Below are 57,671 nucleotides of genomic sequence, written 5' to 3' on the forward strand. Positions count from 1 at the left end.
CCTTTCAAACAGCTCAAAACTCACTGACACCCCACCGCGCAATCCCGACCGAACATCCATTCTGGATAAAGGTCAATCAAGGGAGAGCACAGCTGCGGAGGGTTGATCACCGTGCACATCGCCGACATCACCATGTTCTACGCCCCGGCCAGCGGTGGCGTACGAACCTACCTGGATGCCAAGCATCGCCGGTTGAGCGTCAAACCCGGTATTCGTCACAGCCTGCTGATCCCCGGCGCCGACTTCGGTGAACACGACGGCCTGTACACAGTGCCGGCGCCTGCCCTGCCGTTCGGAAAGGGTTACCGCTTCCCGCTGCGCCTCGCGCCTTGGCGAAATGTCCTGGAGGATTTGCAGCCGGATCTGATCGAAGTCGGCGACCCCTACCTCACCGCGTGGGCCGCACTGGATGCTCGACGAACGCTGGACGTGCCGGTCATCGGCTTTTACCACTCGGACCTGCCGCTGCTGGTCGGCAATCGCATGGGCCATTGGGTGACGCCGAATGTCGAGGCCTATGTCACCAAACTGTACGGCAACTTCGACCGCGTGCTCGCGCCGAGCCAGGTCATGGCCGACAAGTTAATCGGCCTGGGCGTGTGCAATGTGTTTGTGCAACCGCTGGGGGTGGATCTGCAAACCTTTCATCCCGAGGCTCGTGACCCCGGTTTACGCGCAGAACTGGGTCTGGCTGAAGACACGCGCCTGCTGATTTTCGCCGGGCGCGGTTCAAAAGAGAAAAATCTGCCGGTGTTGCTCAAGTGCATGCAACGTCTCGGCCCGCGTTATCACCTGCTGCTGGTCGGTTCCTCGATGCCGACGATGGTGCCCGACAACGTCACCGTGATCGACGAATTCTGCCCGGCGCCGACGGTGGCGCGCCTGATCGCCAGTGCCGATGCGCTCGTACATGCCGGTGATCAGGAAACCTTTGGTCTGGTCATCCTCGAAGCAATGGCTTGCGGGATTCCAGTAGTGGCCGTCGCCGCCGGAGCGTTCGAAGAGATCGTCCATGAATCGTGCGGCCTACTCTGCGCGCCGAATAACCCACAGGCCATGGCCAATGCCGTGCGCGAGTTGTACAGCCGCGGCTGCGCGACACTCGGCCAACAGGCGCGGCAGCATGTCGAACGACATTACGCTTGGGACACTGTCGTCGACAGTCTGCTCAGTCACTATCACGCCGTGCTTGGCGACACATTGCCGCGGGTGGCCAATGCTTGAGTCCAAAAGTCCGCCCGCCCTCTTATTGGTGCTGCACGACGTAGCGCCCTCGACGTGGGCGGACTATCAACCCTTTGTCGAAGCGGTCGATGCGCTGGGCAATGTGCCGATGACCTGGCTGGTGGTGCCGAATTTCCACCGGCATGCTGCCCTCGACGATCACCCGGCATTTTGCCGAATGCTCGATGCGCGTGTCGCCCGTGGCGATGAGTTGGCGCTGCACGGTTATTACCACGACGATCAGGAGCCTGCCCCGACCACGCCGCGAGACTGGTTCATGCGCCGTATTTACACTCACGAAGGCGAGTTCTATCGTTTGTCCCGTGAAGCCGCCCTCTCCCGCCTGCGCGACGGCATCGAAGTGTTCCAGCGCCACGACTGGCCGCTGCACGGTTTTGTCGCCCCGGCGTGGTTGATGAGCGATGGCACCCGTGAGGCGCTGCGCGAATTGCCGCTGAGCTACACCAGTGATCCGCAGCATCTGTATCGTTTACCGGACTTCACCGCCATCAACGCGCCGGGTCTGGTCTGGAGCGCCCGCAGCGCCTGGCGTCGGGGCTTGTCGAAACTGGTCAGCGAGCAGCGTCAGCAGCGCTGGCGTCACGCACCAGTGATTCGGCTAGGCTTGCACCCTGTAGACATGCGCCATGGTTTTTCCCGGGATTACTGGCTGCACACCCTTGAACGTTTGCTCGCCGAAGGACGCGAACCGATGACCAAAATCAACTGGCTCGCCCAACAGCGCGGTCAACTGGAACGCGCCGCATGAGCCGCAGTATTTTGTTGCTGATCGGCCTGCTCGCCGCCGTGGCGATTCCGGTCGTGCTCGGCGGCGGCGACACCTGGGCGCGCCTGCAAAGCTTTCCGCTGCAGTGGTTGTTGATCATGTTCGGCATGATCCTGCTCTGCTGGGGCATCAACACCCTGCGCTTGCGCCTGTTGCTCGGCGATCAACGCGACCGGGTCACGCCGATGCAAAGCCTTGGCGTTGTCATGGCCGCCGAATTCGCCTACTGCGCAACACCCGGCGGCAGTGGCGGACCACTGACGATCATGGCCCTGCTCGCCCGCAGCGGTGTACGCCCGGCGCGGGGCAGCGCAGTGTTCGCCATGGATCAGCTGAGTGACTTGCTGTTCTTTCTTTGTGCACTGAGCGGGATTCTGATTTACGCGCTGTTTCAGCACCTCAGTGATCGCCTGGAATGGTTGCTGACGGTCAGTGCGGTTTCATTGTTTGGCGGGTTGTTCACTTGCGTGCTGGTGGCGCGTTATCACCGCGCCTTGATTCGCCTGAGCGGTCGCCTGTTGGCGAGGATGAACGTCGAGCCCAGCACACGCCGGCGCTGGGCGCGCAAGTTGCTGCACTTTCTCGCGGCATTTACCGACACGTTGAAGTTGCCGTGGCAAACACTGGTCAAAGTCTTTGCGCTGACGTGTGTGCATTGGTTGTTGCGCTACAGCGTGTTGTATCTGGCGCTGCGCGGCCTCGGCGCGGACTTGCAGTGGGCGTGGAGTTTTCTGGTGCAGATGGTTTCGCTGGGCGCCGGGCAATTCAGTCTGCTGCCGGGCGGCGCGGGGGCGGCGGAATTGACTTCGGCGGCACTGTTGGCGCCGATGGTGGGTAAATCCACCGCAGCTGCGGCGATTCTGATCTGGCGTGTGGTGACGTACTACTTCTATCTGTTGGTCGGTGGTCCGGTGTTTCTGTTGATGCTCGGCCGGCCGTTGTTGAAGAAGTTAATGAACGTCAGACAGGCTTCTTAGCGTCGTCCTGTTGCTGTTCTTTGAGCTGCTCCCACAACTCGGCAGCGCCGGGAAACTCGGTGCCATCCTCCGAAGTCATGTCCTGCGGATCGTATCGACTCAAACAACCTTCACCCAAAGTCGCCGGCGCTTTGGAAGTGGCTTTGTCCAGTGGATCGCTCATGTATGTTTCCTCGGGCTTAAACGACGAAGGGCCTGAGCGATTGAACGCCCAGACCCTTGGTTTTTCAAGCCTGTGTGATTTGAATCAGAACACCACAGTCTTGTTGCCGTGCACCAGCACGCGATCTTCAAGGTGATAGCGCAGGCCGCGGGCCAGCACCATCTTCTCGACGTCACGGCCGAAACGCACCATGTCTTCGATGCTGTCGCTGTGGCTGACGCGCACCACGTCCTGCTCGATGATCGGGCCGGCATCCAGCTCTTCGGTCACGTAGTGGCAGGTCGCGCCGATCAGCTTCACGCCACGCAGGGAGGCCTGGTGGTAGGGCTTGGCGCCGACGAACGACGGCAGGAAGCTGTGGTGAATGTTGATCACCTTGTGCGCGTATTCACGGCACATGTCCGGCGGCAGGATCTGCATGTAGCGCGCCAGGACTACGACTTCGGCGTCATGCTGTTTGACCAGACGCGACACTTCGTCAAAGGCTGGTTGCTTGTCTTGCGGATTGACCGGGACATGGTAATAAGGAATGCCGTGCCACTCGACCATGCTGCGCAGGTCATCGTGGTTGGAAATCACGCAGGAAATTTCGCAGTCCAGCTCATCGCTGTGCCAGCGGTGCAACAAGTCCGCGAGGCAGTGCGATTCGCGGCTGGCCATCAACACCACGCGCTTTTTCTGCTCGGTGTCGGTGATACGCCAGTCCATCGAGAACTCTTCGGCGATCGGCGCAAACTTCTCGCGCAATACTTCAATACCGAATGGCAGCGAATCGGCACGAATTTCGTGACGCATGAAGAACCAGCCGACCTGATTATCCGAGTGGTGGCTCGCTTCGGTGATCCAGCCATTGTGGGCTGCCAGAAAGTTACTGACTTTGGCAACGATGCCAACGCGGTCCGGGCAAGAAATCACCAGCCGATAGGTGCGCATGAGGGGGAAACTCCAGAACTTCGCAAAGGCCGCCATTCTAGCGACTGCGCAGGAAAACTGCAGTATTGATGACCACTGCCGGAGGCGGGCCCTCTTCCCACAGCTTTTTGACGGGGCAATCGCCAGCGTGATGGCGGCATAGTGGCACCGCTTTATCCGGCAAGTGTGAATATCGCTGATGACTGGATCACACTATTTAACTGAATATTCAAATCTCGGCAGTTTCTGGTAACTAATTTAAATAAAAAGCCGGGTTAAATGTTTACTTGATGAAACAGCCTGACTATTATTGCGGCACTGTCCCCCTGCCATTCAGCACTCTCCATAAGGTAGTAATCATGTCCTTGATCAACGAATATCGCGCCACTGAAGAAGCGATCAAAGAGCTGCAAGCTCGTTTGAAGAACCTGTCGCAAGACGACAAACTGCAAACCGAGCTGGAATTCGAAGGCAAATTGCGCACCCTGATGGGTGAATACTCCAAGTCGCTGCGTGACATCATCGCGCTGCTGGATCCGGAAGCAAAAACCAAAGCACCCCGTGGCGGCGCAGTCAAAACTACTGGCACCAAACGCGCTCGCAAAGTTAAACAATACAAAAACCCGCACAACGGCGAAGTCATCGAAACCAAAGGTGGCAACCACAAAACTCTGAAAGAGTGGAAAGCCAAGTGGGGCGGTGACGTGGTTGAAGGCTGGGCGACCCTGTTGGGCTAAGCCGCAACCCTATCGCAGACCGTTTTGCGATAAAAAAAGAAACGCCAGCGAAAGCTGGCGTTTTTTTATGCGCGGAAATTAACCCGGGTCATGTTCGATTTCAAAGATTCAAACGTTTGCGTAATGCCTCGACATAATTCTGCCATTCGGTGAGCACCTCTCTCTGCATCGGGTTTGCACTTAACAGCCACTGCTCCGCTGCCTCTGCAAATGATTTCAAGGTATTCGGCGCGCCCCATTGCGGGTCGGACAATCGCTGCTGACAAAATACCCGCCAGCGTTCTTGCTCTTCAGAATTCAACGTATCGGCAAAGTTACGCGCGCGATATCGAAAGAGTAATTCGGGTAAACGTTCATCATCGAAAGGCCATTGCTCTTGCGCTAATTGCGCAGGGTCGGCCGCTCTCACTTGCTCGCATAGACGCCGGTCACGGTCACCGATAAATCCATCGTACAACTGTTGTTCCGGATCCTCGCTCGGGGTGAAATCTTCACTGGCATAAATAGCCGCAAGTTTATCCTGCCAAAGTTGTTGTGCGTCAGTTAGTCGCAGCGCTCGCTGCTGGTACAGCGCCATGTCCAGACCCAGCCGTTGCTGATCCTGCTCACGCAGCACCGCCAGCGGTGCCACCACCGGGCAGCGGTTGATATGAATCAGCTTGAGCGGCACCGGCAGTTCGCCTTCGCGCAAATCATCGCGGCGGGTGTACAGGCGCTGGCGCAAGGTTTGCGCGTCAAGGTCGAGCAAGCCCTGGGGATCCAGATGCAGATCGCAGACGATCAGGGCGTTGCGGTTCTTCGGGTGCCAGGCCAATGGCAGCACCACGCCAACAAAACTGCGTGCCGCGGAAAAGCGTCCCGAGATATGCACCAATGGCTGCAACAGACGGATCTGATCCATGACTTTCTGCTTGCTGCGCAACTGAAACAGCCAGTCATAGAGTTTTGGCTGTTTCTCGCGGATCAACCTGGCCAGCGCGATAGTGGCGCGCACGTCCGACAGGGCTTCGTGGGCATTCCCGTGATCGATGTTGTTGGCTGCGGTCAGGCGTTCGAGCTTGAGGGTCACCCGCCCTTCATCGTCAGTGGGCCAGACCAGCCCATCGGGGCGCAACGCATAGGCGGCGCGCACCACATCGATCAGGTCCCAGCGACTGTTGCCGCCCTGCCACTCCCGCGCGTAAGGATCGAAGAAATTGCGATACAAGCTGTAACGGGTCATCTCGTCGTCGAAACGCAAGGTGTTGTAACCCGCGCCGCAGGTGCCCGGTGCGGCCAGTTGCGCATGCACCCGCGTCATGAAATCGGCTTCGCTCAAGCCTTTTTCGGCGAGCTGGCTCGGGGTGATACCGGTGATTGCGCACGCGGCCGGGTGCGGCAGGATGTCTTCGCTGGGCTGGCAATACAGGTTGACCGGCTCGTCGATTTCGTTGAGCGCGTGGTCGGTGCGAATCCCGGCCACCTGCAGCGGGCGGTCGCTACGGGGGATGATGCCGGTGGTCTCGTAGTCGTACCAGAAGATGGAAGTCACGGGCGGTTCCTGAACTGAATATCGGCGAAGTCTAGGCGCTCAACCGCTGTCGCGGCCAGCCTCGCGTCATTCAAGCAGCTTGTCTCACACGATGTGCAATACATAGTTATGTCGTTTTCCCCCGAGAGGCTGCTAGCATCGGACTCACTTGCACCCCGAACAGGCGAACATCAGGTAGCCCATGCTCGAGCCGACAGCACCGCCAAGGAAAGCATCGCTGGCCCCGCCGCTGGACACACGGCATCAAATCGAAACGCCGGAAGGCATCGATCTGCCACTGCGACCGGCCGGGTTGATGGTACGGGCCGTGGCGTTCAGCATCGATCTCGCCCTGCGCGGCTTGATCCTCGGCGTTCTGTTCCTCGCACTCGCCTTTCTCGGCAAGCTCGGCATGGGTCTGGGCTCGTTGCTGCTGTTTGCGGTGAGCTGGTGGTACATGGTCCTGTTTGAAGTGCTGCGTCAGGGCCGTTCACCGGGCAAGCAATGGATGGGCCTGCGGGTGGTGCACGATGACGGCACCCCGGTCGGCTGGTCCGCTTCACTGCTGCGCAATTTGCTGCGCTTCGTCGACCTGCTGCCATTCGGTTATTTCTTCGGCGCCATCAGTTGCCTGCAACATCCGACCTTCAAACGCCTCGGCGATATCGCCGCCGGCACCTTGGTGGTCTACAGCGAAAAACCTCTGCAGCGTCCGCAGTTGCCTGACGCCGAATCCCGTCGATCCCCGGTCACGCTGACCCTCAGTGAGCAACGTGCCGTACTCGCTTTCGCCGAGCGCCAGCATGAGTTGTCACCCGAGCGGGTCAATGAGCTGGCAGCGCTGCTGGCCCAGCCGCTGCATATTTCCGCACCCAAGGCGGTTACCGAACTCAACGGCATCGCCCGTGGTTTGTTGGGTCCAACATGAAGCAGAGTCTTTTCGAAAGTCGCCACAAGGCCGAATGGGAGCGCTTCACCCTGGCCCTCGAACGCCTTGAGCATGGCAAAGATACGTCGCAAGTCGCCGGTTTCCCCAAGGCCTATCGGCGACTATGCCAGCATCTGGCGTTGGCACAGGAACGTGGCTACAGCAGTTTTCTGATCGACTCGTTGCAACAGCAAGTCCTGCGCGGCCATCAACAGCTTTATCGTCATCGCAGTCGACTCGGCGTCAACCTGCTCGGCTTCATTCTCGCGGACTTCCCGCGACTGGTTCGCGCCGAGTGGCGTTTTGTGCTCAGCGCTGGCCTGCTGTTTTTCGGCAGCCTGATCGGTGTCGGTGTGTTGGTTTATCTGTTTCCCGAGCTGATCTACAACCTGATACCCGCCGATCAAGTGCGCGAGATGCAAGGCATGTACGACCCTGTCGCCGGTCATCTGGGACGACCCGTCGAGCGTGCGGCCAGTGAAGACTGGGTGATGTTCGGTTACTACGTGATGCATAACATCGGTATCGCCTTCCAGACCTTCGCCAGCGGTTTGCTGCTGGGCGTCGGCAGCGCGTTCTTTCTGTTCTACAACGGCATGGTCATTGGTGCGGTGGCCGGACATCTGAGCGAAATAGGTTTCGGCCAGACCTTCTGGTCGTTCGTGATCGGTCATGGCGCCTTCGAGCTGACAGCCATTGCCCTGGCGGGCGCGGCCGGGCTCAAACTCGGCTGGGCGTTGATCGCGCCGGGCCGTCTCACCCGCGGTGAGTCACTGCGGGTGGCGGCGCGCAAAAGCGTGCTGCTGGTGTGTGGGGTGATGTTGTTCCTGTTGATCGCCGCGTTTATCGAAGCCTATTGGTCATCGACAACCAGCGTCACGCCGATGACCAAATATGCGGTTGGCGCCGTCCTGTGGCTGATCGTCGCCCTGTATCTGTCACTCGCCGGAAGGACTCGCCATGCGCCTGAGTGACGCCAGCGTGGTGATCCGCCCGCGCACGACCTGGGAAGCCATGGACCTGGGCGTACTGATGAGCCAGCAGCATCGACGTCTGCTGATGACCAGTTGGGCCATCGTCACTCTGCCGCTGTTCGCCTTGCTCAGCGTGCTGCTGTGGGATTCGCCTTCGCTGGCGATGTTCATTTTCTGGTGGTTGAAGCCGGCTTATGAACGCCTGCCGCTGTACATTCTGTCCAAAGCGCTGTTCGGTGAAACGCCGACATTGAAACAGGCGCTGCGGCATTTCCCGACCTTGCTCAAACCGCAATTGCTTGCCAGCCTGACGTGGCGCCGCCTGAGTCTGAGCCGCAGCTTTCTGCTGCCGGTGCTGCAACTCGAAGGCCTCGACGGCAGCGCTCGGCAACAACGCCTGCAAGTGCTGCTGCAACGCAATGCCGGCGCCGCGCAATGGCTGACGATCATCGGCGTCCACCTGGAAACGGCGCTGTGGATCGGCTTGATGGTGTTGTTCTACATGCTCCTGCCCCAGCAGATCGAAACCGATTGGGACTGGCAGTCATTGGTCTTCGGCCCGGAGCATCAGTGGCGTTGGCTGGAGCATCTGACCAACGTTTTTTATGCGTTGATCCTGGTGGTGTGGGAGCCGATCTATGTCGCCTGCGGGTTCAGTTTGTACCTGAACCGGCGCACGCAACTGGAGGCCTGGGACATTGAACTGGTGTTCCGGCGCCTGCGCCAACGCCTGAACAACGGTGTACTCGGTGTGTTGCTGGCGGTCTGTCTGTTGCTGCCGACTCTGCAGCCGGTGTGGGCTGCCGAAGCGGACACCGCCGCCGATGCACCGAGCGCCCCTCGGTTGTTGAATCAGCCGCTGAGCAGTCAGACCTCGCGCGACAGCATCAAAGGCCTGCTGGAACAGGCGCCATTCAAGAACAAAGAGTCCGTCACGCGTTACCGTTTTGGTGACGACCCGGCCACTGCGGCCAAGGACAAGCAGTCCGGTGATGCCCCGCAATGGTTGAAAACCCTGTTGGGCTGGCTCAATGGCCAGCACCTCAATGCCTTGGCCAAAGTCATTGAAGTCGGGTTGTGGGGTGCCCTGATTGCCGCGCTCGGCTGGCTGATCTGGCGCTATCGCGAATTTTTCCGGACCTTCGTCAGTCGCCGGCCAACACTATCGAAGCCAAACAAACGGCCACTGCCGCAGCAAGCCTTCGGCCTCGACCTTGGCCGCGAAACCCTGCCTGACGATATCGCCGGCAGCGCCGAACAACTCTGGCTTTCAGAGCCCCGCGCAGCGCTGGGGTTGCTCTATCGAGGGTTGCTCAGCCATCTGCTGCACGAGTTCGACCTGACGCTTAAACCCGCCGATACCGAGCACCAGGTGCTGACCCGCATCGAGCAACTGCAGCGTCCGCAACTGCTCGCCTACAGCCGCCACCTCACCGCTCATTGGCAGAACATGGCCTACGGGCACCGGGTGCCGGCGGCGCATCTGCGAGAGGAATTGTGCGATGGCTGGCGCGCGTTATTCGACAAAGGCGTCGCCCGTTGAACCGGCGCACGCTTTGGCTACTCGGCGCCTTGCTGCTCGCCCTGCTCGGCGCGTTGAGCATTTACCTGTACTTCAAGGCCACGCCGTATCAGGAGGTGGTCGATCACGGCCCGTCTCCCGCGGCGCAAGCCAACCCGTATCTGGCCGCAGAAATGTTCCTGCGCGAGCGCGGCCTTAGTGTTAATCATGCCGAGACGTTGGCGGGGCTGGCGGACATTGACCCGCGCGGGCACACCTTGCTGTTGTTCGGCGAGCGCGCGCGAATGACCCCGCGGCAGATAGATCAGGTGTTGAACTGGAGCCGCGCCGGCGGGCGGCTGGTGTTCGTTGCCGAATCCCTGTGGGATGAAAAGGCCAAGCAAAGCGATGACCTGTTGCTCGACCGGGTGCAGCTGCATCAATCCCTGAGCCAGGATCTGAAAGACCCGCCCAAGGATCTGGAAAAAGATCGCTATCCGAAATTGACCAAACTCTATCTGGAAGACGAAGACGCACCGGCCTATGCCGGATTTGACACGGACTTTCATCTCGACGACCCGAAAAATCTCGCTCAGGCCTGGGCCAACAGCGCCAAGGCCACGCACATGATGCAACTGGCCTACGGCCTCGGCACGATCACCGTGGTCACCGATGCCGAGCTGTGGAAAACCGCCGACATCGGCAAATACGACAACGCCTGGCTGCTCTGGTATTTGACTGCCGACACTGACATCACCTTGATCTACAACACCGAGCACGACGGCTTATGGACGTTGCTCTGGCGTTACTTCCCGCAGGCGATCGTCGCGCTGTTCGCCTTGATCGGCTTATGGCTGTGGCAAGTCGCCGTGCGTCACGGGCCGGTACAGGCACCGGCGCCGAGCGGTCGTCGGCAATTGCAGGAACACCTGCGTGCCAGCGCTGATTTCCTGCTGCGCCACAACGGCCAACACTCGCTGCTGCAAGCCCTGCAACAGGATGTGTTGCGCCGCGCACGCCGCCGTCACCCCGGTTTCGACCAATTGAACGTTGCCGAACAATGGCTGGTGCTGTCGCGCCTGACCCGGCAACCCACCCGCGCCATCAGCCAGGCCCTGAGCCCGCGAGCGAATCAGCGTCTATCCAGCGCTGAGTTCACCCGCCAGGTCGCCCACCTGCAAACCTTGAGGAATGCGTTATGAGTGAACAGATCGAGCCCGGCAGCGCCAGTCACGCCGCCCAGCAACGCCAGCGCGCCAGCCAGTTGGCGCAAGCGCTGCGCAGCGAGTTGCACAAGGCGCTGATCGGCCAGGAGGCGGTGATCGATGACGTGCTGACGGCGTTGATTGCCGGCGGTCACGTCCTCCTCGAAGGCGTCCCCGGGCTGGGCAAGACCTTGCTGGTGCGGGCGTTGGCCCGTTGCTTCGGCGGCGAGTTTGCGCGCATTCAATTCACCCCGGACCTGATGCCCAGCGATGTCACCGGCCACGCCGTGTACGACCTGCAGACCGAGCAGTTCAAACTGCGCAAAGGCCCGTTGTTCACCAACTTGCTGCTGGCCGATGAGATCAATCGCGCACCGGCGAAAACCCAGGCGGCGTTGCTCGAAGCCATGCAGGAACGTCAGGTCACCCTCGAAGGACGCGCGCTGCCAATTCCTCAGCCGTTCATGGTGCTGGCGACGCAGAACCCGATCGAACAGGAAGGTACTTACCCGTTGCCGGAAGCCGAACTTGACCGTTTCATGCTCAAGGTGCGCATGGATTATCCCGACGCCGATCAGGAACTGGAGATGGTGCGTCAGGTCAGCCGTTCGACCCGCGCCGACATGCTCGACGTGCAACCCTTGCGCACGCTGTTGCAGGCCAAGGATGTGCAAGCACTGCAGCGCATCGCCAGTGATTTGCCACTGGATGATCAGGTGCTCGATTACGCCATACGCTTGGCCCGCAGCACGCGGACATGGCCAGGACTGACGCTGGGTGCCGGGCCGCGCGCCTCGATTGCGCTGGTGCGCTGCGGCCGCGCCCGCGCCTTGCTGCGCGGTGGCGAGTTCGTACTTCCGGACGACATCAAGGGCTGCGCGCTCGCGGTCCTGCGCCATCGCGTGCGCATTGCTCCCGAGCTGGATATCGAAGGCCTGCAAGTCGATCAGGTGCTCCAGCAACTACTCGATCAGATCCCGGCGCCGCGCCTGTGAAACCCTCGCGCCTGTTGTTGATCTGGCTGGCGTTATTGTTCGCCGTCGGCCTGCTGCTGGGCACTGCGCAAGCCCTGCAAGTCGAGCTGCCCGCCAGTCTGATGTCAATCAACTGGGGCTTGCTGCTGGCCTTGCTGGCACTGGCAGTGCTCGACGCCATTCGCCTCAAGCGTCTGCCCTCCCCCGACGTCACCCGACAACTGCCCGGCAGCCTGCCCCTCGGTCGTTGGGGTGAAGTGCGACTGGACGTTCAACACGGCTTTGTCGAACCTTTGCAGATGCGGATTTTTGATCATGTGCCGGACGGTCTGGACTTTGAAAACCTGCCGCTGACCGTCGAATTGCAACCTGGCCAGATCAGCCAGATCAGCTACCGCCTGCGTCCGTTGCGGCGCGGCCATTTCAATTTTGAACGGTGCGAAATCAATCTGCCGAGTCCGTTGGGATTGTGGTCGGGCAAACGCCTGCTCAACGTCGTCGACAGCACTCGGGTTTACCCGGATTTCGCCCGTTTGTATGGCGGCGAATTGCTTGCGGTGGACAACTGGCTCAGCCAGCTCGGCGTGCGTCAGCACCAACGTCGTGGCCAGGGTCTGGAATTCCATCAACTGCGCGAATTCCGCGAAGGCGACAGCCTGCGCCAAATCGATTGGAAAGCCACCGCGCGCCAGCGCACGCCGATTGCCCGCGAGTATCAGGACGAACGCGACCAGCAGATCCTGTTCATGCTCGATTGTGGTCGGCGCATGCGCAGCCACGACGGCGAGCTGTCGCACTTCGATCACGCGCTCAATGCCTGTCTGCTGTTGAGCTACGTCGCTTTGCGTCAGGGCGATGCGGTGGGCATCAATACCTTCGCCAGCGATCAGCCGCGTTACCTCGCGCCGGTCAAAGGCACCGGGCAGTTGAACGTGCTGCTCAACAGTGTCTACGACCTCGACAGCAGCAAACACAGCGCCGATTACCAGGGCGCCGTGACGCAATTGCTGGCGCGCCAGAAGCGCCGGGCGCTGGTGCTGCTGGTGACCAATCTGCGTGATGAAGACGATGAAGAACTGTTGAGTGCGGTCAAAAGACTGAGCCAGCTACATCGCGTGCTGGTGGTCAGTCTTCGTGAAGACCTGCTCGATGCCCAGCGACAGACAGCGGTGCAGACCCTACCCGAGGCGCTGGCCTATTGCGGCACCGTGACTTACTTGAATGACCGTGCCGAACTCCATGAACGCCTGGGCGCTCACGGAGTGCCGGTGGTGGACGCGCGCCCGGAGGAGCTGGGCGCGGAACTGGTGACACGATATTTGAGCTGGAAAAGAGCCGGTGCCACTTGAGGCTCAAGTGACTTCGACCGAGGCCGAGTCAGTGGATATTGTTCCGCCAGGATTAATGACCGTGAACACCAAGTGAAGCGGTCCGGCCTGCATCGGCCGCCAGATGACTTCAACTTGGCCTTCATGATTTGTTTTGAACGTTACGACACCCATGAAATTGGTGGTTACTTGAACATCCCGGCCCGCCATAGGAAGGCCGGTGACAGTGTGCACGACAACGGCTTTTATATTCGCAAAGTCGGCCGGACCAATAGGGCTTTGCTCCACAATCACTTGTTTGATCCGGCCGTGCTCCGGGGAGCTCAGAGGGTCAAGCACAGCAATCACCTGCTGTTTGAATACCTCACTGCGCTCCACCCGCGCAATCAGGTCAAAATTGCCGAACTGTCCGGGTTTGAACTCGACACGCGCTTGCCCGCGCTCATCCGTCTCCGAAGGCAAGAAGCTCAGCTGTGGAAAATCCCAGCTCACCTGCAAACCCTTTGCAGCATGACCATTGCGGCTGTACACCACCTTGGCAATCGCCGAGACGCTTTCGCCTTGATAGAGCGTGGTTTTGTCGGTGATGAGGGATTCGAGCAACACTTCATCTTCCAGTACAAGGACAGGAATTGAAGACGCATACCATCCGGCCAGGCCCCCTTTCACGATAGCGGTCAACAACCTTTCGCCGGGGACGCTGAGAATGAATTCCACCGTAGCGTTGCCATTGATGTCTGTCAGGGTCGAATCGAGGCGGATACCGTCGAACTCCCACATGACCTCGGTATCCGGCAAAGGCTGACCGCTTATCGCGGAGACGACGGTAGCCTGCGCCGACATCTTCTGGCCCGGGTACCCGGAGGGCTCCAAAGCAGTAAGCGTGCCTATTTTTCGCGGCTCATTGAGCGTGAAATCCAGCCCGACCGAATCTGAGTAAACCTCATCCCCCACTCTCGCCCGCAGCACCGAAGCCCCCGGCGTGCGTGGGGTGAAGCGAATCCTCGCGACGCCATAAAAATCCGTCAGGCTGGTCTGTGTGCCCAAATCCGTATGGGTCCAGGTCACTTCAATCCCGACCATCGGTCTCCCGGAAATCGACGAGACCAAGGTTACCTGCTCGAGCAGTTCCTGGTTCCAGTCCAGCACCTGGCGGATTCGTGCACCCTCGGCAAATTTCAACACCTGAGTACCTGGACCCAGCGACATCGCGTTGGCCGGCGACAGACTGGCCAGTCGCTCGGCTGCCAGTTGCAGGTTGAAGCTGCCATCGCGCACGTCGCCCACTGCGAACGCAAACGCCAATCCCACGCCTTGAAAAGTCACAGGCGTACCCAGTGCTTGTCCGGACTCGAAACGAATATCCAGTTCGGCAGGCCCGGTGCCGGTCATGCCCAAGGTCAACTGACGACCGATCAAAGGGTTGTCGTTCGGCGCCAGCAGTTCGATACGATGCTGGCCCTTGCGCCGTGGAAAGGCAGTTTTATGGCCCCATGGATAAGCGGTGCCCCCGTCGAATCTGACGCTCAAGCTTTCCCATGGATCGCTGGCCAGTGCCATGATGTTCATCGACCGTCGCTCTTCGTAGCCGTTGTATGGACTATCAACGGCAGCGCTGATCGTGTGGGCGCCAGCCTCCTGCGGAGCAAAGGCAAAACCGCTCCAGCCGTGCGCATCGGTGTTGCTGGACTGCGTCGAGTTCCATCGGACCGGCACCCCTTCGACCGGCGCTTGCGTGTAGTGCGATATCACTCGAGTCCACAACCAGGCTGGCGCCAGGCCAACGACAGGGTCCACGGCTGACTCGCGTGACGATTCGATCTTGAGTCGATGATGGCCCAGCGTCATGTCGTTAAATCCGAAGGGCTGAAAGCCATATATACCAAACCCCACAGTGAATTCCCCAGGATGCTGGCTGCCGGAAAAATCAAACGTCCAGGTCACTCCACTGTCGCTTATGATTTGATTGCACAACCGATCAGGCGCGATTACCCCCCCCAAATCCTCCGGGTTTGTCCCTGCCCAACCTATCAACGCCTCGAGCCCAACCAAGGGGCTGAGCCCCGGGACTCTCAAGTTGTAATGATGCACCGCACCGAGGCAGGGAAAGAGTTGTTGAGCTTTCGACACTGTCATCTGGTCCAGCACCAGGAACAACTCCTCTGACAGGTCCTGGGAAATCAGCCGCCCGAACAGCTCGCGCTCGGGAATGCCATCGGTGGTCAATTTCAGCTCGAACAGTCTGCTGAGGCTGTCAGCCGCCCCTGAGCTCAACGTCCACGTCAGACCTCCCTCAGTCAATGGCCGGCGTGCGCCCAGATCACTGATGCGCAGTCCGATGTCAGGGTCGTCATCACGCCAGTGCAGCGCGATTTCCTTGTCGACCCACTCGCTGCCAGGCACAGCGGCGACTTTCAAGGTGTGAGTCTGCCCGCGCCGACACAACACACCCTGCACTTTGCGATCAACCACAACATCATCCAGCCACATGACCACCTGATCACGCCACGGGCTTGTGGCCAAGGCTTTCACTTGAAAAGGTCGTTCGACGGGCACTGCATCCGCATGCGCTTTGACCTTGGCAACGACCTCCATGTCACCCACCGCTGTCGGTGTATAAAGCAAACTCGCCCAGCCCCCTGAACCGGTGCTTGCCTGATGCGTTCCTCCATCGGGCAGCACCCATTCAACCAGGGCACTGACCACCGGATCACCATCGCCCAGCGCGACGTCATGCAGCACCTGCAGCCGCAGCAGCACGCTTTCTTCTTCATCGATGATCGGAAACTTGTTCGCCTCGCGCACTTCGCCGATCTTCACCACGTTGCGCGCCAGCGACATCTTCTTGAACGGCGAAGGCAACTTCAGTTTCGAGCAGGACAGCTGCACACTGAAAAGACCGTCGAAGCGGTCTGCATTGGTCAATGTCCACAACGGATCGGCTGCACCGACCGGCACCCGTTCGCCCAGTGGCGGACTGATCGTCACGCCCAGTTGCTCCGGCGAATCTCCGCTCCACGCCAGCGACAATGAAGTGCCCTGCAAAGCGGCGGGCACCTTGATGCGCAGCGGATAGTCCGCCCCGCGATTGGGGTAGCCGGTCTTTTCTGACCACGGCGTTTCTACCCCGTCTGACACGGCCAGCACGGCCTTCCACGGATCGGTCGCCAGCGCCTTCACCGCAAACGTCTCGGACACAGTGCCCGCCTGGTAATACGGGCTGTACGCCGAAGCCATGATGGTGAAATCACCCTCGGACGTGGGCTTATAGTCGAAATAGGCCCATCCGTTGTCATCGGTGTTGCTGGCCGCTTTAAGGCCCTGACCGTCGACTGCCCAGTTCACCGTGCGTCCCGCAAGGGGCTGCGAGGTGTACCAGGAAATCACCTGGACGCCCAGGCGCACGGATTGCTCACACTCCAGCACCGGGTAATAGGCGGCCTCCAGACGTTCGCGAAACGCCAAGCGGTGATGACCCAGCGACACTTCGAGCGGATAGGGTAGCGCGGTGTACTGGTTGCGCAGTTGCAAGGAAAACAGATACGGCTCGTCGTCGCCGATCAATGGGCAACTGAGCTGCCAGTCTTGCTGCAGTGGCTGATCGATCTCCCAACCGGGCTGGGCCAGGATGGCGCCTTGCGGGTTATTCTCAATCGTCAGCGATGCTTGCGTGCCCAGCCAGTCACTGTCGTCTTGCGGGATGAATCGCAAATGGTGCCCACCGCTGTGGGAGTCGAAGTCCGCCCCCAGGCAGAAGTGCAGGGGCGCACCCGGCGACAACGATTCTTCATCCAACTGCAGCGCTTGCAATTGCAATGGCAGATCGAGGTGCAACAGCAGCTCGATGCGGGCCACGCGAATCTCGGAGACCAAATCCCCCGCGTCATTCTCAGGACTGATGACCTCCACGCGCAAAGTCTGACCGGCCGTCAGTTCGAGATTCAACGTGCTTGTCGAAGGCGTGAGGTTCAAATCAAAAGGCTGCCCTTGCGCAAGCAAGTGCTGTTTCTGCTCAATGGCTTGTGCAGGTGGCGCCGGAATGTCGATGTCTTGCTGCAGTCCGGTCTCTACGACAGTGACCCGCAACGTACCTGCGCGGGTATGCATGGATTCATACAGAAAGCTCAGACAATAACGCACATGTGGGCTGATCGATTTGGGCGCCAGGAAGCTTTGAAAAACCGAAGAGCCTCTGGCAGCCCTCAGGTAGTTGATGTACTCAGCCCCGTGATAGTCCGTCATGACTGCAGCGGAGCCTGGACAGACCGGGCCTTTATTCCAGTGCTTGAAATCCTCACTGAAATCGCCGTTGAGCAGCAGATTCTGGTCAGCCTGGATGATCGGTTCACGCATGATTGCTCGCCCCTTTGAGTGTGCCCCGTTGGCCGGGCCCAGCTGCCACCACCTTGTCTTGCACAATCCGCAAGAATGTCGGGTCGCCGACTTTGGCGGTGTAGCGAATGCGCACGATGATGTCGGTCAAGGATTCCAGCATGGCTTTCTGTGGCTGCTCGCCTGCCCATGGAAAATTCAGCGTCCAGCGCGAAACCGCTCCGGTGCATTCAAATGGGTTGAGCAAGCCTTCGTCGGGTTTCAGGGTGGTCATGCCGGTGTCGCCGAAACCACTCGACAGGGCAATCTGCTGACCGCTACGCAGATTGATCTGTACATCCGCCGGCCCCACCGCGCCCGCGGGTGCATACAAGTATTCAATGGATTGAAGGCTAGCCTTGGTCGCAGTCATGCTGCTGACCTGCAGCAACGTCGCACGCGCATCTTCGTAAGGACCGAGCAGCACGGGCAGGTCGACCTCCACGGCATTGATCTGCCGGCAGTAATGACCCGGGTGATCACGGTCGAACAGTAGTTGCGAGAGTTTGAATTCCAGCTTGCCGCTGGCCCGCAATTGATCCAACGCCTCATCCCAGCCTGCGGCACCTGCTTGCGGATCAGTGGTGTCTTGAAACAGGCCACGCAACGAAATGGTTTTCACCAACTCGACCCGCCGTTCAAAGCGTTGCAGATACTCGCGCTCCATACGCAGCAAATACTCGCGCAAATGCTCGCCGGCAGTCAGGCCATGGCGGCTGTCGAGCCAGATCTGCGGCAGTGGAATCTGCGCGTCGTAGTCGCCGGTTTCGGCACTGAGCGAGGCCTGCGCGCTGATGCACAGACTGACCACGGCGTCATAGGCCTGATAGTGCAACGCTTTGAGCTGACCCAACAGCCAGCCGAGCAGTTCGGTGTTGCACGCGCGTTTTTTCAGGAAGTTGTAAAACGTCAGCGCTTGCGCATTGGCGCGCAAGGTTTGCTCAAGGCCGGCGCGCGCCGAGGCCACTGCATGCCCCTGCGCAATGATCTGCTCATCCAGTGCACGGATCTCCGCCAGCGCCTGATTGCGTTGCAGGTTCCATTCGTTGCGGCGACGCCGATAGGCCTCGGTGGTTGCCTGCTTGTCGGCATCCAGTTGTATCGCCTGTGCGGCGACCCCCAGGCCGAAGCTGACGGCTTTAAGCGCTTCATCCACTCGATGGCCGCCGTTGGCCAAGCCGAAAACATTTGGCAAGGAGGCCAACACCGCCGCCGCCGGCTGGATCGCTGAAGACGCCAGGGCCAGTTGTTTCGACCGCTGAATACTTTCCATCACCGCGTATTCAACCGCCGAGACGTTTTCGTCATACACCCGCGCGTAGGCCTCGGCGCGTTCCTGAGCCATCGCCTTGCTCTGCTGCAACGCCGACACGCTCGCCTGCAGTTGCGCAATGACCTGTTCCTGCACGGTCTGCGCGTAAGCGCCGAGTTCCACCAGATGGTTCTGCTGCAGCTCTTCCTGTTCGACGCGATCACGTTGTTCGAGCAGGCGCAGCACCTGATTGCCGTAATCCTGCAGGGTCTGCACGGCACGCAGGGCGGCTTCGTAGGAAACCCGCCAGCGGAACGCACCGACTTCCAGCCGCCCGCCCATTGGCCGGGGCGACCCGACATTCCCCGCGGCCAGATCCCGTAACAGTTGGTTCGGATCGGTGGGCGGGCTGAACAGCGGAATCAGTAACGGCCGGCCATCGAGCGTGAGGTTGTTGCGCAAGTTGTGCAGACGCTGAGCGGGCAAGGCGTACAGGTCGAGCAATTGCTGATTGACCGGCAACTTGAACGGCTCGACCGCCAGCAGTCCCATCGGTGGCGCACGATCGGCCGCCACGGGGAATTGCGTCAGGTTGAAGTCCAGCGTTTTTTCAAACTGTTCCAGCGCCGGCCGCGACACACCGAGTTCCAGCAGTTGCCCGACGGTCTTCGTTTCCCATTGGTTGACCGTACGCGCCGAGGGCGTCTTGCCCATGAAGAATTCGGCCTGGATGTAGCAAAGCTTGGCGGCCACCAGACTGTCGCGGGTCAGTTGCCGGTAATGCCAGTCGCCCCAGGTCATCAGGTTTTTCACGTATTCGGTGAACACCAGAATTTTCAAGTGTCGGGGGGCCGAATAACCGATCGCGTCGGGATCGGTCGGCGCCCAGGCTTCACAGCCAGAATTGCCCTCGCTGGTTAACGGTCGGCAGCGCCAGTACTGGGGCCGTGGATTGCCGGTATCCGACTCTGACATAGAGGTCTGATCGGCAGGCGCCTGTGGATCAAAAAGATAATGCAGCCATTCTTGCGCCTCCTGAAACCGGTCCTCGGCACTTAGACGAGTCGCGATAAGGTGGGGCAGATGGAAAAAAAGCTCCCAGAAAAACAAACCGTTGGCGCCGTCGAATGCACCGTTAGCTTCCTTGAAATCCGGTTTGCCGACAGGCGCCGGCTCAGCGAGAAACTGCGTGTCCCAGTCAAGGACAGCGTCGACGGAAATGCTGGCGCGCTGCACCAGTTCCGGGCCGAACAACGAGTTCAGACGGACATACTCGAGTGTGGTGTTGCCCTGTTTGAGCTGTAGAAACTGTGCGGCGTCGGTGCTGTTTTTCAGCAGTGCTGGCGGAGCCCACGGGGCCAGGTTAACGATGGTCAACGTAAACGAGTTAGTGTCACGGTCCTTTGCACCAAAGGTGAAGACCGGGTTGTTCCAGCCACCGCTCCCTCGCTTGAACTCCCACCATTGAGTCATTCCACCCTCAGCAGGTATAAGGTCTACAGGGCCTGGATCAGGGTCAGGTGTGGTTCTGTTCATCAGTGCGAGAATGAATGGCTGGCTAACCGCTCCCGGGGATGGCAGCAAAACACCTTGAACCCGTACCACATCTTCGCTTCCTCGCCGAAATGCAAAGGCCCTCAGCTTCAAAAACGGGGTCAACGGTCCCGCTGGCGACGCAGCCTGTGTCATCGTCACTTGACTCAGCAATGGGTGCTGAACGATATCCGCAGTGGTGAAGCGATCTTTCACCATTTCTTCAAAAAGACCGCCATCATCCTGGACCGGCCGGAACAACACGTCCCTGAAAATACTGATTTTCGTTACTTGTGAATCCTTATGGACGAACTGAACGCCCAATTTGCGCTTGGGGTTCAATTGATCATCCCATAGGGTCACTATCAGACGCCCTCCTTGAAATTTATCCTCCTTGCTGGTTGCCTCAAACAAGCGCAGCGGCGCCAGCCACTGGCCGTTTTGAGTCATGAATGACAGATTGATCGTGAGCTTGTGCGGGACGAATTGCGCTTCTGCTGCGGCCCCCAGACTCTCGCGCCATTCCGCCCAGACCAGACAAAAGCGGCCATTCCAGTACAGCGGCCGCATATCAACAATCTGCCCTTCGACGGCAATGTCCACCGCTTGCCATTCGCTCCACGCAGCCGGGTTGATCGCGGTGCATGTTGGCGAGAGTTCGACCTGGGCCTTGCGCCAGAAATACTGGAAGGGCTGCTCACGCTGACGTCCGACAAAGTAATAGTCAGCCTTTGTCGGCGACTCACCGTCCATGTACGCACTGATCACGTCCAGATTGCAGGTCTGTTCGAAAGTTTGCAGATAGTCACGCAATGCCAACTGCACGGAGTCGTTGTTCAGGCGCGTCTGGTTCAGGCTGTTTTCAAGGTTGTTGAACAGGCTGCTCTTGCGCTGGCGCACGAATGGATTGATGAAGTTTTCCGGATAGACCGCGATCATTTGCAGGGCGGCCCAGTCCGGATAGTTGCTGTAGAGCGCCCAGTCGGCCAGATCCTGCTTGTCGAATTCAGTGTCGACGAAGCCCGGCTCCATCTTGCGGTAAACCCCATGAATGTACTGCTGAGCGCTGCTGATCGCCTCAGCGACCCAGGAGCTTTGCACCTGATAGTTGTCCAGAGGATCCATGCGCAGCAACTCGGCCAGATCACTCGGCGTTTTGACGAAACTGTAATCCCTGTCGCCGCTTTTCCTGACCTTGCCGATGCAATACTCGACCAGCGCCGAGCGACGTTTTTCCAGCAACTCGCCAACAATATTCACTGCCATGATCCTTGCTCCTGAAGCCGTGCAATGAGGGTGCCCTGACGCCTGAACAGTGTTCAGGCGTCAGCTTCATCAGCCTGAAAAATGATGGGGTCGAAGGCCGTCGAAATGCCGCTTTCGACGCTGACAGCACTTAGGATGAAAGTGCCCGCCTCTGTGCTGGAAACGAAGGCCCGGGCAAGCCCGTCCTGATTGGTGAAGGACTCCTGGGGTCGGATGTTCAGGAGCACCGTTCCGTTTGGCCCGATAGTCTTGTAAACCCACCTCATCAGACTGTTAGGCCCGAGATTGGAATAACCGTCGATCAACGTGGCATACACCTCGACCTCCTGACCAAGGCTGACGGGGCCTGTTGGTAATGGAGAGCGCCAGTCCGCAAGGAATCTCAGGGACTTGGCTTCATAGGAAACGCTGATGGCCGGGGCAAACTGCGGGTCCATCAACGGCAGCCAGAACATCGGCGTTTCCGTGCCCTGGATTTTGCCGGGCGTGTACTCCGCCTTGAGCACGCCATCCGTGTCGGTATCGCGGCCGCTGATTGTCCCCAATGAGGCTTGCCAGTAAACCGGGATCCCGCTCAAGGCCTTACCTGCGGCGTCCTTGAGGGTCACGGTGAAGACCGCTTTCTCGCCTGGTTTGCCCGCCACCACAGTGTGCACGTCAAGTGTGCATTCGATATCGACCAGTTTCTTCAGATCACCGTCGAGCTGGGCCGCCGGTATCGCCGTTTCGGTCACGCTCAGCAAGGCTCGCTCGGCCGCAGCGGCGTAGGCCGCTTTGTCAGGAATGCCGACATCCTCCGACAACTTGCCAATGAGAAACAGCGTCAACGCATCCATGTTGGTATGCGCCGAGAGCGCACGAATGCGCGTCAGCAGATCCAGTTGTTGCAAGTTCTTCAGGAGCATCTGGTCGGGTGGATCGAGCTCGGGTTTCATCCGCTCGATGCACTCACGCACCTCCTGAACACTCCAGCCAAAAAAATCGGCCAGCCGGATCGCCGCCGCTTCTTGCACCAGTGTCTTTGCATTGCCTCCAAGATCCGTTGGCAAATGATTGACCTGGCGCAGGTAGTCGAGCAGCTTTTGCTGCGGCTGCTCGCTGAGTCCGAAGGCTCGACCGAGGACGCTCAAGTAATACAGCGTACTGATCGAAAAGGCGTGTTTATCCTGCAGCTCAAACCAGTCCTTATGGCCGTAATCGAGATAGTCCGTGAGGAGTGCTGCACTCAGATCGAGTTTCGCCACCACCTCACTGCGCCGGCGCAGTTCAGCCAGCAAGGTGAGCAGCGGATCATGCGGCTGGACAGGCCCGATCACCGTGCCATTCTCGAGCGGCTCATCAGCTTCCAGCACCTGCCTCAAGAATGGACAAACGTCCGAGTTGGCCCATCGCAACACCGCCAGCACCTGCTCCGCACTGATCCCGACATACACCGCCAGCGACTCCTTGGCCAGCGACGCTTGCGCCTGCCGGACCAGCAACAGCACACCGAGCATTTTCTCGACAATGGTCGCAAGCAACTCCGCATTGAGGTCGCCCAGGCCTTCTTTGACGACCTTTTCAAGACGTATCATCGCGGACGCCTGGTACGCCTCTTCGCTCCCGTCAAAGTCGAGCACCAAGCCGAGCGAGTCGACCAAGGGAGCATCCTCCCCGGATTGCCCACTCAACAGATCCAGCCAACTGGCGGAGGGCAATGGCGGTACGCCCGCCATCTGCAAACGGGCGTCGCTGAACAACGCGGAAGAGCCCATATTGTTGATCTTTTCGATCAGTTGCTGATCTTGCTCGGAGAGTACGTTGGGTGCCACGGGTGGAGCGACATGCTGCAAGACCCAAAGCACCGGCAGGTCGCTTTCACGACACCACTCGACGCAGGTTTCGAGTGCATCGATGAGGCTCAGCACATCCGCTTGTGACCCCGAGTCATCGATCAGAGGTTCGCCGGCCAGGCCATTGATCCAGTCGTCGCCCCCCAGCAACGTCAGCATCAATACTCCTTCCACCGGGGTGATGCCCAACAGCCGCGGCAAGTACACCAAACGGTAAAAGCCGGATACGACCGCCAGGCTGCGTTTCAGACTATTACCAGTGCCTTGCGCCCTTGCGATCGCCACTGCCAGATACTGATAGGTCTGCAGATCGATGCCCAGACCGCTGCACAATTGATTGACGGTCAAATCGGAGACGCCCGTGGCCGGCAATACGGGAAACGTTCCGTTATCGAGTTTCAACGGCTCGCGATAGGTGCCCTGACTGTTGAAGACTCGGTCGAAGTGCGACGCGCTGTCACTACGGCCGTAAACCGAAAGGGTGTTGATGAACGCCGCGAAATCTTCCGCCGTACACTGGTGATGCTCGCGCAACGCCTGGAACAGTCCCAAGGCGTGGGTTACGTTGTCCGTGATCTGCCACTGAGGCTCGGTTTTCTTACCCCGCGCCTCGGCCTGGATGGCGGCGACCAGCAAGGCGTCGGTTTGGTCGCTGGGCAATTGCATCCAGCTGTCCAGGCGGACCTTGCGATTGATGCGGTCAAAACGGGCAAGACCCTCCACCCTGGTGGGGTCCACGTTCAAACGATGAACTTGCCTTTCGAAATTGATACTGATGGCAGGAAACTCGTTGCCATTCAGATACACCGAACCAGAGCGCCAGCTTTCCGGCGAACCAGGTGGACTTTCTTCGGCGAAGGTCACATTGGGCGAGCGCACCGGTGCAAAGTCGCGGATAGAAAACAGTGCCTCAATGCTCTCGCTATCGAGCTTGGTTCGTTCACCGAAAAATGGCACCTGGCTGAGGTTCTGGTACTCAACCGGAGTCGTGCCGAAATTTTCCTCATAAAAGGCCACTCGATCTCCATGCTCGACCGGAGCCTCGGTGAGCAACCCACGCTGATAAGGCCCGAGCCGCGAGGCATGCGCGAGGGCGCGCCCCAAGTCTGCATCCCAGCCTTTCTGTTGTTGAAAATACGGAAATTGCAGATCCGTCCTCTGCACCAGATGCCCCACCGACAGGCCGTAGTGGCGAGTAACGCCGTCAATCGAAACCCAGTGTTGATAGTACGGCAGGCCATTGGGGTAGCGTGCCTGATACAGGGCATCGTCCAGGTCCAGTGCTGGATCGTTGGCCTTGATGAAGGTTTCCAGCACCGGGACGATGATGTCCACGGCCGACACCGGGCGGTGCACAGCGTTGTAATCGATCGACAACTGCTTGATGTCTGTACGACGTTCGTGGAAGGGGTACTTTGCCTCGTCCACGCCTTCAGGATCCAAGCGCTGGTTGATCCAGCGCAATAACTCCATCAAATAAGCCACCGGCGAAGTGATCGATTCCAGCGCCTGAGGCGGGCTGAGCTGCTCAAATCGCGGGCTGAACAACACCTCATAGCTCGGCCCCGGAACGATCGATAACAGCCCGCTCGATGGCTGTGCAACGACGTCATCCTCAGCTTCACGCGGGCCTGCCAGTCTCTGCTCGATAAACCGTCGACGGACAAATGTGGCCATGCTGTAGGCCCGCCGCAACAATTGTTGAGCATCCACCGGTTCGAGTTGGTAGTCCCTGACCAGTTCGTGAACGCCCTTTTCGATGAAGGGGAAAACCGATCCTCCCTCTTTGAAATACGTCGCGAGAGCGACGTGCTTTTCCAGATCTGCGGGGGCAAACAGCTGATTGAGCATCTGTACCGCAGGGCGATCGTGTGCGTCGGCCATCGTCGGAATCCTTGCGTCGGTTACCCGCCTGAACAGCCGCGGAAGTGGGCTGTGCATCGGTTCAAGTCCCAGCTATTGGGCGCGCGATGGCGGTTGGCGTCTACTGTCAGATCTGACAGTAGACGCGACCGTTCATCGGGAATGGGCTAGCTTGATTGGCCCGGGGGCAACACTTCAAAGCGCGGGCTCACGGCCCAGTCGGACCCAAGCGCCGGGTCTGCTCCGGGCGCAAAACTCTGGCGAAACCGATACCAGTTACCCCTTGGCGCCAGCGCTGTCATGGCTTCACCGCGCCACTGTCCGTCGCTCACCGCGAGGTCGTCGGCCCACACCACGTCCGGGTTGAACCAGCTCACCACCTGGCCGACACCGGCCTTGCCGGTCCCGGCAAAGGTCACCGGCGCGGCGACCCAACGGCCCGCCGACGGGTCTTCGATATGGGGCAACCAGGTGTTGATTTGCACCGGACGTGGATCGGAGACCGCAGAGACGAACTCTCCACACGAGGCCTGGACGGTCAGAGCACTGGGGCCACCAGAATGATCAATGCCTGCTGATAACGACCATGTACGATCCTCAAGCACCTGAACCGAGCCCAGCGTGGTGCCAGTCGACAGTTTTACTGTGACCGTGTCCCCCGGAAAGCCGAATCCTGAGACCACTACCGCGCCACCGATTGCCGCACTCTGGGTCGGGGACTCGATAACCGGCGAAGATGGCACGATCTGGAAGTCGCACAGCAAATCCTTGGACGTCTCGCTGTCAGACGTTTGCTGCAGGCGCATTTTGTAGTATCCGACCTGAGGCAGCGTGACCTGCCCACTCCACTGGCCGCTGGCACTGACCAGCACTTCGCGCAGCAAGGGCGCATCGACTCCCACCAGCCACGCGTTCACCCTTGCCCCAGGCCAGCCGGTACCGGACACCGTCGACTGCCGCGGCAGATGTCCACCCTCGCCGGGAACCAGCAAAACCGGTGGTTTCAACACGACGTGGCAGACTCGAATCTCGCTGCGGTGGGAACTGTCATTCTCAAGCGTTTGCTGGGCCGTCAGGGATAACTTGCCGTATCTCAGGTCGGTCAGTTCAATCGACCAGTCGCCGTCACTGGTTAACCGTTTGGAATTGAGCACGGTTCCATATTGTTCATCCCACACTCGCATCGTTGCGCCTTCCATACCGAGCTCGCCGCTGACGGTCGTGTTGCGACTGACCTCCGCACCTTCGGCTGGAACGGTGATTTCTGGTTTGAGCATTGCCCGGCGAACGGTGAAGCTGCCCGTGGCAGGCACCGAGGTCTGCGAGGCGACGGTCTGCGTCACGCTGAAGCGGTGGGTCACGCCCGGCGCAAACGGCTCATCCCGGCGGAAGGTCCAGGTGCCGCCGGTGACGGTGGGTCTGTGTTTGACGCCGTCGTTGTTGTACTCGAGGGTCACGGCCGCACCCGGCCAACAGGTGCCGCTGATGTGCGGCGACTGGTCCGCTTCGACTGCGACAACCGAGCCGGGCGCGAGGGGTGGGATATTTACCTTGAGCCCGATCCAGTTTGGCGACGCTTGACCGCTCACATATTGCTTGGCATGGACAGCCCGGTCGAGTGTCGGCCCCCACTCCTCAAGTGCACGGCTAGTCCACACACCGTTACTGACCAACGCTTGCGCAGCAACCTGGGTAGTAAGGTCAGCGTTGAAGAGCCTGACCGTGGCGCCGCTCAACCCCTTGCCGGAAAACACCGGGGTGTAGACATTGGTATAAATGATATCGCTCGGGTCAGGAACACCGTGATTGTCGGTGAACGTTGTGGGTGTTGACTCGATCCAGCCACTGGCATTGTCCGAGACTTTCTGCACGGCGCTCAACGTGTAGGAACCCGGGGGCCATTTCTGCGAGGTCACTTCCCATTTCCCATTGCTGACCACGACGACAGGCGGCGGTGACGCATCTGCAGAACCACTGACAATCTTTATCTCTACGGTCGCGCCGTTAAGCCCCGTACCGGAAAATTTTGCCGAACTGATGCTGGGGTGTTCGACCTTGATAGAGCTTAGTACGGGTGGCCGAACTCTAAAGGCGCGCGGCGCACTGCGCTCAGAATGAACATTGCCTTTCACTTGTTCAGCGACAAGACTGTTGTTACCAGCAGGTACCGTGACCGAAACCTTCCAGTCTCCATCCGATTGATTCGTTACCGTCCCCAACTGCAGGTCAGACAGGTCTTTGAGAATACGAATGTCACAACCTCTGACGCCGCGGTTGCCAGTCACCTCGAAAGTCGTGTTCTGGACGACAGAGGCATCAGGCCCAGTGATGCTAGGCGTTTGAGGTACCGTATAGACAACGTAATCGCTTGTCTCCGCCGATTCCAGTCCAGCCATCGTCGCCTTCGCCCTGATTGTAACCAAGCCCTTGGACAAGTCTGTTTCTGAGGTTTTACTCCACGCTCCGCGGGCATCAACCAAGGCATTACTCAGCAGCAACTTGTCTGGACTAATTTGCCGTACTGTTACCAATGCGCCCGGGCTTGCCTGCCCAGAAAATAGCGGACGGAGGGGCACGATTTCATTTTGTGCCGGATTTGTAATAACGGGGGTGATGATTCTCAGCCCTGTCACGGTATTAGAGGGTGCCGATTGATAGCCGGAGAATTTTTGTCTGGCAAAAACACTGTTAGCTGACCATTCCCACTTTTCAACATTAATAGTCCAAACTCCATTAGACGCAGTGACCGCTTGTTGTTTGATCACAGCGCCCGTCAAACTCGTGTACAACTCAATGATCCCGCCCAAAATCCCATTTTTTCCGGATACAGCAAGTGGCATATTGACGATGGCATTGGAAGCGGGAAGGGTAATTTCCGGAATGGGTACCGCCACCATAAAATCAACACGAGCCTCCACGGCCTGTCGAGCCACCAGACGATAAGTAGCAGGCTCTTGCAATGTTACGATGGCGGACCATTTACCACTTGAAATAACACCAGCCCTCCTCTCAACTAAGTCCTCCCCTTTAAATAACTCTACAACAATTTGAGTCGAAAGAGACGTGGTTCCTTCAACTTTTAACGGGCCCGGTGGAACGCTGGAGTTTTTTAGCGGATAGGTAATAACCGCGCTATTCAATTCAATCACGCCCATATTATTAGTATCCACGTTTTTTCTCCCGCAATTGCCTTGACTTCGATCCCGTTGGAACCAGCCTGACGGCTACCCGGGGAGGAGACAGATGAAGAGTGGACGAGCACGACTATCGCCGCCCCTGAAACCTCTAAAGAGCAAATGTCTGAAAAGGCGTGGTTTCCCAACCATCGTTATGAGTCCCATCAAAATCACAAGAAAAAGCCAATGAAACCTGCTTTTCATCTGATGGCACCGTCACATAACGTACGTAGTTAATAAATTGTGACGGCTGAACCTCCTGCCACATTGCATCTGGGGATACGATTTCGCCGGTCCCCTTAGTAGTCTTAATGTAAAAATTCAAATTCCCACGATACCAAGGCTTATTGAGAGGTCGCGTAGTCATCTTGTACTGCAAGGTTCTTGCGCGCACGACGCCTCCACTATTCTTATATTGAACTATCAACCAGGCAAACAACTCGGGAATTCTATGATTCAGATAGAGCTGTACTGTCTTCGCATCATTCCAAAACTCTTCATTTGTAGAATTCTCCACAAATGAACCATGGCCTAAACTTATAATTCCGAGCCGCTCTGCCTCTAGGGCTGCATGTTGCTTTTGAGCACCCAGCCCCCCGGCATGGGCCCCACTTTTCGTAACACTATTCATCTCACTATCATCATTTTTACTGCCGTTCTTTTTGGATACATCTGCCGCGCCAGAGGTAACTTTCATGCTGGATACTCCTAATATTGACTGGAGAAAATACAATACTCACTCAAGGTGCCTTACGACACTGTCAAACCTGACAGGTTTAAAAGATCGATTTCGAATAAATTTATGAAAACTATCAGGAATAGGGAATAAGAAATAAGGAATAAGGAATGAGGAATGAGGAATGAGGAATGAGGAATGAGGAATGAGTGTGCAGGATTTAAGCTACAGACTAGTCCTGCGACAAGACGATCTCGGGCCTGCCCGCGATGACTCTAGAGGGAGCAGCGCCAGACTCAAGCCGAGGCCGGCAGCGCTTGAAAACTGAAGTATTGCTTCAGCGCCTGCACCAATTGCGCGTATTCGGCGGGGGGGCGTTGCAGAATGAAGCCGGCGTCGTAGTGTTGCGGCGTGGCGTCTTCATGGCACCACAGGCAACACGCGGTCAGGTCGATGACTTGCTGGCAGCCGTCGCCCATGGGGATTTTCAAACGCAGGTTGAAGTCGACTCCGACCATCATCGGCAACTGACTGATAAGCATCAGCCCGTCTTCGGAGACGTTGCCCAGAAAGCCGATCGGTTTATCGGTGACGCTGTTGAACACTCTGAGGAAATACGGCAGCTGATGCCGTTCGATCCGGCGGTCGGTAAACATGCGCAGTTCGCCATGCAGGGCTCCATCACAGAGCCGCACCTTTGCTTCGGAACAGGCCCGTGCCGCCGGCCTGCTCTCCCCGCTTCCGGTGTGACGGTCGCTGAATTCGCCGTCACGTGACCACTTGCCAGTCGCAGGTGTTGCGTCGGTGACAGGCCTTCACGTCCAGCCACCGAGTCATTCGACTATAGCTCAGCTTGTACACACGGCCAGAATTTGTATGACAACTGTCATCAGAAACGGGTCGGGCGCACCACCGCAGCGGCGCTGCGCGTCGGGTAATGACCCAGGCTCTGCAGGGTTTCCAGACGGGCGCGGGCGCGGTAGGCGTATTCGCTGTTCGGGTAGGAGGCCATGATGAACTGATACGTCTGCGCGGCATCGACGAACATTTTCTGCCGTTCGAGGCACTGCCCGCGCATCATCGACACTTCCGGCCACACATACGGGCGCGCGCGGCTGGCGCGTTCGACCTTGGACAGTTCGAGCATGACCTGCTCGCAATTGCCACGATCATAGGCGCTGTAGGCGTTGTTCAAATGATGGTTCATCGACCAACGGGTGCAGCCCGTGACGGCGAGGACGCTGAGGGCAAGGGCGGCAATGGGTACGAATCGCATGAGGGTTCTCCTGTCTTGAGCAATGTATCGACCCAGGGTCGGAAATCTTCAGGCGCGTTTGTCCCAAAGTTGCAGCGTTCAATAAAGAAACTGATAAGTAGTGCATTCGAACAATGACTACACCCCAAGAGCATAGTAGCCTTCGCTAGCGCTTGAACTCAGGAGTCTTTGCATGTCCGTCCGTCGTACCAAAATCGTCGCTACCCTTGGCCCGGCCAGTAACTCGCCGGAAGTTCTCGAACAGCTGATTCTGGCTGGTCTGGACGTTGCCCGTCTGAACTTCTCCCACGGCACCCCCGACGAGCACAAGGCTCGCGCGAAGCTGGTGCGTGACCTGGCTGCCAAGCACGGTCGCTTCGTCGCCCTGCTGGGTGACCTGCAAGGCCCGAAAATCCGTATCGCCAAATTCGCCAACAAGAAGATCGAGCTGAAGATCGGTGACAAGTTCACCTTCTCCACCAGCCATCCGTTGACCGAAGGCAACCAGCAAGTGGTCGGCATCGACTACCCGGATCTGGTCAAGGACTGCGGCGTAGGCGACGAGCTGCTGCTCGACGACGGCCGCGTGGTGATGCGCGTTGATACCCAAACTGACGACGCACTGCATTGCACCGTGACCATCGGCGGCCCGCTGTCCGACCACAAAGGCATCAACCGTCGCGGTGGCGGCCTGACTGCTCCGGCCCTGACTGAAAAAGACAAGGCCGACATCAAGCTCGCCGCTGAAATGGAAGTCGACTACCTCGCGGTGTCCTTCCCGCGTGACGCTGCCGACATGGAATACGCCCGTCAACTGCGCGACGAAGCCGGCGGCACCGCTTGGCTGGTGGCGAAGATCGAACGTGCTGAAGCCGTCGCAGACGACGAAACCCTCGACGGCCTGATCAAGGCTTCCGATGCGGTGATGGTTGCCCGTGGTGACCTCGGTGTGGAAATCGGCGACGCCGAGCTGGTGGGCATTCAGAAGAAAATCATTCTGCACGCACGCCGCCACAACAAGGCTGTGATCGTCGCGACCCAGATGATGGAGTCGATGATCCAGAACCCGATGCCGACTCGCGCCGAAGTGTCCGACGTGGCCAACGCCGTGCTCGACTACACCGACGCCGTGATGTTGTCTGCCGAATCCGCTGCCGGTCTGTATCCGCTGGAAGCCGTGCAGGCGATGGCGCGCATCTGCGTCGGCGCTGAAAAGCACCCGACCGGCAAGACGTCCAGCCACCGTATCGGCAAGGAATTCACCCGTTGCGACGAAAGCATCGCACTGGCGACCATGTACACCGCCAACCACTTCCCGGGCGTTAAAGCGATCATCGCCCTGACCGAAAGTGGCTACACCCCGCTGATCATGTCGCGCATCCGTTCTTCGGTGCCGATCTACGCGTTCTCGCCGCACCGTGAAACCCAGGCGCGTGCAGCGATGTTCCGTGGCGTGTACACCGTACCGTTCGATCCGGCTTCGCTGGAACCGCACGAAGTCAGCCAGAAGGCGATCGACGAGCTGGTCAAGCGCGGCGTAGTGGAAAAAGGCGACTGGGTCATCCTGACCAAGGGCGACAGCTACCACACCACCGGCGGCACCAACGGCATGAAGATCCTGCACGTGGGCGACCCGCAGGTCTGAGTGATCGGTTGCTGAAAACAAAAAGCCCCGCCATGTGAATGGCGGGGCTTTTTGTTGTCTGCGTTGAATCGAAAGCCCCTCACCCTAGCCCTCTCCCAGAAGGAGAGGGAACTGATCGGGGGATATTGCGCAATTGCACCGACCTGATAGTTCTGCGCTGAATCCGACCGGTTCTTTCAAGTCGATGTATAGCGCATGACACCTCGGTCGGCTCCCTCTCCTTCTGGGAGAGAGCTGGGCGGGCGGCGTTCCGATGAGGGTTGGCTTTTCAATGCCGTCTGATGAATCCGGTCAACGCCGCCAATGCTTCCGGTGAACGCAACCGTTGAGTGAACAACGCGCCCTCCTCCTCAATCACCTGTCGGATCAACGCCCGATCCGGCGCCCTCATCAATTGCTTGCTGATCCGCACCGCCTCCGCCGGCAACTCGTCAAAGCGCAGCGCCACTTCCCGTGCCCTGCTCAACGCTGCCTCGCCGCTGCCCAACGCCTCGGTGGCAATCCCCCACGTGGCGGCCTGTTCGCCGGTAAAACCCTCGCCCAGCAACAACAACTCGGCGGCTTTCGCCTGCCCGAGCAAACGCGGCAGGATCAGGCTGGAGCCGAACTCCGGGCACAATCCGAGGTTGACGAACGGCATACGCAAGCGCGCGTCACGGGCGACGTAAACCAGATCGCAATGCAGCAGCAACGTGGTGCCAATGCCGACCGCTGCGCCGGCCACCGCAGCGATCACGGGTTTACGGCACTCGAGCAAATTGAGCATGAAGTGAAACACCGGGCTGTCGAGGTCGCTTGGCGGTTGCTGGACGAAGTCGGCAATGTCATTGCCGGCGGTGAAGCACTCGGCGCTGCCGGTGATCAGGATGGCGTTGATTTCGGGATCGATGTCGGCCTGTTTCAAGGCCTCCGCGAGGCGAGTGTACATCGCGCGGGTCAGGGCGTTTTTCTTGTCCGGGCGGTTGAGGCGCAGGGTCAGCAGACCGCGTTCGCGTTCGAGCAGGATGGCGTCAGTCATGGTGGGTCTCGCGTCGAAAATTCAGCGCTCAACCACGGCTAAGGAAGACGTCGGCCAACAGTTGATTACGCGGTAATCCCGCCAGGTACAAACGCCGGGCGAAGGCATCGACATTGGCGGTCGAGCCGCAGACTAAGGCCAGGGTTTGCCGGGAAACAAGGCGCAGTTGCGCCAAAGCGGCGGCTGACTCGGCCGCCGTCCACAGCTCGACACTGAGGTTTTCGCGCTGCGCGGCCAGTGCCGCCAGGGGTTTGGCCAAATAATGCTCGCGCTCGTCATGGGCCACATGAATGATGCGGATCGCGCCTTGGTGATCCTGCCGCAAAGCCTCGCGCAGCACGCCAAACAACGGACCCAGCCCGGTGCCAGCGGCCAGCAGCCACAACGGTCGGGAGTTCCAGTCGGGGTCGTAATGCAGGGCACCGCCGCGCAGTTCGCCGAGGCGGATCGGGTCGCCGATCTGCAAGCGCCGCGCGGCGTCACTGAATTCGCCGGGCAAGCGGCAATCGAGGTGGAATTCGAGAAAGCGGTCCTCTTCCGGCAGGCTGGCCAGCGAATAAGGTCGGGCAATGTGATCGATCCACAGCACCAGATGTTGCCCGGCGCTGTAGCGCAATGGTCGTTGCGGGGTCAGGCGCAGGCGCAGGACGTTGTCGCTGAGCCAGTCCAGCGCTTCAACGATGGCCGGGCGGCCGTCGGTGAGCGGATCGAAAGTGTGCACCTGCAAGTCTTCGATCACCTGACACTGACACGCCAGACGCCAGCCTTCCTGCCGTTGCTCGGCGCTCAAGGCATCCGGGCGACTGTCGGCAGGCGAACCCTGCACGCATTGCACCAGGCAGGCATGGCAACTGCCGGCGCGGCAACTGTAGGGGACGGCGACACCGTTCTGATTCAGCGCATCGAGCAGATTGGTGCCCGACACCACCGACCAGCGCCGCTCACCGACACGAAGTTCAGGCATCGACGTTCTCCCATGCCGCCGCACAACGATTGCGACCGTCGCGCTTGGCCCGGTAGAGCGCCTGATCGGCGCGCTGCAAGGCATCGTCGAGATCATCGCCCAGTTCCAGCAGGGTCATGCCCGCCGACAGACTGAGGTTACGCACCTCCAGCCCCACCAGTTCGACATCGGTAAAGGCAACGCGCAAACGCTCGCAACACGCGGTCAGGCTTTCGGCGTCGCAGTCGGGCAGCAGCACCACGAACTCCTCACCCCCATAACGCGCCAGCACATCGCCGTCGCGCAGGCAGGCACCGGCGACACCGGCGAAGGCCTGCAACACCTGGTCGCCGGCGGCATGCCCGTGCAGATCGTTGATGCGCTTGAAGTGGTCGAGGTCGATCAGCGCCAGACCATGGGCCACACCCGTGTCCATTTCGCTCAGCTCACGGGAAGCCAGGCGCAGGAAATGCCGGCGGTTGAACAGCCCGGTCAACTCGTCGGTAGCCACCAGGTCTTCGAGCTGGCGCATCATCCCGCGCAGGGTGTCCTGATGCGCCTGCAAGGCAAAGCGGCGTTGGCGCATGCGTTGTCGCGAGACCTGCACAAAGCGTGCGTAAAGCACCAGCCACGCCAGCACCATCGCCAGCACGCAGACCTGCAACGCCGCGAGCGCCGGTTCCGGCAGGAGGAAGTGATAACCGTCCCACAAGGTGATCGCGCAGAAACTGAAGAACACGAGCAGCGCGCAGCGAATGAAGGCGCGCCGACTGAGATGAAACAGGCCGAACAGCAGAATCAGCACATAGAAGACCAGAAAAGCCCCGCGCGCCTCATCCAGATGGGCGATCAGCCAGGTTTGCCAGCCCAGCCCGAGCAGCACTTGCACTTCAGTCAGGCTCGGGTCGTCGAAGCGCTGGTTACGCCCGGTCCAGAACAGCACGAACAGGGTCGCCTGGCTGATCACCACGAGGGCGCTGCCAATGGCCACCGAGCCGAGGGTCTGGTCGTAATGCCCGGTAAAAAACGCCAGCCACAGCAGCAGCAAAGCCAATCCATAAGTGGCGGTGGCGAGGGCGAAGCGTTTGAGCAAAAGACGTTGAATGGCGTTATGGGTCAATCGTTGACTCACCGTGCGATAGGAGGCTGACCGAGTGTCCTACTCTACAGACCGGCTGCCACTTTAGAGGGCCAGTCGATAAATGACCACCGATTTTCAGGCTCGAAAATTGACGTCAAAAACACACGTATTGCCTGTAGGCGCTGACGCAGACCGCGCTTACAGAATTATGCGGAAGACATGCGACCAACGAATGACTGCCGGCGCGTGTATGCCCTACCGAGGCGCGGTATACTGCCGCGCCTTTTTAGCGTCGCGCCAGCAGCCCCGGCGTGCCCGGCCCCAAGGGCCAGCTTCAAGTTGCAAGCTCCAGGCCGCAAGTTCAAGCAGTCCGCGTACTGCTCCAACTTGCCGCTGATAGCTTGAAGCTTGTAGCTGCCCCATAGAATGTTCCCGTCTTTTAGAGGAGCGCGACTCATGACCGTGATCAAGCAAGACGACCTGATTCAGAGCGTTGCCGACGCCCTGCAGTTCATTTCCTATTACCACCCCGTGGATTTCATCCAGGCGATGCACGAAGCCTACCTGCGCGAAGAATCGCCAGCGGCCCGTGATTCGATGGCGCAGATCCTGATCAACTCGCGCATGTGCGCCACCGGCCATCGCCCGATCTGCCAGGACACCGGTATCGTTACCGTGTTCGTGCGCGTCGGCATGGACGTGCGTTGGGATGGCGCCACCATGGGCCTGGACGACATGATCAACGAAGGCGTGCGTCGCGCCTACAACCTGCCGGAAAACGTCCTGCGTGCCTCGATCCTCGCCGACCCGGCGGGCGCTCGGAAAAACACCAAGGACAACACCCCTGCCGTGATTCACTACTCCATCGTCCCGGGCAATACCGTGGAAGTGGACGTGGCGGCCAAGGGCGGCGGTTCCGAGAACAAGTCGAAAATGGCCATGCTCAACCCGTCCGACTCGATCGTTGACTGGGTGCTGAAGACCGTTCCGACCATGGGCGCCGGCTGGTGCCCACCGGGCATGCTCGGCATCGGCATCGGCGGCACCGCCGAGAAAGCTGCTGTCATGGCCAAAGAAGTGTTGATGGAATCCATCGACATTCATGAGCTGAAGGCCCGTGGCCCACAGAACCGCATCGAAGAAATGCGTCTGGAGCTGTTCGAGAAGGTCAACCAGTTGGGCATCGGCGCCCAGGGCCTCGGTGGCCTGACCACCGTGCTCGACGTGAAAATCATGGACTACCCGACCCACGCCGCCTCGCTGCCGGTGTGCATGATCCCGAACTGCGCTGCCACCCGTCACGCGCACTTCGTGCTCGACGGTACAGGTCCAGCCTCGCTGGAAGCGCCACCGCTGGACGCTTACCCGGAAATCGTCTGGGAAGCCGGCCCGTCGGCTCGCCGCGTCAACCTCGACACCCTGACCCCGGAAGACGTGCAGAGCTGGAAGCCGGGCGAAACCGTCCTGCTCAACGGCAAAATGCTCACCGGTCGCGACGCCGCGCACAAGCGCATGGTCGAGATGCTCAACAAAGGTGAAACCCTGCCGGTCGACCTCAAAGGTCGCTTCATCTACTACGTGGGCCCGGTGGATCCGGTCGGTGACGAAGTGGTTGGCCCGGCAGGCCCGACCACCGCGACGCGGATGGACAAGTTCACCCGTCAGATCCTTGAGCAAACCGGCCTGTTGGGCATGATCGGCAAATCCGAGCGCGGCCCGACCGCAATCGAGGCGATCAAGGACAACAAAGCCGTGTACCTGATGGCTGTCGGCGGCGCGGCTTACCTGGTCGCTCAGGCGATCAAGAAGTCGAAAGTGCTGGCGTTCGCCGAACTGGGCATGGAAGCGATCTACGAGTTCGAGGTCAAGGACATGCCGGTCACCGTCGCGGTGGACAGCAAAGGTGAGTCGGTGCACATCACCGGTCCTGCGATCTGGCAACAGAAGATCAGCGAAAGCCTGGCGGTTGAAGTGCAGTAAGCGCTTCGCCCCATGGAAACGGCCGGCTCACCTGCGAGGGTGAGCCGGCCGTTTTGTTTTTGGCGATAAAAAATCTGTTTATCCAAACTATTCGATCTTGCAAACCTGTCAGATCTGACAGGTTACGCCCCGCCCCGGTCTTGTTAGCGTCAGTCCACCTACGCCCTCCCGTGCAACGGACGCAATCATGGCCGAGCAAGACCTGAGCATCGTTACTCCGTCCATCGCCAAAAGCTCGACCATCGCCACCATCGGCAAGAGTTGGGGCGCGGTCGGCCCGACCGGTGCGGCGTCGTTCGACCTGCCGCTGCCGCTGTCCGCCGGACGCGGTTGGGACCCGCAACTGGCGCTCGGTTACAGCAACCAGGCCGGCAATGGCCCGTTCGGTATTGGTTGGAGCCTGGGCATCGGTCAGATCAGCCGCCGCACCCATAAAGGCGTGCCGCGCTACGACAATCACGACGAGATCGTCGGCCATGACGGCGAAGTGTGGCTGCCGGAACGCGATGATGACGGCGAACTCAAGTCGCGCCTCGAAAGCACTTATCACAGCATCGACATCGGCCAGCACCGCGTGGTGCGCTACTGGCCACGGGTCGAAAGCACTTTTGCCCTGCGCGAGCGCTGGCAGAGCACCGAGCCGGGATCGACGGCGTTCTGGCTGGTGCATGGCAGCGATGGCTCGCTGCACATTTACGGCAAAACCGCCGACTCGCGCCGCGCCGATCCCGATGATGGGCAACGCATCGGCGCTTGGTTGCTCTGCGAAAGCCTGAATGCCCACGGCGAGCACATCTGTTTCGAGTACAAGGCCGACGATCAAGACCTCGACACCGTGCGCGATTACCGAGGCCAGCGCTACCTGTGGCGGGTGCTCTACGGCAATGCCCAGGCACATGCCGCGCCTTACGCTTTCGGCGCGCAAACCCCGGCGGATCTGCAATGGCATTTCCACCTGCTGTTCGACTATGGCGAACGCAGCCGCTCGCTCACTGAAGTCCCGGTGTATGACGGCGACACCCTGCAACCCTGGCTGACGCGCGAGGACCCGTTTTCAACTTACGGTCAGGGCTTCGAAATCGGCACGCGACGGCTGTGTCAGCAAGTGCTGATGTTCCATCACTTTCCGGTCAAGCTGCGCGGCAAACCGGTGCTGGTCCGGCGCTTGTTGCTGGAATATGCCGACACCGCTATGCAATGGTCATTCAGTCAGATCAGCGCCGCGCACTATCAGGCTTATGACGCCAGCGGCCATGTCGAAAGCAGCCCTCCCGTCGAGTTCGACTATAGCGCCTTCACGATCAACACCACCCCGACCCGCCTGTTCGACACGGAAAACATGCCCGGTATCGAGGACGGTCAGTTCTACCAGTGTGTCGATCTATACGGCGAAGGCGTGCCGGGGTTTCTCTGCCGTTATGACCAGGCCTGGTACTACCGCGAGCCGCTGCGCGCGAGGAGCGGGCCGGATGACATCGGCTATGGCCCCTGGACGGCGCTGAGCAGCATTCCAGTGGCCAAGCGCAACAGCGCCGTGCAGCAACTACTCACCGACCTGACCGGCGACGGACGTCTGGATTGGGTCACCGCGCAACCGGGCATGAGCGGTTTCCGCACACTCAATGCCGATCACAGTTGGGCACCGTACACCGCGTTCAAGCAATTCCCCCTCGAATACTTCAATGCCCTGGCGCAATTGGGCGACCTGTCGGGTGACGGTCTCAGTTCGCTCGCACTGATCGGACCACGCTCGGTGCGCCTGTACGCCAACCGCCGCGAAGAGGGTTTTGCTCCAGCGCAAATCGTCGAGCACTCAGCCGAGGACGATCGCCTGCCGCTGTTCAGTAACAGCCCGAACGAACTGGTGTTGCTGGGCAATTTGCTGGGCGGTGATCTGCCTGAGCTGACGCGCATTCGCCACAACGAAATCAAATGCTGGCCGAACCTGGGGCACGGCAAGTTCGGTACCGGACGAGTGATCAGCGCCCTGCCCTTCAGCTACGACGAGTTCCATGCTGAACGGGTGCGCCTCGCCGATCTCGATGGTTCCGGCGCCCCGGCGCTGATCTACCTGAAATCCACTGGTTTCGATATTTACCGCAACCTCGGCGGCAATGGTCTGGAGCAAACGCCTGTGCAGGTGCCGTGGCCGCAGGGCGTGCGCTATGAGCGTCTGTGTCAGGTCAGTTTTGCCGACCTGCAAGGCCTCGGCTGTTCCAGCCTGATCCTGACGGTGCCGCACGTACACCCGCAGCACTGGCGCTACGATTTCGTCGCTGCCAAGCCTTACTTGCTCACGGCCAGCAATAACAACATGGGCTGCAGCGCCACCGTCGAGTACCGCAGTTCGGCGCAGGAATGGCTGGATGAAAAACAGCGCACGCTCATGCTCGAGCGCCTGGCGGTCTGCTACCTGCCGTTCCCGGTGGCAGTGGTCAAACAGCAGTGCCAGCGCGATGAAATTACCGGCAACGCCCTGCGCCAGTCATTCGTTTATGGCGAGGGCGTCTACGACGGCCGCGAGCGCGAGTTCCGTGGTTTCGGCTTCATCCAGCAACACGACAGCGAGAGCGCCAGCGGCGATGACGACGTCGGATTCTCTGCACCGGTGCGGGTGTGCAGCTGGTTTCATACCGGGCAAGCGATGAACCGATCGCGCGACGGTTATTTCGCTCGCGATGACGCGGCGGTCCCGCTGGGCGAGACCCTGTTCAGCCGTTATCACCCGAGTGATGAATGCGACGAAACACAGGATCCCGCGGACGACAGCACCCGCTATGAAATCGCCCGGGCGCTGGTCGGTTCGATCGTGCGCGTGGAAACCTGGGCCAGCGAAGATGACCCGGCATCCGCCACCCCGTACGCCGTGGAAGAACATCGCTACCGTGTACGCGAAGTCCGCCCACGCGGCCCTCACGACACTGCCATCGTGCTACTGCCCATGGCCCTGGAAAAAATCACTTGGCAGTACGAGCGCTTTATCGACGACCCGTTGTGCAGCCACGAGATTGCCCTGCGTCAGGATGAATATGGCCAATCGACGCAAAGCCTGACCGTGCACTACGCCCGTCGACTGACCGACAGCGCCGACCCGCCCTTTACTGACCCGGATGAACAACAGTGGTGGCGTGATGCTCATGATGAGGCGCAGCAACAGTTCTATCTGAGTGAAACCCGCGCGCGCTTCATTCACCTCGATGAGGATCCACAGCAATGGCGGCTGGGGTTGCCTTGGCAGCAACGCGGCGATGCGCTGGTGTTGCCGAAAGGTTCGTTGCCCGCCGGCCTCAATCCGCAGCAGGTGTCTTATGAGCATTTGAGCCAACACCAGGACTCCGCCGAATGGCAGGCCCAACGGGTGCTGACCCAGCAGTCGCTGCAGCGTTATCTCAGTACCGTCGATCAAGCGCCGTTGCCGGATGGTCAAGCGCAATTCGAAGCACTGGCTGGCCCGTTGGAACTGGCGATGATGGACAAGACCGCGCTGCAGGCCTACGACATTCTGCCGCCGCCCTTCGACATCCGCGCGGCACTGGCCGAGATCGGTTACACGCCCATGCAGCCGCTGTTCGAGGCCACGTCAGCCAGCCGAACTGCAGACGACTTGTGGTCATCGCGCTACAGCTTCGCTCAATACAAGAACGCCGAAGGGTTCTATAAGGTTTGCGCCTTCAACGAAACACCGAGCCACGGCGTGACCACTGCCGTATACGACGATTTCCACCTGGCGATCACCCGGGTGACCTTGCCGGACGGCTGCACGACCCAGGTCGAATACGACTATCACGCCCTGCAAGCGCTGCGCATCGTCGATGCCAACGACAATATCCAAGAGGCGATTTACGAACCGTCCGGGCAGCCGCTGACGATCAGTTTCCATGGCAGCGAAAACGGTGTGGCCGCTGGTTTCGATCCGCTGATCGATTACGTGCGGCCCGAAGATCATCGGCCAGACACAGCCATCAACGATCCCCAAGGTGCGCTGCAAAAAGCCGCCAGCACATTGCGCAAGGACTTGTTCAGCTGGATGGGCGAGTTGGCGCTGCACAAGCTCGACACGCAGCAAATCGCCGACTGGGTCGCCGCGCGCCTGATCCTGCCCAGCGGCCATGTCCGCGCCAGCGCCCGCCAACGTCTGGCGCAAAACGCCGCGCTGACGCCTGCGCAACTGGCCCTGCGTGCACTCATCAGCAGCGTGCCTCGCGAACCGGTGCACACCGTGGTGCTCAGCGCCGACCGTTATCCGGATGACCCGGTGCCGGCACAAATCCAGATCATCAAGGCCTGCGTCGACGGCTTTGGCCGCGCGCTGCAAACGCAACAACTGGTCGATCCGGGAACAGCGTATGCGGTGGGCGACGACGGCGCGCTGATCGTTGAGGACGGCAAGCTTCGCGAGGTTCAGGCCGAACAGCGCTGGCGCATCAGCGAACGGGTCGAATACAACAACAAAGGGCTGCCGGTACGGCAGTTCCGGCCATTCTTCGCCGACCGCCATGGCTACGTCGATGACCAGTGTCTGCGCGCACTCGGCTACTACGATCAACTGTTCTACGACCCGCTCGGGCGGTCGATCAAATTGATCAATGCGAAAAAGGACTTCTCTCGCGAGACTTATCATCCCTGGTATCACATCAGCGAAGACTTCAATGACACCGCTGAACCGACACCGGAAAAGGCTCGCCCATGAACGCCAACGTGCATCGACGCACACCAGCGCTTTCGGTAATCGACGGGCGCGGTTTGCCGGTGCGGCAGATCGCCTATCTGCGCAGCGGCGCCGAAGACGCGCCGACCAGCCTGGTCTCGCGGCGCCAACACGACGCCGCCGGACGCGCGATAGCCCAGTGGGATCCGCGCCTGTCAGCGCCCAATCTGGCGACCGTCTATAACCTCGCCGGCGCAGCGCTGAACATCGACAGCGTCGATGCCGGTTGGCGTGTGAGTCTGTTGGGCCGGGCCGGGCAGGCACTCGAACGCTGGGATGCACGGGGCAGCCATTGGCGCATGACCCATGATGATTTGCTGCGCGTCGTCGCCGTTGAAGAAAACGCCGTGGCCGACTACGAAGTCTTCACCTATGCGGGGGCGACGGCAGATGCCGGACGCAATCTGCGCGGGCAGTTGATCGCCCTGCGCGATGCCTCTGGTGGCATGGACTTTCACAGCTACAGCCTGCTCGGCCAGGCGCTGGATGAAACCCGAACCTTTCACGATGCCGAGGTGTACACCAGCCGCCGCGTGCACGGCCCGCAGGGCAACGTGCTGGAACACACCGATGCCGGTGGGCACCGCCAGCAATCGGGCTTTGACCTCGCCGGGCAACTGAAACACGTCAAGCTGCGCCTCCATGGCCAGTCGGCGTGGCAGTCCATTCTGCAAGCCGCGCAGTACAACGCCAGCGGGCAGATCATCGAACAGCAGGCGGGCAATGGCTTGATCAGCCGCTGGGTTTACGACCCGGCCAACGGCACTCTGCGGCGACAAACGGCGCACAAAGCTGCCGAGACGATCCTGCAGGATTTCGAATACACCTACGATCCGGTCGGCAACATCCGCAGGATTGTCGACCACACTTTCATTCCCAGCCATTTCGCCAATCAGCGCGTTGATGGTGATCGTCAATTCAGTTACGACTCGTTATACCGACTGGTGCAAGCCAGCGGTTACGACGACGGCCCTCCCGTGGACAGTCCCGGCCTTCCGCATCCGACCGACCCGGCCGATCGGCGCAACTACACGCGTCGCTACGCCTACGATGCCGGCGGCAATCTGATCGAAACCGTACACGTGCGCGACGGCGCCAGTCATACCCTGCGCCTGTTCATCGATCCGGCCAGCAACAAAGGTGTGCGTTGGAAGGCCGGCGACCCACTGCCGGACTTCAATACGCGGTTCGATGCCAATGGCAATCAACGCCTGCTGCAACCGGGCCAGGATATGCACTGGAACGCCACGGATGAGCTGGAACAGGTGATCCTGGTCAAACGCCCCGGCGCCGTCGACGATGCCGAGCACTATCGCTACAGCCAAGGCACGCGTGTGCACAAACGCCTGGAAACCGCGACCGGGCACTTTCACGACGTGCGTTATCTGCCGGGGCTGGAGATCCGTCGCAAAGAGAGCGGCGAAGAACTGCACGTCATCAGCCTCGCTGCCGGTGCAGGCAATGTCCGTTGTCTGCATTGGCTGACGGGAAAACCCGCCGGCATCGATGCGGATCAACTGCGCTACAGCCTGGAAGATCACCTGGGTTCGAACCTGATGGAACTCGATCAACAGGCCCGGATGATCAGCCACGAAGGCTATTACCCGTTTGGCGCCACGGCGTGGATGGCGGCGCGTTCAGTCGTCGAGGCCGATTACAAAACCGTGCGCTATTCGGGCAAGGAAATGGACGTCAGCGGCTTGTATTACTACGGCTCACGCTATTACGCGCCGTGGCTGCAACGCTGGATCAGCGCTGACCCGGCGGGGGATGTCGACGGGCTGAATCTGTATGGGTTTGTCGGGAACAATCCTGTTCGTTACGTGGATCCGTCAGGCGGCTCGAGAGCCGAGGGGGTGATTCTTCTCTACTCGGCCTTCATTTCAGAGCTCAACGCGCATGCCGAAAGCACGCTGGTGAAAATTCACAATGTGATTCATGAGGAAAATATCCCTGCGAATCTGCTGATAAATCTGGGGGGCGAAATCCTGCTCGGTATTCTCGGAGATGCAGCCGGCGGGATTGGCGGTGACCAGGCAGGGCTGCTGCTTCCAGACCTCCCGCACATCGATATGTACACAGATCCCACCGCATTGACCGGCGGCAACATTGGCGGTGATTTGGCCGAAGCGATGACGGCGCCGGCGACCAATGGTTTCAGGGGGTTCGGGGCGCTCATTCCGCAGACCTCAACGATGTCGATTGCCGCCATCGACAAGCGGTTGGGGCTACCCGGGAGCAGCGGCAAAAACATCGAGAGCTGGGGTGACCTCAAGGACGAAGTGATTCACCCGGCACTCAATAGCGTGCTGAACCCCGAATTCGCCTTGAAACGCGTATTGAGTACCTGGCTACCGTTCATTCCTGGTGTTCTCAACATGATGCAACGGGCGGTTGAGGCTGAAGACATCAAAAACCGCCTCGACCCGGTGAAAATCAACAAGATCGACATGATGCTCGTCGAATGGAAAAGTGCTGTCGAAGACCGCTGGGCACAGGCGGAGAAAGCTTTCGACGCCTTGGGCAGCGATGTGATGTATCCGGCCACGCTGATGCCGAACGTCAACGCGATGACCCCGAAAGAAGCCATCGCACCGATTCATCGGGCGGCATTGGCGCAACAGACGCGGGTGACGCTGGATCTTATCGGGCGCATGCAAAAAGGCATGACCTGGTACAAGGAGACGGGCACGACGGACAATCAGTGGATTCTGAAAAACCCCCGAGTGGCAGCATACCGGGGCCTCAAACTGCAAGTCAGTTCCTGAGCACGGGAACGTCAATGGCTCGCGCAGTCGCTCATCGCACACCCGATCTGCTGGTCAATGACAGTCGGGGTTTGGCCGTGCGCCGCGTGGCATATTTGCGCAAGGTCATCAACGGGCCGGTGCAAACGCTGGTCTCGCATCAGGCGCATGACGTGGTTGGGCGGCTGGTGACGCAACGGGATCCGCGCTTGTCTGGCAGCACGTCGATAGCCAACCTGAGGACGGTGTACAACCTGGCCGGCCAGCCCTTGCTGAATGACAGCGTCGACGCCGGCTGGCGCCTGACTTTGCCAGGACTGGCTGGCGAAGCCCTTGCCCGCTGGGATGCGCGCGGCCAGCACTGGCGCCATCGTTACGATGAACAATTGCGCCCCCTCGGCGTCGAGGTGACTGATCATCCCGACCTCGAAACCTTCACCTACGCCGATGCCTCGGCCGACGCCACGCACAACCTGCGCGGCCAAATGATCGCGCTGAAAGATCCCTCCGGCACCCTGACCTACGACGGTTTCACCCTGTTCGGCGAGCCAATGCGCCAGACCCGCACCTTCGACGACGCACGTCCCCATCACAGCCAACAGACCTTCGGCCCATTGAATCAGTTACTGGCGCAAACGGATGCCGGCGGCCATCGCCAGCGCCTGCACTACGACCGCGCCGGGCAGCTGAAACAGGTCTGGCTTTCGCGCGCAGGCGACACCCAGGCGCAAGCGATTGTGCAGGATGCGCAGTACAACGCGGCCGGTCAGTTGATCGAACGGCTGGCCGGCAACAACGTCCGCAGCCGCTGGCAGTACGACCCGGCCAACGGACGGCTTACAACCTCGCAGGCATCCGTCGCGGGACAGACACCGCTGCAGCATTTCGCCTATGTTTACGACCCCATCGGCAATGTGCTGCGCATCGAAGATCAGGTCTTTCAGCCCGTGTACTTCGCCAACCAGTACATCGCTGGCCATCGCGATTTCGACTACGACTCGCTGTATCGACTGACCCGCGCCAGCGGCCACGACTCCTTGGCCGATCCCGATTTACCCGGTCGCCCGCAGCCCAGCGATCCCAACAACCTGCGCAACTACACCCAGCAGTTCGATTACGACGCCGGCGGCAACCTGACCAGACTGGTGCATGGTCGCGAGATCGGTGGCTACACACGACAGATGTTTGTCGATCCGGCGAGCAACCGTGCCCTGCGCTGGCAAACCGGCGACCCAGCGCCAGACTTCACGGCGTTTTTCGACCGCCACGGCAATCAACGCAAACTCCAGCACGGCCCGGACCTGCAGTGGAATGCGCAGGATCAACTGCAACAGGTGACGCTGCTCAAACACGACAACGGTCTGGCGGATGATCGCGAAATCTATCGCTACAGTCAGGGCGAGCGCGTCAGCAAACGCCACGAGACCTACACCGCCAGGACCACGCACTTTCTGCAGGTGCGCTACCTGCCAGGGCTGGAAATCCGCACCCGCGACAACGGCGAAGAACTCCACGTCATTACCCTGCCCGGCAACGTCCGCTGCCTGCACTGGCGGGCAAACCCACCGGCCGATGTCGCCAACAATCAACTGCGCTACAGCCTCGACGACCATTTGGGCTCGAGCTTGCTGGAGCTGGATCAGCAGGCGCGGCTGATCAGTCGCGAGACTTACTATCCGTTCGGCGGCACTGCGCTGTGGTTACCGAATGCCAATGTCGCGGTGGATTACAAAACGCTGCGTTATTCGGGCAAGGAGATGGATGTCAGCGGTTTGTACTACTACGGTTTGCGCTATTACGCGCCGTGGCTGCAGCGTTGGGTGAGTGCTGACTCATCACACCAGGATGGTTTGAACCTGTACGCTTTTGTGAAAAACAACCCGATGCGCTACGTCGATCCCGACGGGCGAGCCGGCTTCGACTTCTCCTCGCTCTCGAACCTGTTTCGCACAACGGCCAACGTCGCCAGCCAGGCCCATGACATCGCCTCCGAATTCGATGGCGAGGATGAAACGAACGTCAGCCAGAGCACCCGGGACACGATGACCTTTCGCCGCTTCCTCTTCAGCAAAAAAGGCATGACCGCATTTGGTCTCGGTGCGACGATCGGCACCGCCCTCGGTGGCGCTGCCGGTTCCTTCGCGCCCGTCATTGGCAACTCGATCGGCGGTATCGTGGGGGGCTTGGTGGGGGGACTGGCAGGCGCTTACATCCGCTACCGTTTTTTCAAACGTGGCCTTCAAGTGACCGAGGCGCTGCGCACCGCCGAAATCCGCGACGTGACCCGCACCATCGCCGACGGCGCAGATGATGTCGCCAATGGGGCAATCCCTAGCGTCATTCAAGAGCGTTTCGCCGAACTTAAGGAAGAGGTCCTCAACCGCATCCTTGATGAGGTCAGGAAACTTGATCCTCTGGACCAATTGGACTTCACGGAAATGATCGAAGAGGGCAAATCTTACAGAGACGCCTATCGCGCCATCATGAATCGAGCCGGGCTCACGGACCCCGTTAACTCGAGCGAAACGATAGGCGAGGTACCCGTGGTTGCCGCAAGCACACAAAACCGCGGGCAGGTCGTTCTGGAGCTAGATCGATCCGGCCGTTTCGAGCGCCGGGCAAGCTCTGCAAGCCGGCGAGGGGTCTCGGGAAGAACGGATTCGTATCGGCGTGCCAATCGTGTATCGCGCAGACAGACCCACCTCGAGTCTGCCGTTTAGCGGCAACCTGCCCGGCGAACGAACCGTTGAACGCCGGGGTGAGAGGGCATGCGTGGGAGACAGGTCCCGCGCATGCTATCTTGCCCGCCCGTCCTGCCGACCCTTCGCCCCGTATGCTGCCGACTTCCCGTACCCTGCGCCTGTCGTTGTACACACTGCTGATTGTTGCCGGCACGGCGCTTGCCGCAACGCTTGCGATCCGCCACGCCGAACGTCAGGCGCTGGAAGAAGACGCCGCCCGCGCCAACCAGCAACTGGCGTTGTACGCCAACTCCCTGCATACCCTGATTGACCGCTATCGCGCCCTCCCCGCCGTGCTCGCGCTGGACCCGCAATTGCGCGCGGCGCTGGCCGGCCCGGTGGATGCCGAAGAACAGGCCGCGCTGAATCTGAAGCTGGAAAAAATCAACGGCGCGGCGCAATCCTCGACCCTTGAACTGCTCGACCACACCGGCCTCGCCGTGGCGGCGAGCAACTGGCGGCTACCGAGCAGTTACGTCGGCCACAACTATGGTTTCCGCCCCTACTTCAGCCAGACCCGCACCCAGGGCACGGGGCGTTTTTACGCCGTGGGCGTGACCAGCGGGATTCCCGGTTACTTCCTCTCCAGCGCGGTGCTCGGCGACCACGACGAGTTTCTCGGGGCGATGGTGGTCAAGCTGGAATTCCCTGAACTGGAACGCGAGTGGAGCCAAGGCAGCGACACGCTGCTGGTCAGCGATGCGCGCGGAATCATCTTCATCGCCAATCAGCCCGGCTGGCGTTATCGCGCGCTGCGGCCACTGAGCGCCAGCGACATGGCCGAGATCAAAGCCACGCGCCAGTACGATAAACAATCGCTGGTGCCGCTGACGCATCTGGCCGTACGCAGCTTTGACGACAACAGTGATCTGCGCCGGGTCGAAGGCCCGCAAGGCACGGCGGATTATCTGTGGGAATCGCTGCCGCTGACCACCGAAGGCTGGACGCTGCACCTGCTGCGCCATCCGCAAGTGGCATTCGAAGATTTGCGCAACGCCGGGCTGGCTGCTGCCGGCGTGTGGCTGGCCGTGGTTTTTCTGTTGTTGTTCCTTAACCAGCGCTGGCGTCTGGCGAAGATGCGTCAGCGCAGCCGCGAGGAGCTTGAGCAACTGGTCGAAGAACGCACCCGCGACTTGCGCACCGCGCAGGACGGTCTGGTGCAGTCGGCCAAACTCGCCGCACTCGGCCAGATGTCTGCGGCGCTGGCCCACGAAATCAATCAGCCGCTGACCGCTCAGCGCATGCAACTGGCAACCCTGCGTCTGCTGCTCGACCATGGCCGTGTCGATGACGCTTACAAAGCACTGAAACCGGTGGATGACATGCTGACGCGCATGGCCGCGCTCACTGGCCACCTCAAGACTTTCGCCCGCAAGAGCCCTAGCGGCCTGCGCGAGCGGCTGGATCTGGCCACGGTGGTCGATCAGTCATTGCAGTTGCTGGACGCGCGACTGCGTGACGAACAGGTCAGCCTGGTGTTGCACCTGGCCCGTCCGGCGTGGGTGCGCGGCGATGCGATCCGCCTCGAACAAGTGTTGATCAACTTGCTGCGCAACGCCCTCGATGCGCTGCACGGCAAACCGTGCAAACGTCTGGAAATCCGCCTCGAGGCTGACGAGCAGTTGTGGCGACTGAGTGTGATCGACAACGGCGGTGGGATAGCTGAAGAGCATCTGGGCCAAGTGTTCGATCCGTTCTTCACCACTAAACCCGTCGGGGACGGTCTGGGTCTGGGGCTGGCCGTGTCGTTTGCCATCGTGCATGAATCCGGCGGCCGTCTGAGCGCCGAGAATGGCGACAGCGGCGCGGTGTTCAGCCTGACCTTGCCGATCGATCTGGAGGCGCACATCTGATGCTCAATGCGGTAATGGTGGTCGATGACGAGAGCAGCATTCGCAGCGCCGTCGAACAATGGCTGAGCCTGTCAGGCTTCGAGGTGCAGCTGTTCAGCCGCGCCGAAGACTGCCTCGCCGCCCTGCCCACGCACTTCCCCGGGGTGATCCTCAGCGACGTGCGCATGCCCGGCATCGGCGGCCTGGCGTTGCTGGCCGAAGTGCAGAAACGTGATGCCGATCTGCCGGTGATTCTGCTCACCGGCCACGGCGATGTGCCGATGGCGGTCGAAACGATGCGCGATGGCGCGTATGACTTTCTGGAAAAACCCTTCAGCCCGGAAACCTTGCTCGGCAGCCTGCGTCGGGCGCTGGACAAACGCCGCTTGGTGCTGGAAAACCGTGCCCTGCACGAACAGGCCGACAACCGCGCCAAGCTTGATGCGACGTTGCTCGGCGTGTCCCGTGGTTTGCAGAACCTGCGCCGCCAGGTGCTGGATCTGGCTGCACTGCCGGTCAATGTGCTGATCCGTGGCGAGACCGGCAGCGGCAAGGAACTGGTCGCGCGCTGCCTGCATGATTTCGGCCCACGGGCGGACAAGCCTTTCGTGGCGCTCAATTGCGCGGCCATCCCTGAACAACTGTTCGAAGCCGAGTTGTTCGGCCACGAAAGCGGCGCATTCACCGGCGCGTCGGGCAAGCGCATCGGCAAACTCGAATACGCCGATGGCGGCACGCTGTTCCTCGATGAAATCGAAAGCATGCCGTTGGCCCAGCAAGTGAAATTGCTGCGGGTTTTACAAGAACAAAAGCTTGAACGGCTGGGCTCGAACCAGAGCATTCGCGTCGACTTGCGGATTGTCGCGGCGACCAAACCGGACTTGCTCGACGAAGCCCGCGCCGGGCGTTTTCGCGAAGACCTCGCCTATCGCCTGAACGTCGCCGAACTGCGTTTGCCGCCGCTGCGCGATCGTCGTGAAGACATTCCGCTGCTGTTCGAAACCTTTGCCCAGAGTGCGGCTCAACGTTTGGGCCGGACCTTTCCACCGTTAACGGGCGCACAGTTGAGTCACCTGCTCAGCCATGACTGGCCGGGCAATGTCCGTGAACTGGCCAACGTCGCCGAACGGCAAGTGCTGGGGCTGGATGAGCCAGCGCCGGGGATTGATCCGGGCCAGTCGCTGGCAGCGCAGCAGGAAGCGTTCGAGGCACAGTGCTTGCGCGCGGCGTTGACCCGGCACAAGGGTGACGTGAAAGCCGTACTCGAAGAACTGCAGCTGCCACGGCGCACCTTCAATGAAAAAATGCAGCGGCATGGGTTGAGTCGGGAGATGTTTTTGAGCGAGTGAGTCGGGCTTGGGACTTTCGCTGTGGCTGAAATCTTTTCCCCCCTCACCCCAGCCCTCCCCGGGAGAGGGTTGGGGTGAGGGGCTTTGGACTTTCATCCCCGTGAGCGGAAATCCGCTCACCAAACCAAAACAATCGGCATAAAACCGCCCACCCAATCCCTTCCCCCCCTCTAAACCGGCCCTCCCCCCGTTGGCACAGCTCCTGCTATAGCCCCCGCAGGCTGCGTTTTAACGCGCTCCACAAAAACAATTAAACGAAGGATCCTTCAATGGATAACTCCAACGCCCTGCCACTTGGGTCGGCTGCCGTGCCCGCCAAAGAAAGAACCACCGCCAGCCGGATCAAATCGATCTTCAGCGGTTCCGTCGGCAACATGGTCGAGTGGTACGACTGGTATGTGTATGCCGCCTTCTCGCTGTACTTCGCCAAGACCTTCTTCCCCGCCGGCTCTTCCACCGCCCAGCTGATGAACACCGCCGCGATCTTCGCCGTCGGCTTCCTGATGCGCCCGATCGGTGGCTGGCTGATGGGTTTGTACGCCGACAAGGTCGGACGCAAGAAAGCCCTGATGGCCTCGGTCTACCTGATGTGCTTCGGCTCGCTGTTGATCGCCCTCAGCCCGAACTACGAAACCATCGGCATCGGCGCACCGATCCTGCTGGTGTTCGCGCGACTGCTGCAAGGTCTGTCGGTCGGTGGCGAGTACGGCACCTCGGCCACCTATCTCTCGGAGATGGCGACCAAGGAACGTCGCGGGTTCTTCTCGAGCTTCCAGTACGTGACCCTGATCTCCGGCCAGCTCATCGCGCTGGGCGTGCTGATCGTGCTGCAGAACGTGCTGACCACTGAACAGTTGTACGCGTGGGGCTGGCGTATTCCGTTCGCCATCGGCGCGCTGTGTGCGGTCGTGGCGCTGTACCTGCGTCGCGGCATGGAAGAAACCGAGTCGTTCACCAAGAAAGAGAAGTCCAAGGAAAGCGCAATGCGCACCTTGATGCGCCATCCGAAAGAGCTGTTGACCGTGGTCGGCCTGACCATGGGCGGCACCCTGGCGTTCTACACCTACACCACCTACATGCAGAAATACCTGGTGAACACCGTCGGCATGAGCATCTCCGACTCGACCACCATTTCTGCCGCCACGCTGTTCCTGTTCATGTGCCTGCAGCCGATCATCGGCGGCCTGTCGGACAAGATCGGTCGTCGTCCGATCCTGATCGCCTTCGGCGTGCTGGGGACGATCTTCACCGTGCCGATCCTGATGACCCTGCACACCATCCAAACCTGGTGGGGCGCGTTCTTCCTGATCATGGCAGCGCTGATCATCGTCAGCGGCTACACCTCGATCAACGCGGTGGTGAAGGCCGAACTGTTCCCGACTGAAATCCGCGCCCTGGGCGTCGGCCTGCCGTACGCACTGACCGTATCGATCTTCGGCGGCACCGCCGAATACATCGCGCTGTGGTTCAAGAGCATCGGCATGGAAACCGGCTACTACTGGTACGTGACGGCGTGCATTGCCGTGTCGCTGCTGGTGTATGTGACCATGAAGGACACCCAGAAGCATTCTCGTATCGTCACTGACTGATCGGGATTTCACAGCTACTGCAACGGTGGCTGTGATGGACCCTTCGCGAGCAGGCTCGCTCCCACATTTGGAATGCATTTCCCTGTGGGAGCGAGCCTGCTCGCGAATGGGGTCACCGCGTTATCCAGACCTGCATAAAAAAATCCTCACCTGCGCCGCACAGCGATTAATCGCTAATTAATCCTGCCCCCTCACTCTGCAATCACCTGATCGATGACCTGCGCGACGCTCGCTCCGACGACGAAAGCGATTTAAACGTGCCGCCCTTAATATCAATTTAATCGATAGTTAATAGCATTAATTTGCGCTTTTTAATCAATTTATTTGGCGTAGCATGAAACCCATGCAAGACACACCCGCCAACGAATCTGGAGTAACCAACATGAAAACCCAACTGATCCTCGCCCTGACCCTGTCCGTACTGGCCGCCAACACCTTCGCTGCCGATGGCTCCGACAGAACCAAATCCGCCGATTTCATCAACGGCGCCAGCGCTGCCATCGAAACCAGCCACACCGGTTCTTACGCCGCTGACGGTTTTGATAAAACCAGCATTGGCAAAGCTGTGGCTGCCGACGGTTTCGATAAAACCGGTACTGCCGCTGCCATCAGCTGACACACAGCAGTTCCTTCACAGCCCGGCCTTGGCCGGGCTTAGTCATTTCTGGCGCATGACAATTTCATGAGTTCACACCAAACCCTGTGGGAGCGAGCCTGCTCGCGAAGACGTCATTTCAGTCGACATCGTTGTGAATGACCCGGCGCTTTCGCGAACAGGCTCGCTCCTACAGGGGATTTCATCGATTGGAATATCGGTGTCTGGCTGGAAATATGTGGCGTCTGCTTGCACTATTGGCCATCTGATTCAGACCTCTCCAGGACCACCCACCATGCCCGATGACATCCACTTCTACGAACCCGCCAACGGCCACGGTCTGCCCCACGATCCGTTCAACGCCATCGTCGGCCCGCGCCCGATTGGCTGGATTTCCTCGCAGGATGCCCACGGTCAGTTGAACCTGGCGCCGTACAGTTTCTTCAATGCCTTCAACTACATTCCGCCGATCATCGGGTTCTCCAGCGTCGGGCGCAAAGACAGCCTGAACAACATCGAGCAGACCGGCGAATTCGTCTGGAACCTCGCCACCCGCCCGCTGGCCGAGCAGATGAACCAGAGCTGCGCAATGGTCGCGCCGGAGGTCAACGAGTTTGAATTGGCGGGCTTGACGACGGTGGCGTCGAAGGTGATTTCGGTGCCGCGAGTGGCCGAAAGCCCGGTGTCCTTCGAGTGCAAGGTCACGCAGATCATTCAGTTGCAGCGCGCCGATGGCGAGACCGTGCCGAGCTGGCTGATCCTCGGCGAAGTGGTCGCCGTGCATATTGCCAAGTGGCTGTTGAAGGACGGCATCTACGACACCGCCGCGGCAGAACCGATTCTGCGCGGCGGCGGGCCGGCGGATTACTTCCAGCTGGGGCCTGAAGCCCTGTTCAAGATGTGGCGTCCGGGCGCAACCCAGTAACGCGTTACCAGATCAACTCGGCGTCGTCAGTGACGCCCTTGAGGTTGTCCAGCTCATTGATCGCGGCTTCATCGGCGGCGATGGCGCCGGGGAAAACCTGATCATTCAGCAGTTTGTGAAAGCGTGGTGCGCCGCCATCGACCAGGGCCTTGACCGCGATTGCCGCGTGATAGCCCTTGTTGCCGCCCAACTCGACGGGAACGACTGCGGAAACTGCTTCGAAGTGTTCAAACTCTTTACGTGCCATGTCACACATCCCGGCTCAGACAAATTAAGCCGGACATTAAACCCTCAACCGACGAGTTTGTGTACCGGCGCCGGGCATTGACCGAGGGCTTGCGCCGCTGAAACGTCCTTGAAGGTATGGAAGTCGAGGCTGTTGACCACCAGCTCCTGCACCAGTTCGGCGAAGATTTCCATCGCCGGACTGTTGAAATAGTTAGTCATCATTTGCTGGCTGCTCCAGAACCCGGAGACCAGCCACAACTCGGGATCACACTGCGAATGCTGCAAGGCGAAGCTCAGGCAACCGGGGGCAGCGCGAGAAGGATCGATCAACGCGCTGAGGCGTACACCGAGTTCCGCCGAACGCCCGGCGCGCGCTCGAACGAAGGCCATATGACTGACGGGAATCTGCTTGGACATGTTCAACCCTCCCAGGGAGTCGCGTGGCAGCCGGGGGCGGGCTGCGACAGGATCAAAGGTTAAGGGCCACGCGCTGGCTGCCGTTAGTCGATTCCTGCCGCCGCGTTGCACAATCCTGCGAGACTGCACACAAGCGCTGTAACAACCTGTAAAAGACCGTCACACGGCTGTCACACGGGTATCAAGCAAGTTTGCCGGACTATGTCCTGCTATGGCTGAACCCACGCGCAAGCCCAAGCAGAATCAGGCAAGCATTTCGCAGGATGTGTCTACCGCTGGCGCTTGCACAAACATATGCTCTGCTCCATTCCACCTCCCCTGCCGAGGATGCCGTGCATGACGTCATTCGATCGTTTTCAAGCCGAACCCAGCGCTGACATGGAAAAACAGCGTGCGGAACTGGCGGCGATCATCCGCCGCAACACCACCGACGATGGCAGCTATGAGACCGCCATCGGTTCGCTGTACATGTCGCGCCACACCAAATCCCACGACTTCGCCCCGGTGCTCGCGCAACCGGCGCTGTGCATCATGGCCCAGGGTCGCAAAGAGGTGCGGCTGGCGGACGAGTTCTTCAATTACGACCCGCTGAATTATCTCGTGGTGTCGGTTTCGATGCCGCTGAGCGGGCGCGTGGTCAATGTCTCGCCAGAGGAGCCGATCCTCGCCGTGCGCCTCGATATCGACCCGGCAGAAATCACTGCACTGATCGCCGACGCCGGGCCGATGGGCGTGCCGACTCGACCGACCGGACGTGGCTTGTACGTGGAAAAAATCGACAGTTCGATGCTCGACGCGGTGCTGCGTCTGGCACGTTTGCTCGATGCGCCGAAAGACATCGCCATGCTCGCGCCGCTGATTCGCCGGGAGATTCTCTATCGCCTGCTGCGCAGTCCGCAGGGCCATCGTTTGTATGAGATCGCGATTGCCAACAGTCAGAGCCATCGCATCAGCCAGGCGATCAAATGGCTCAACGGCAATTTTGAGCAGCCGTTGCGCATTGATGATCTGGCCAGGGAAGTGAACCTCAGCGTGTCGACCTTGCATCACCGCTTCAAAGCGATGACGGCGATGAGTCCGCTGCAGTATCAGAAGCAGTTGCGGTTGCAGGAGGCGCGGCGGTTGATGCTGGCCGAGGGGCTTGAGGCGTCGGCGGCGGGGTATCGGGTGGGGTATGAGAGTCCGTCGCAGTTCAGCCGTGAATACAGTCGGTTGTTTGGTGCGCCGCCGTTAAGGGATTTGGCGCGGTTGCGGCTGTCTGTCTGATCGGGATTTTTCATTGCGGCTGAAGGTCTCTTCGCGAGCAGGCTCGCTCCCACAGGGAAATGCATTCCAACTGTGGGAGCGAGCTTGCTCGCGAAGAGGCCAGCCCGATCAACCCATTGCGTTGATCAGACCGCTCGGATCACATGCTTGATCTCCTGAAACGCCGCCAACCCCCAAGGCCCTAACTCACGGCCAATACTGCTCTGCTTGTACCCGCCCCAAGCCGACTGCGGGAAAATCACTTGCGGTGCATTGATCCACACCATCCCCGCCTGCAAGGCATTGGCCACGCGATCCGCCGCTGCGGCATCGCTGGTCACTACACTCGCCACCAAACCAAACGGCGTGTCATTGGCCAGCGCAATCGCCTCCGCCTCGCTGCTGAAACTGCGCACGCACAGCACCGGCCCGAAAATTTCTTCACACCACAGCGCGCTGTCCAGCGGCACGTCGGTGAACACGGTCGGCTGCAAGAAATAGCCGCGTGGCAAATCCGCCGGGCGATTGCCGCCACAGAGCAAACGCGCGCCCGCGCTCAGCCCACGATCGATGTGCCCGAGTACACGCTGATACTGCGCCTGATTGACCAGCGCCCCCATTTCCACGTCCGCATCGAACGGGTCAGCCACACGAATCGCCTGCGCTCGCTTCTGCAAACGAGCGAGAAATTCCTCTTCCAGCTCCTCAGCCACCAACACACGACTGGTCGCCGAACACATCTGCCCGGCATTGAAGAACGCCCCACCACAGGCCAGCTCAACCGCCAGATCAATGTCGGCATCCGCCAACACCAGCAACGAAGATTTGCCGCCCAACTCCAGGCTCACACCCTTCACCGTTTCCGCCGCGCGCTGCATCACCTGCACGCCAACCGCGTTGCTCCCGGTGAAGGAAATCTTGGCGACGCGCGGGTCTGACGACAACGGCGCACCGACCGCCAGCCCAGTGCCGCAAACCAGATTGAACACACCATTCGGCAGACCCGATTGCGCAATGATCGCCGCCAGTTCCAGCTCCGGCAGCGGCGTCACTTCCGAAGGCTTGAGCACCACGCAGCAACCCGCCGCCAACGCTGGGGCGAGTTTCCACGCGGTGGTCACCATCGGAAAATTCCACGGCACGATCAACCCGACCACACCGCACGGTTCGCGGCGCAAACGTGCGCTGAAATCATCGCTGGGCAGTGGCACGTTGCTGTCCTGTCTGGCGTCGAGACCTTCAGCGAGTTCGGCGTAATACTCAAACGTGGCGATCACATCATCGACGTCGATGGCCGCTTCGACTAGCGGTTTGCCGTTGTTGCTCGACTGCAACTTCATCAGATGCTCGCGACCGTTGCGCACGCCATTAGCGATGTTGCGCAGGATCGTGCCGCGCTCGGCGCCGGTGGTTTGCGACCAGGTTGTGAAGGCTTCGCTGGCAGCGGCGACGGCTTGATCGACCGCCTGCTCGTCACCGCCATTGACCGTGGTCAGCAGCGCTTCGGTGGCCGGGTTGATCACCCGCAGATGTTCCCGCCCCGCCGACCATTGGCCGTTGATGTAAAGGCCATCGAGTGTGGTTGGGAAACTGATCATTGCGCCACCGCCTTCATCCATTGGCTCTGATCGATTTCAATGAGGGTCGGGCCCTGACGATCGCTTGCACAACGCAACGCGCTGCGCAGTTGTTCGATGCTGCTGATGGCTTCAGCGGCGCAGCCGAGACCTTTGGCCACCGCGACAAAATCCGGGGTGTAGATGTCCACGCCGACCGGTTCGATGGCGCGGTTGACCATGTATTTCTTGATCTCTTCGTAGCCCTGGTTATTCCACAGCAGGACGATCACCGGCACCCGCGCTTCGACCGCGCTGGCCAGTTCCGGCAGGGTGAATTGCAAGCCGCCGTCGCCGATCAGGCACACCACCGGAGGCCGCGCACCTTTGTCGAGTTGACCACCGAGCCAAGCACCAATCGCGGCCGGCAAGGCGTAGCCGAGGGTGCCGTAACCGGTCGAGGCGTTGAACCAGCGGCGCGGGTGATCGGGGTTGAACGTGAGGTTGCCGGTGTACACCGGTTGCGTCGAGTCGCCGACGAACACCGCATTCGGCAGTTCATCGAGCACGGTGTCGAGAAAACGGGTTTGCGCGACGGTCGGCGCATCCCAGCTCGCGGCCAGTTCGG

Annotated in this window: 38 protein-coding genes (1 of these 38 running past the window's edge); 21 read left to right on the forward strand and 17 right to left on the reverse strand. The window is 60.0% G+C overall.

The annotated features are described in order from the left end of the window. The first annotated feature begins 111 nt into the window (after window positions 1–111). The 3 genes from ACQ4OE_RS20205 to ACQ4OE_RS20215 are packed head-to-tail and all read left to right on the forward strand — an operon-like array spanning window position 112 to window position 2,988. Window positions 112–1,224 (forward strand): glycosyltransferase family 4 protein, encoded by a 1,113-nt coding sequence (locus ACQ4OE_RS20205; RefSeq protein ID WP_430947671.1) that lies wholly within the window; start codon window positions 112–114, stop codon window positions 1,222–1,224. Beyond that, on the forward strand, window positions 1,217–1,993 hold the full coding sequence (locus ACQ4OE_RS20210) for a DUF2334 domain-containing protein (protein WP_430947672.1): 777 nt from the start codon (window positions 1,217–1,219) through the stop codon (window positions 1,991–1,993). Before ACQ4OE_RS20205 ends, ACQ4OE_RS20210 begins: the two co-directional genes overlap by 8 nt. Next, window positions 1,990–2,988: a lysylphosphatidylglycerol synthase transmembrane domain-containing protein gene (locus ACQ4OE_RS20215; protein WP_430947673.1), complete on the forward strand. Its 999-nt coding sequence runs from the start codon at window positions 1,990–1,992 to the stop codon at window positions 2,986–2,988. Before ACQ4OE_RS20210 ends, ACQ4OE_RS20215 begins: the two co-directional genes overlap by 4 nt. Here the strand turns inward: ACQ4OE_RS20215 and ACQ4OE_RS20220 are convergent. Further along, window positions 2,972–3,151, reverse strand: a complete 180-nt coding sequence (locus ACQ4OE_RS20220; RefSeq protein WP_122589625.1) for a hypothetical protein — start codon at window positions 3,149–3,151, stop codon at window positions 2,972–2,974. The two genes, ACQ4OE_RS20215 and ACQ4OE_RS20220, sit on opposite strands and share 17 nt — an antisense overlap. 84 nt (window positions 3,152–3,235) lie before the next feature. Continuing rightward, window positions 3,236–4,084 (reverse strand): formyltetrahydrofolate deformylase, encoded by an 849-nt coding sequence (gene purU, locus ACQ4OE_RS20225; protein ID WP_158960421.1) that lies wholly within the window; start codon window positions 4,082–4,084, stop codon window positions 3,236–3,238. Window positions 4,085–4,422: 338 nt separating this feature from the next. On the opposite strand from purU, the gene mvaT reads away from it, so the two are divergent. Next, complete coding sequence (gene mvaT, locus ACQ4OE_RS20230) at window positions 4,423–4,800, forward strand: histone-like nucleoid-structuring protein MvaT (protein ID WP_008058684.1); 378 nt, start codon at window positions 4,423–4,425, stop codon at window positions 4,798–4,800. Between the two features lie 100 nt (window positions 4,801–4,900). Here mvaT and sbcB read toward each other — a convergent pair whose 3' ends face one another. Continuing rightward, on the reverse strand, window positions 4,901–6,331 hold the full coding sequence (gene sbcB, locus ACQ4OE_RS20235) for an exodeoxyribonuclease I (RefSeq protein WP_430947674.1): 1,431 nt from the start codon (window positions 6,329–6,331) through the stop codon (window positions 4,901–4,903). 181 nt (window positions 6,332–6,512) lie between these two features. Here sbcB and ACQ4OE_RS20240 point away from each other — a divergent pair, with 181 nt between their 5' ends. From ACQ4OE_RS20240 to ACQ4OE_RS20265, 6 genes are read left to right on the forward strand one after another with little or no spacing between them, the layout of a single operon-like run. Then, window positions 6,513–7,238, forward strand: a complete 726-nt coding sequence (locus ACQ4OE_RS20240; protein WP_122589630.1) for an RDD family protein — start codon at window positions 6,513–6,515, stop codon at window positions 7,236–7,238. Next, complete coding sequence (locus ACQ4OE_RS20245) at window positions 7,235–8,212, forward strand: stage II sporulation protein M (protein ID WP_430947675.1); 978 nt, start codon at window positions 7,235–7,237, stop codon at window positions 8,210–8,212. The genes ACQ4OE_RS20240 and ACQ4OE_RS20245 overlap by 4 nt, the downstream gene beginning before the upstream one ends. After that, entirely contained in the window at window positions 8,199–9,755 is a 1,557-nt protein-coding gene (locus ACQ4OE_RS20250) for a DUF4129 domain-containing protein (RefSeq protein WP_430947676.1), read from the forward strand. Before ACQ4OE_RS20245 ends, ACQ4OE_RS20250 begins: the two co-directional genes overlap by 14 nt. Then, window positions 9,752–10,915: a DUF4350 domain-containing protein gene (locus ACQ4OE_RS20255; protein WP_430947677.1), complete on the forward strand. Its 1,164-nt coding sequence runs from the start codon at window positions 9,752–9,754 to the stop codon at window positions 10,913–10,915. Before ACQ4OE_RS20250 ends, ACQ4OE_RS20255 begins: the two co-directional genes overlap by 4 nt. After that, window positions 10,912–11,913: an AAA family ATPase gene (locus ACQ4OE_RS20260; RefSeq protein WP_122589636.1), complete on the forward strand. Its 1,002-nt coding sequence runs from the start codon at window positions 10,912–10,914 to the stop codon at window positions 11,911–11,913. The genes ACQ4OE_RS20255 and ACQ4OE_RS20260 overlap by 4 nt, the downstream gene beginning before the upstream one ends. After that, the gene (locus ACQ4OE_RS20265; protein WP_430947678.1) at window positions 11,910–13,241 is read left to right on the forward strand and encodes a DUF58 domain-containing protein; all 1,332 of its coding nucleotides are present in this window, start codon (window positions 11,910–11,912) and stop codon (window positions 13,239–13,241) included. Before ACQ4OE_RS20260 ends, ACQ4OE_RS20265 begins: the two co-directional genes overlap by 4 nt. Window positions 13,242–13,244: 3 nt before the next feature. Here the strand turns inward: ACQ4OE_RS20265 and ACQ4OE_RS20270 are convergent, their stop codons facing one another. From ACQ4OE_RS20270 to ACQ4OE_RS20300, 7 genes are all read right to left on the reverse strand, one after another. Continuing rightward, on the reverse strand, window positions 13,245–17,573 hold the full coding sequence (locus ACQ4OE_RS20270; protein WP_430947679.1) for a hypothetical protein: 4,329 nt from the start codon (window positions 17,571–17,573) through the stop codon (window positions 13,245–13,247). Next, on the reverse strand, window positions 17,566–21,642 hold the full coding sequence (locus ACQ4OE_RS20275) for a neuraminidase-like domain-containing protein (protein ID WP_430947680.1): 4,077 nt from the start codon (window positions 21,640–21,642) through the stop codon (window positions 17,566–17,568). Before ACQ4OE_RS20275 ends, ACQ4OE_RS20270 begins: the two co-directional genes overlap by 8 nt. Before the next feature lie 53 nt (window positions 21,643–21,695). After that, window positions 21,696–25,358, reverse strand: a complete 3,663-nt coding sequence (locus ACQ4OE_RS20280) for a Tc toxin subunit A (protein WP_430947681.1) — start codon at window positions 25,356–25,358, stop codon at window positions 21,696–21,698. Between the two features lie 146 nt (window positions 25,359–25,504). After that, window positions 25,505–28,507 (reverse strand): hypothetical protein, encoded by a 3,003-nt coding sequence (locus ACQ4OE_RS20285; protein ID WP_430947682.1) that lies wholly within the window; start codon window positions 28,505–28,507, stop codon window positions 25,505–25,507. A gap of 115 nt (window positions 28,508–28,622) precedes the next feature. Beyond that, the gene (locus ACQ4OE_RS20290; RefSeq protein WP_430947683.1) at window positions 28,623–29,210 is read right to left on the reverse strand and encodes a hypothetical protein; all 588 of its coding nucleotides are present in this window, start codon (window positions 29,208–29,210) and stop codon (window positions 28,623–28,625) included. Window positions 29,211–29,485: 275 nt separating this feature from the next. Next, a complete protein-coding gene (locus ACQ4OE_RS20295) occupies window positions 29,486–29,845 on the reverse strand; it encodes a PilZ domain-containing protein (RefSeq protein WP_122589645.1) in 360 nt (119 codons plus the stop codon). A 233-nt stretch (window positions 29,846–30,078) separates the two neighbouring features. Then, window positions 30,079–30,465 (reverse strand): tetratricopeptide repeat protein, encoded by a 387-nt coding sequence (locus tag ACQ4OE_RS20300; RefSeq protein WP_122589647.1) that lies wholly within the window; start codon window positions 30,463–30,465, stop codon window positions 30,079–30,081. 172 nt (window positions 30,466–30,637) lie between these two features. Here ACQ4OE_RS20300 and pyk point away from each other — a divergent pair, with 172 nt between their 5' ends. Beyond that, a complete protein-coding gene (gene pyk / locus ACQ4OE_RS20305; protein WP_122589649.1) occupies window positions 30,638–32,089 on the forward strand; it encodes a pyruvate kinase in 1,452 nt (483 codons plus the stop codon). Window positions 32,090–32,357: 268 nt separating this feature from the next. Here pyk and ACQ4OE_RS20310 read toward each other — a convergent pair whose 3' ends face one another. From ACQ4OE_RS20310 to ACQ4OE_RS20320, 3 genes are read right to left on the reverse strand one after another with little or no spacing between them, the layout of a single operon-like run. After that, the gene (locus ACQ4OE_RS20310; RefSeq protein ID WP_430947684.1) at window positions 32,358–33,107 is read right to left on the reverse strand and encodes an enoyl-CoA hydratase-related protein; all 750 of its coding nucleotides are present in this window, start codon (window positions 33,105–33,107) and stop codon (window positions 32,358–32,360) included. Between the two features lie 28 nt (window positions 33,108–33,135). After that, a complete protein-coding gene (locus ACQ4OE_RS20315; protein ID WP_430947685.1) occupies window positions 33,136–34,071 on the reverse strand; it encodes an iron-sulfur-binding ferredoxin reductase in 936 nt (311 codons plus the stop codon). Beyond that, window positions 34,064–35,170: a diguanylate cyclase domain-containing protein gene (locus ACQ4OE_RS20320; RefSeq protein ID WP_430947686.1), complete on the reverse strand. Its 1,107-nt coding sequence runs from the start codon at window positions 35,168–35,170 to the stop codon at window positions 34,064–34,066. The genes ACQ4OE_RS20315 and ACQ4OE_RS20320 overlap by 8 nt, the downstream gene beginning before the upstream one ends. 417 nt (window positions 35,171–35,587) lie before the next feature. Between ACQ4OE_RS20320 and ACQ4OE_RS20325 the strand changes: the two genes are divergently transcribed. From ACQ4OE_RS20325 to ACQ4OE_RS20365, 9 genes are all read left to right on the forward strand, one after another. Beyond that, window positions 35,588–37,111, forward strand: coding sequence for a fumarate hydratase (locus ACQ4OE_RS20325; RefSeq protein ID WP_122589657.1), 1,524 nt, complete (start codon window positions 35,588–35,590; stop codon window positions 37,109–37,111). A 187-nt stretch (window positions 37,112–37,298) separates the two neighbouring features. Continuing rightward, window positions 37,299–41,801 carry a SpvB/TcaC N-terminal domain-containing protein gene (locus tag ACQ4OE_RS20330; protein WP_430947687.1) on the forward strand — a complete coding sequence of 1,501 codons (4,503 nt, stop codon included), beginning with the start codon at window positions 37,299–37,301 and terminating at the stop codon, window positions 41,799–41,801. Continuing rightward, window positions 41,798–44,587 carry an RHS repeat domain-containing protein gene (locus tag ACQ4OE_RS20335; protein ID WP_430947688.1) on the forward strand — a complete coding sequence of 930 codons (2,790 nt, stop codon included), beginning with the start codon at window positions 41,798–41,800 and terminating at the stop codon, window positions 44,585–44,587. Before ACQ4OE_RS20330 ends, ACQ4OE_RS20335 begins: the two co-directional genes overlap by 4 nt. Before the next feature lie 77 nt (window positions 44,588–44,664). Then, complete coding sequence (locus tag ACQ4OE_RS20340; protein ID WP_430947746.1) at window positions 44,665–47,286, forward strand: RHS repeat domain-containing protein; 2,622 nt, start codon at window positions 44,665–44,667, stop codon at window positions 47,284–47,286. A gap of 113 nt (window positions 47,287–47,399) precedes the next feature. Continuing rightward, complete coding sequence (locus ACQ4OE_RS20345) at window positions 47,400–49,160, forward strand: ATP-binding protein (RefSeq protein WP_430947689.1); 1,761 nt, start codon at window positions 47,400–47,402, stop codon at window positions 49,158–49,160. After that, window positions 49,160–50,488: a sigma-54-dependent transcriptional regulator gene (locus tag ACQ4OE_RS20350; protein WP_430947690.1), complete on the forward strand. Its 1,329-nt coding sequence runs from the start codon at window positions 49,160–49,162 to the stop codon at window positions 50,486–50,488. The genes ACQ4OE_RS20345 and ACQ4OE_RS20350 overlap by 1 nt, the downstream gene beginning before the upstream one ends. A gap of 269 nt (window positions 50,489–50,757) precedes the next feature. Beyond that, the gene (locus ACQ4OE_RS20355; protein WP_103306415.1) at window positions 50,758–52,077 is read left to right on the forward strand and encodes an MFS transporter; all 1,320 of its coding nucleotides are present in this window, start codon (window positions 50,758–50,760) and stop codon (window positions 52,075–52,077) included. A gap of 382 nt (window positions 52,078–52,459) precedes the next feature. Continuing rightward, window positions 52,460–52,693 carry a hypothetical protein gene (locus ACQ4OE_RS20360; RefSeq protein ID WP_122589670.1) on the forward strand — a complete coding sequence of 78 codons (234 nt, stop codon included), beginning with the start codon at window positions 52,460–52,462 and terminating at the stop codon, window positions 52,691–52,693. 274 nt (window positions 52,694–52,967) lie between these two features. Next, entirely contained in the window at window positions 52,968–53,597 is a 630-nt protein-coding gene (locus ACQ4OE_RS20365) for a flavin reductase family protein (RefSeq protein ID WP_122589672.1), read from the forward strand. Between the two features lie 4 nt (window positions 53,598–53,601). Here ACQ4OE_RS20365 and ACQ4OE_RS20370 read toward each other — a convergent pair whose 3' ends face one another. After that, window positions 53,602–53,844: a hypothetical protein gene (locus tag ACQ4OE_RS20370; RefSeq protein WP_016985292.1), complete on the reverse strand. Its 243-nt coding sequence runs from the start codon at window positions 53,842–53,844 to the stop codon at window positions 53,602–53,604. A 44-nt stretch (window positions 53,845–53,888) separates the two neighbouring features. After that, on the reverse strand, window positions 53,889–54,242 hold the full coding sequence (locus tag ACQ4OE_RS20375; RefSeq protein ID WP_122589674.1) for an antibiotic biosynthesis monooxygenase family protein: 354 nt from the start codon (window positions 54,240–54,242) through the stop codon (window positions 53,889–53,891). Between the two features lie 336 nt (window positions 54,243–54,578). On the opposite strand from ACQ4OE_RS20375, the gene ACQ4OE_RS20380 reads away from it, so the two are divergent. Further along, entirely contained in the window at window positions 54,579–55,508 is a 930-nt protein-coding gene (locus tag ACQ4OE_RS20380) for an AraC family transcriptional regulator (protein WP_122589676.1), read from the forward strand. Window positions 55,509–55,633: 125 nt separating this feature from the next. Here ACQ4OE_RS20380 and ACQ4OE_RS20385 read toward each other — a convergent pair whose 3' ends face one another. Both ACQ4OE_RS20385 and ACQ4OE_RS20390 read right to left on the reverse strand, forming a co-directional pair. Further along, window positions 55,634–57,082: an aldehyde dehydrogenase family protein gene (locus tag ACQ4OE_RS20385; RefSeq protein WP_430947747.1), complete on the reverse strand. Its 1,449-nt coding sequence runs from the start codon at window positions 57,080–57,082 to the stop codon at window positions 55,634–55,636. Beyond that, window positions 57,082–57,671: the final stretch of a 5-guanidino-2-oxopentanoate decarboxylase gene (locus ACQ4OE_RS20390; RefSeq protein ID WP_430947691.1), read on the reverse strand. Its footprint extends 1,048 nt past the window's final position; the window shows 590 of its 1,638 coding nt (coding positions 1,049–1,638); its start codon lies beyond the right edge, outside the window; it ends in the stop codon at window positions 57,082–57,084. Before ACQ4OE_RS20390 ends, ACQ4OE_RS20385 begins: the two co-directional genes overlap by 1 nt.

It is taken from the genome of Pseudomonas sp. WC2 (genome assembly GCF_050586545.1).
GTDB lineage: Bacteria > Pseudomonadota > Gammaproteobacteria > Pseudomonadales > Pseudomonadaceae > Aquipseudomonas.

What these genes read in the sequence shown, in the direction of transcription:
- ACQ4OE_RS20220 (WP_122589625.1), bottom strand. Translation starts at nt 3,151, where the DNA reads ATGAGCGATCCACTGGACAAAGCCACTTCCAAAGCGCCGGCGACTTTG.
- pyk (WP_122589649.1), top strand. Translation starts at nt 30,638, where the DNA reads ATGTCCGTCCGTCGTACCAAAATCGTCGCTACCCTTGGCCCGGCCAGT.
- ACQ4OE_RS20215 (WP_430947673.1), top strand. Translation starts at nt 1,990, where the DNA reads ATGAGCCGCAGTATTTTGTTGCTGATCGGCCTGCTCGCCGCCGTGGCG.
- mvaT (WP_008058684.1), top strand. Translation starts at nt 4,423, where the DNA reads ATGTCCTTGATCAACGAATATCGCGCCACTGAAGAAGCGATCAAAGAG.
- ACQ4OE_RS20280 (WP_430947681.1), bottom strand. Translation starts at nt 25,358, where the DNA reads ATGGCCGACGCACACGATCGCCCTGCGGTACAGATGCTCAATCAGCTG.
- ACQ4OE_RS20250 (WP_430947676.1), top strand. Translation starts at nt 8,199, where the DNA reads ATGCGCCTGAGTGACGCCAGCGTGGTGATCCGCCCGCGCACGACCTGG.
- ACQ4OE_RS20355 (WP_103306415.1), top strand. Translation starts at nt 50,758, where the DNA reads ATGGATAACTCCAACGCCCTGCCACTTGGGTCGGCTGCCGTGCCCGCC.
- ACQ4OE_RS20335 (WP_430947688.1), top strand. Translation starts at nt 41,798, where the DNA reads ATGAACGCCAACGTGCATCGACGCACACCAGCGCTTTCGGTAATCGAC.
- ACQ4OE_RS20210 (WP_430947672.1), top strand. Translation starts at nt 1,217, where the DNA reads ATGCTTGAGTCCAAAAGTCCGCCCGCCCTCTTATTGGTGCTGCACGAC.
- ACQ4OE_RS20370 (WP_016985292.1), bottom strand. Translation starts at nt 53,844, where the DNA reads ATGGCACGTAAAGAGTTTGAACACTTCGAAGCAGTTTCCGCAGTCGTT.
- ACQ4OE_RS20295 (WP_122589645.1), bottom strand. Translation starts at nt 29,845, where the DNA reads ATGTTTACCGACCGCCGGATCGAACGGCATCAGCTGCCGTATTTCCTC.
- ACQ4OE_RS20275 (WP_430947680.1), bottom strand. Translation starts at nt 21,642, where the DNA reads ATGGCAGTGAATATTGTTGGCGAGTTGCTGGAAAAACGTCGCTCGGCG.
- ACQ4OE_RS20365 (WP_122589672.1), top strand. Translation starts at nt 52,968, where the DNA reads ATGCCCGATGACATCCACTTCTACGAACCCGCCAACGGCCACGGTCTG.
- ACQ4OE_RS20325 (WP_122589657.1), top strand. Translation starts at nt 35,588, where the DNA reads ATGACCGTGATCAAGCAAGACGACCTGATTCAGAGCGTTGCCGACGCC.
- ACQ4OE_RS20260 (WP_122589636.1), top strand. Translation starts at nt 10,912, where the DNA reads ATGAGTGAACAGATCGAGCCCGGCAGCGCCAGTCACGCCGCCCAGCAA.
- ACQ4OE_RS20240 (WP_122589630.1), top strand. Translation starts at nt 6,513, where the DNA reads ATGCTCGAGCCGACAGCACCGCCAAGGAAAGCATCGCTGGCCCCGCCG.
- ACQ4OE_RS20380 (WP_122589676.1), top strand. Translation starts at nt 54,579, where the DNA reads ATGACGTCATTCGATCGTTTTCAAGCCGAACCCAGCGCTGACATGGAA.
- ACQ4OE_RS20360 (WP_122589670.1), top strand. Translation starts at nt 52,460, where the DNA reads ATGAAAACCCAACTGATCCTCGCCCTGACCCTGTCCGTACTGGCCGCC.
- ACQ4OE_RS20300 (WP_122589647.1), bottom strand. Translation starts at nt 30,465, where the DNA reads ATGCGATTCGTACCCATTGCCGCCCTTGCCCTCAGCGTCCTCGCCGTC.
- purU (WP_158960421.1), bottom strand. Translation starts at nt 4,084, where the DNA reads ATGCGCACCTATCGGCTGGTGATTTCTTGCCCGGACCGCGTTGGCATC.
- ACQ4OE_RS20350 (WP_430947690.1), top strand. Translation starts at nt 49,160, where the DNA reads ATGCTCAATGCGGTAATGGTGGTCGATGACGAGAGCAGCATTCGCAGC.
- ACQ4OE_RS20345 (WP_430947689.1), top strand. Translation starts at nt 47,400, where the DNA reads ATGCTGCCGACTTCCCGTACCCTGCGCCTGTCGTTGTACACACTGCTG.
- ACQ4OE_RS20310 (WP_430947684.1), bottom strand. Translation starts at nt 33,107, where the DNA reads ATGACTGACGCCATCCTGCTCGAACGCGAACGCGGTCTGCTGACCCTG.
- ACQ4OE_RS20290 (WP_430947683.1), bottom strand. Translation starts at nt 29,210, where the DNA reads ATGAAAGTTACCTCTGGCGCGGCAGATGTATCCAAAAAGAACGGCAGT.
- ACQ4OE_RS20375 (WP_122589674.1), bottom strand. Translation starts at nt 54,242, where the DNA reads ATGTCCAAGCAGATTCCCGTCAGTCATATGGCCTTCGTTCGAGCGCGC.
- ACQ4OE_RS20330 (WP_430947687.1), top strand. Translation starts at nt 37,299, where the DNA reads ATGGCCGAGCAAGACCTGAGCATCGTTACTCCGTCCATCGCCAAAAGC.
- ACQ4OE_RS20315 (WP_430947685.1), bottom strand. Translation starts at nt 34,071, where the DNA reads ATGCCTGAACTTCGTGTCGGTGAGCGGCGCTGGTCGGTGGTGTCGGGC.
- ACQ4OE_RS20270 (WP_430947679.1), bottom strand. Translation starts at nt 17,573, where the DNA reads ATGCGTGAACCGATCATCCAGGCTGACCAGAATCTGCTGCTCAACGGC.
- ACQ4OE_RS20245 (WP_430947675.1), top strand. Translation starts at nt 7,235, where the DNA reads ATGAAGCAGAGTCTTTTCGAAAGTCGCCACAAGGCCGAATGGGAGCGC.